The organism is Vibrio sp. 10N.286.49.B3, from assembly GCF_002873395.1.
In the GTDB taxonomy this organism is placed as follows: domain Bacteria; phylum Pseudomonadota; class Gammaproteobacteria; order Enterobacterales; family Vibrionaceae; genus Vibrio.
Window position 1 is genome coordinate 1 of the sequence record NZ_MCUV01000034.1, and the last position, 57,671, is coordinate 57,671.

Below are 57,671 nucleotides of genomic sequence, written 5' to 3' on the forward strand. Positions count from 1 at the left end.
TATATGTATTTATATTAAATTATGAAAGTATATAAAATTAAGTGTGAGCAAGGTTCCATTTATCATAATAAAAAAAGATGGGAAATATACTTGCATTTAGTGTAATCGCATTTAAGTGGATCATTTATGCAGCAAGTTGAGCTAAATATCAACAATAAACCCCTTTAGTACTACCTCTTTAGGGTTGTTTGGTTCTGTAATTGATTTACATCATTAATTCATTTCCTTTCATAAATAACAATTGGCTCAGTAGAAATATAACCGTCAGGAATTCTTATGAGCAAGATGAAATTAGTCATTATTGGTAATGGCATGGTAGGCCATCGCTTTATTGAAGATTTAGTTGAAAAAACTGATACACAAAATTTAGATATTACCGTTTTTTGTGAAGAACCACGTGTTGCTTATGACCGTGTGCATCTTTCTTCTTATTTTTCACACCATACAGCAGACGAACTTTCTCTTGTTAAAGAAGGATTTTATCAAAAGCACGGTATTAATGTTTTAATTGGTGAGCGTGCGATTAATATAAACCGTGACAATAATGTGGTTTATTCAAGCACAGGTCGTGAAATTAAATATGACAAACTTGTATTAGCGACAGGTTCATACCCATTTGTTCCGCCAATCAAAGGTAACGAAAGTAAAGATTGCTTTGTTTACCGTACAATTGAAGATCTAAAATCAATAGAAGCAACAGCAAAGAAAAGTAAATCAGGCGTTGTTGTTGGTGGTGGTTTATTAGGTTTAGAGGCCGCGGGTGCGTTAAAAGCACTTGGTGTTGCTACTCACGTAGTTGAATTTGCACCAGTACTAATGGCTGAACAATTAGACCAACAAGGTGGCTTGCAGTTACGTAATAAAATTGAGCGTATGGGCGTACAAGTTCATACGGGTAAGAATACGTTAGAAATTGCCCCTGAAGGCGAAAATGCACGTAATGTAATGCGATTTGCGGATGGTACTGAACTTGAAACGGACTTTATCGTTTTTTCTGCAGGCATCCGTCCTCAAGACAAACTAGCACGTCACATGGAATTGGAAATTGCTCCACGTGGTGGGATTGCGATTAATAATCATTGCCAAACTTCAGATAAAGATATTTATGCCATTGGTGAATGTGCATCATGGAATGAAACATTCTACGGTTTGGTTGCACCTGGTTATAAAATGGCAACCGTTGCCGTTGATCACTTAGTGGGTAATGAGAGTGAGTTTGAAGGCGCGGATATGAGCGCAAAACTAAAACTACTGGGTGTAAAAGTCGGTTCAATTGGTGATGCCAATGGTCGAACCCCTGGTTGTAAGAGCTACGTTTACCAAAATGAAGAAGATGAAGTGTATAAGCGCATCATTGTCTCTGAAGACGGTAAGCAGTTGCTTGGTGCGGTAATGGTTGGAGATACCTCTGACTATGGCGATTTATTACAGCTAAAGTTGAATAACATTGAACTACCAAAGCACCCAGACACGCTTATTTTACCGGCTCATGCTGGGGCAGAAAAGCCAACATTAGGTGCCGATTCCTTACCTGATAGTGCTGTTATTTGTTCATGTTTTGATGTAACCAAAGCAAAAATTGCTCAGGCTGTCGCAGATGGTCACCATACGCTGGGTGACATTAAATCAGTGACGGGTGCTGGTACTGGCTGTGGTGGTTGTATCCCTCTCGTCACCTCTGTGCTTAATGCAGAATTAGCCAAATCAGGTATTGAAGTCAACAACGATATTTGTGAGCACTTTGCTTATTCTCGTCAAGAAATGTTCCATCTTATCCGAATTGAAGGCATCAAGAGTTTTGATGAGATGCTTGATAAATATGGTAAGGGTTATGGATGTGAGGTCTGCAAGCCAACGGTTGGTTCTATTCTCGCGTCTTGCTGGGGTGAACATGTATTAGCCCCGCAATTAGTGAGCCTACAAGACACAAATGATAACTTCCTTGGCAACATGCAAAAAGATGGTACTTATTCTGTTATTCCTCGCATGCCAGGTGGTGAAGTAACACCACAAGCACTAGGTGCATTAGCAGATGTTGCTGCTGAATATAACCTATACACCAAGATCACGGGTGCTCAACGCGTCGGCTTATTTGGTGCCCAAAAAGACGATTTACCGGCTATCTGGAAAAAATTGGTTGCTGCAGGTTACGAGACAGGTCAAGCCTATGCTAAAGCACTACGTATGGCGAAAACATGTGTTGGTAGTACTTGGTGTCGTTTCGGTGTTCAGGATAGTGTCGGTTTAGGTTCACGACTTGAAAATCGTTATAAAGGTATACGTACACCGCATAAAATGAAATTTGGTGTGTCTGGTTGTACGCGTGAATGTGCCGAAGCTCAAGGTAAAGATTTAGGGATCATAGCAACGGATGCCGGTTGGAATATGTATGTGTGTGGTAACGGTGGTATGAAACCTCGCCATGCGGATTTATTGGCATCTGATCTTGATGAAGCAACATTAATTCAATACATCGATCGCTTTATGATGTTCTACATTCGCACTGCAGATAAGTTACAACGAACTTCTGTATGGATGGAAAACATGGAAGGTGGCGTTGATTATTTACGCGAAGTGATCGTTAACAATAAGCTGGGTATTAATGATCAACTTGAAGCTGATGCCGCAAACTTAGTGGCAGCCTTTAGCTGTGAATGGACAGATACGATTAACGATGAGAGCCAATTAAAACGCTTTTCACATTTTATCAACAGTGATCAGCGTGATGATAATGTGGTATTTGTCTCTGAGCGTGAGCAACACCGTCCTGCTACATATACAGAGAAAAACCCGAACGCGAAAGGCGATATTCTACACGTAGAGTTGGAGAAATAACGATGAGTAAAACAGCATCAAAAGAATGGCAAGTTATTTGCCCAATTACAGATGTTTTCCCAGCAACGGGTGTCTGTGCTTTAGTTAATGGTGAGCAAGTTGCTATTTTTCGTCCACGCAACAATGAGCAAGTATTTGCGATTGCCAACCATGATCCATTTGCTAAATCAAACGTTCTTTCACGTGGTTTAATTTGTGAGCATCAAGGAGAACTTTGGGTAGCAAGTCCATTGAAAAAACAGCACTTCAATTTAGCGACGGGCCTTTGTCTTGAAGATGAACGCTTTAGTGTCAAATCTTACTCAGTGAGAGTGAGTAAAGGTAACGTTGAAATAAAGACAGCAATTTAATATCCATAGAAACTAAAGTATTGATTGCTTTAGTTTCTATCAGTATTCGATTTCTTTTTATACTTTAATTTTTATAGGTAATTTTATGTTTGCAGATGCAATTAAAAAGTGTGGTGATAATGCTGCTCGTATTAAGCGATTAGCAGAAGACAGCCCACTTGGCTTTTGGATAAGTTCAGCTATGGCAGGAGCGTATGTCGGTTTAGGGATTATTTTAATCTTTACTCTAGGAAATATGGTCGATCCATCTATTCGCCCCCTTGTGATGGGAACAACATTTGGCATTGCTTTAACCTTAGTCATTATGGCTGGTTCAGAACTTTTTACTGGTCATACAATGTTTTTAACGTTTGGCATTAAAACAGGTCAAACGAGTGTTGCTGATGCCGCTAAAATTTTGCCTCAGACATGGATGGGTAACTTAATTGGCTCTATTTTTGTTGCTGGCTTATTTATGTATGCTGGTGGTGGTAACTTACTATCTGACTCTGGTAGCTTAGCTCATAATGCTGCACTAGCAAAAACAACAGCACCTGCCATGGTTCTGTTCTTTAAGGGTATTCTATGTAACTGGCTAGTATGTCTAGCGATTTGGATGTGCCAACGCGTTGAAGGGACAGGTCGCTTTATTGCTATCTGGTGGTGTCTGCTTGCGTTCATTGCTTCTGGTTACGAGCACTCGATTGCTAACATGACACTATTTGCAATGTCTTTATTTGGTAATCATACAGAAGCATTTACTATGGGTGGCATTACTCATAACCTAATTTGGGTTTCTTTAGGTAACGCAGTTTCAGGGGTTGTCTTTATGGGTCTTGGTTACTGGTATGCGACACCAAAGTCAGAGCGTCCTATTGTGAACGCACAAGTTAACACAAGCGCAGCAAAAGCATAATAAACCAACGATGATAGAGGGCTTGCTGAGAGGTAAGCTCTTTTTTTATGGTGCTATTTATTTTAAACATACAACGCTTAAAGTTGGATAACGATAATGTCAAACTCAAATTTAACTTCTGCTTCATTGCAAATAACCGCTGAAAATCTGCCATCAAATGGTTTGGTTTCTTTAGTTGGTGCTGGACCAGGTGATCCAGATTTACTGACCATGAAAGGTTATCGTCTTATTCAGCAAGCCGATGTTGTTGTATACGATCGTTTAGTTTCCGATGAAATTATGGCATTAGTTAATCCAACGGCAGAGCGTATTTATGTAGGTAAGCAGTTAGATTATCACTGCGTTCCACAGGATCAAATTAATCAAATTTTATTAAAATACGCGCAAATGGGTAAGCGAGTGGTGCGCTTAAAAGGAGGGGATCCTTTTATTTTTGGGCGAGGTGGGGAAGAACTAGAAACGTTAGCACTGTCTCAGGTACCATTTGAAGTGGTTCCTGGTATTACTGCGGCAGCGGGCTGTACCGCTTATGCTGGTATTCCATTAACCCACCGAGACCATGCGCAAAGTGTTCAGTTCATTACTGGCCATGTACAAAAAGATGGACAAAATATCAATTGGCACTCATTGGTTCAGTCAAATCATACACTGGTTTTTTATATGGGCCTTAAACAGTGCTCCTCGATAACAAAGCATTTAATTGATCATGGTTTAAACACTCAAACACCATGTGCAATTATTGAACGAGGGACAACGCCTCAGCAGCGTGTATTTACAGGTTCGTTAGAGCAATTAAGTGAGCTTGCAAAATGTGCTGAAAGTCCGGCATTAATTGTTATAGGTAGTGTCACAACATTGCATGATAAGTTACATTGGTTTGATAAATCGCAGTAAAACGAAATAAAGATATTTAGCCTTAAAGATTAAGCGTATAATTGCTATTGGCGTTTAATATTCCAATCCATGAGGACCGGAGTATATATTTAAGGAAATGAATTTATGCAAAAAGTAGCTATTTTAGTTGATGTGCAAAACATCTACTATACGACCCGAGATAAATATAAAGCAAACTTTGACTATAACCAGTTTTGGTATGTAGCAACGATGGGACGTGAAGTGATCGCTGCTAATGCTTATGCGATTTCAAGTCAAGATCCTCGCCAGCGTCAATTTCATCATATTTTGCGCGGTGTTGGTTTTAACGTAAAGCTTAAACCTTTTATCCAACGACGTGATGGTAGTGCTAAGGGCGATTGGGATGTAGGTATTGCGCTTGATGCCATTGAACTAGCCGAGCAAGCTGATGTGATTGTATTGCTGTCAGGTGATGGGGATTTTGAGTTGCTGGTGGAGCGTATTAAACAGCGTTTCAATAAATCGGTAGAAGTGTATGGTGTACCTGGACTGACAGCTCAAAACTTGATTGACTCTGCCAGCCAGTTCTTTCCGATCAATAACGATCTTTTACTCTGAATCTGTACTCGCTTCAGATTCAGTTGCAGCGTCTGTCGTCACTTCTACATTTGCTGCTTCTTCCGCTTCCATTTTGGCACGTTCAGCTTTTGAGATGTAACGAGGTTTGTTGCTAGTATGCAATTTGGCAGTTTTTTTCTTCATGCGTTTTTTAAAAATTGCATTGATTTTTTTCTTACGGTTCATTATTAGTACCTTGAATAATGTCGGCTTAGCTTAGTAAGCTTGAATGCGGTGAAGAATAAAGACTTTTGAAGCAAATCACAAGGTGAGCAGTAAAATGGAAGACGAAATAGCAAAAATCAGCCACTTACTCGACGGTGAGTTACTAACGGAGTTTAAAACCGTACAGGCGATGATTAACATTTATTGTCGTTTTCACCATACGGGTTTAAATGCACCTTGTGATGTATGCCAAACCTTGTTGGATTACGCTGAAGTTCGCTTAGATCGTTGTCCCTACGGGCAAAGTAAGCCGACATGTAATCGCTGCCCAATACATTGTTATAAGCCCGAACCTAAAGAGCAAATGCGTTTGGTTATGCGTTATTCAGGACCAAGAATGTTACTAAAGCATCCCATTTTAGCCATTCGCCATCTGGTGCATGAAAGAAAAACAGCCCCTGAAAAGCCAGAGGCAAATGCATCCAATCGACATCAACGGTTACGTCGTCGCTAACGTAAGGTTATTCATCCAGTGGCGCTTCAGGTAACGATGGAAGCAAAGTGAAAACTTGACTATCTCCTCTACCGCAAGTAATAGATAGACCTGATGGAACTCTAAACCAAAGAAAAATGCACCTAAAGCGGTAATCGGGACTCCAACCATCCACATTGAAATAATGTCCATTTTTAAGCAAAACTGGTTATCACCTCCAGCACGTAAAATGCCATTGATAATGATCATATTGAGCATTCTTAGCCAAATGATGCAGCAAAAGACAGCAATTGCAGGTGAGGCAATAGGGTAAAGTTCAGGGCTATCAAGGTTTAGCCAGCTTAAAATATACGCTTTACCTAATAGCATAATCCCACCGACTAGAAGCCCAAAAAAGAGTACGGTTTTGATGAAAAAGGCTGACATACCGATGGCTTGATCAAACTCATCTCGACCTAATGCTTGACCCACTAAAATAGAGCAAGCAACAGAGATACCAAAGAAGATAGCGTAACAAAGCGACTCAAATGGTCCCATCATGCTATATACGGCAAGTTCAGTGGTTCCCATGTGACCAAAAATCATTTGGTAGCTCAGAATGCCTAATGCCCAAATGACAGCACTGCCCGTGGTTGGTAGAGCAATATTGACATAAGAGCGCCACAGCTTACTACTATCGACTAATGTATCTGCGATGAACAACCAGTGCTGGCGATGTTTTAAATAAACGACCATCAAAATAACCTGCAGCAAGCGAGATATTGTTGTGGCAAGCCCAGCACCAGCAACGCCCATGGCAGGGACGCCCCATCCACCTTTAATCAGCCAAAAGTTGAGGGCGATATTAACCATAATAGTAATAGTACCTAGTAACAATGGCGTGACGGTGTCACCTGATGAGCGCAGGGCAGATTCAGTCACTATGACTAAATGCGTTAAAATTAAAACAGGAAAGCTATACCATAAGTAGCTTGATCCTAACGCAATAACCTGTGCGTCACTGGTTTGCAGCATCATGATATAACCGGAAAAAACCGTAATGACAAAAGTAACCGGGATCAATATTTTAGCGCCATAACGCATGGCTAATAATGTAATGCTTTTGGCTGATGTCTTATCTCGTCGACCCCAGTACTGCGCAACTAAAACACCGTTCGCAGATGCCATACCAGCCATAATCATAATAGCAACAAAATGCCATTTAGAGGCAATACCAACAGAGGCAGTGGCTTCTTTACCAAAATCGCTCACCATCAGTACATCGGCTAAAGCCAGTATTGCGACCAAAGCACTTTGAATTGCCACAGGAAAACCTAGCTTCATGACCTTGAAGAGCATACCATCGGGTCTCGCTTTGTTTTGTGTTTTGAGGTAGTTTTTATTAGTCATGATTTCTCCTATATTTATGGGAGAACTATAGAATTGAGTAGGAAAAAAGGACATGTTAGAAAATAGGGAAAAGCTGTGCGAATCCGTCATTGACGTCATGCAGCCTAAAAATACCTGGGTAGATGAAGTGTACCTCGCTGATCGTTGTAAAGAGCGTTTTCTTACTCTATCTGATATCCCTGAACTCAGACAAGAAGCAATATTTATGGCAGGGTTGGCCGAGCTAGTTGACGGCTATTATGTTGAGCGTGAAAGCGTTCAGGTTCAGACGTTACTTTTTACTTTAGAGGGTGGCGGCATCCTGACAACGGCTGATGATGTCATTTTATTAGAGCCATTTTCTTTATTGGTTATTCCTGCTAATACCCCGTTTCGCTTTGAACTAAATCCGATCGATAATCACTGGAAAATGATTTGGTTACTGCTTGAAGCTGATAGTAAGTGGGATCATTTTTCTAAATCGAATCTAACCAAATCCAGCTTCAATAAATCGAGCCTTAATAAACAGGTTTCTAATAAATCCGCTTCTAATAAACCCGTTCCTAGTAAACCTGTCCCTAGTAAACTTAGCATTAAAGTGATCCCTTATCATGATGTTGAACGGCTATGGTCACTGCTTCACCTTATTCATACTGAAATAGGAGCAAGAGCGAGCTTTAGACGATTATTAGTCAGTGAATTTAGTCGTTTACTGATGGGCTTTGAGCAACCTGCAGTCAGTTCTGTCTCTCGGGTTCATGCACTATTTAATGACATTGAAGGGCAGTTGCATCTTAATTGGACGGTTAAGAAAATGGCTAAACTGTGTTTTATTAGTGAAGAGCAGTTGAATCGAATCTCAAAACAGCTTTTTGCTTTATCGCCGCGCAGTAAGCTCATTCAGTTACGTATGGAGAAAGCAGCCGATCTTCTCCAGTATCGTGAATGGAATATAACAATGATTTCCCATCGACTCGGTTATAAAGACCCTTACAACTTCACTCACCGTTTTCGTAAACACTTTGGCTGCTCTCCAAGTCGTTATCGCAAACTTTTGAGTGAGCAAGAAGTTAGAGTAGATATTGAAAGAGAAAGTGTTTAAGGCGTCAACTTGCGAGTGACGTACTTGGCTATTATTATGTATTGATTATAAATAAAGAGAAAAATCATGTCTGCAGCAGAAAAATCATCTAGAAAATTAAGCTTTTATATTATTGGTTTGATTCTAGCGGTTTGGTTATATAGCCTTTGGGCTGATCGTGTCACGCCAATGACGGGTGAAGCACGTGTACATTCTTATTTGGTCAGAGTTGCCTCTGAGGTTTCTGGTAATATTACTGAGGTAGATATTATTAATAATCAAGTGGTTGAAGCCGGTGATGTACTCTTCAGTATTGATCCAAGAAACTACCAGATAAGCTTGCAAACCGCTCAAGCTAATTTAGCGATGGCAGGGCAAAGTATTGGTGCGAATACCGCCGCTGTTGAAGTTGCTCAAGCTAAAGTGGTTGATGCCTTGGCTGCACGTAATAATGCCAAAGAGCAAGCCGCGCGGATTACAGAATTAGCGGGTAAAGGAGTATTAAGTCAATCGGATTTAGATAATGCCATTGAGTCTCGTGATCGTACACAAGCCAGTCTTAAAGTCGCTGAAGCATCGTTAGCGCAAGCCAAACAAAATTTAGGACCTGCGGGTGAAAATAACCCTCAAATTTTAGCGGCGATGGCTAACTTAGAAAAAGCACGCTTGGATTTGCAAAAAACTGCGGTTACAGCTCCTTCAAAGGGGATAGTGACAAATTTACAATTAACGGTTGGGCAGAAAGCAACAGCTGGATCACCGATGCTGACCTTTATCGATCCTCGTGAAGTTTGGATCTCTGCATTGGTACGCGAAAACTCACTAGAACATATTCGAGTTGGGAATACTGTTGAGATTGTTTTAGATGCGCTACCTGGTCGAGTATTAAGAGGAAAGGTAGAGAGTATTGGTTGGGGGACAGGGGGAAGTAATAATATTGATCAATCGACCGGTTTTTTGACAGCAGATACCACTTCGCTTAGCGCCCAGCGTTACCCTGTAAACATTGTCTTTGATGCTGAAGATATTCCACACAATGTTCGTTACGGTTCTCAGGCGACGGTTGCATTTTTTACAGAAGAGAGTCGTTTTGGAGAGTGGCTTGCCAATATTTGGATGCGTATTCTAAGTGTGTGGACTTATGTTTCGTAGCCCTGCTAACTCAGTTATAAGAGTCGTCTTTTTTCCTATATTGTTGTTGTATTACTTACAATATTCAGCGGCTGCGATGCCTATTTTGGCCCCGATGTTTGTCGTGATATTTCTAACGATTATGCCATCTAGACCACCATTAAATATGCTGTTAAAGCTACTATTGATATTAGTTTTTATCAGCTTTGGGGTGGTCTTTTTTGCAGGGTTATTGATTGATTCGCCAACGGGGTTTGGTCTTTTTTGTTGGGCGTTATTGTTTCTGGGCTTTTATCGAAGTCATCATGATCCAAAAGACTTTTTTGCAACGTTGTTATTAATGGTTGTGATCATTATGGTCGTGATGAGCATACAATTCGGAGCTCCGCTAAATGGTCTTCCTTGGTTGATGTTTGAGGGGTTCATTACAGCCCTTGTGGTGACTTATCTTAGCTTTTTAATCTTTCCGGGTGATGAGCAAGATATTTTACCTGAAACACGAGTTAAGGAAGGAGCACAAACCCATATTGGTATTATTGCCTTTAAAGCGACAATGATGGGGGTTGCCTTGATCGCTTTAATGGGTTTTGGAAGCTCTCAAACAATGCTTATAGCTATGACCATTAGTAGTATGATCAAGCTGCCAAGCCCCACCGATTATCGAATATTTAGTCAAAATAAGATTGTAACGACTTCGGTAGGCATTTTATTTACACTTCCTGTCATGATGCTATTTACTGTCGGCGTAGCAACATGGTTTTTGATTGGCGTATCACTATTTTGTGGACTGCAACTAGCATGTTACGCCATTAGGAAGCAATGTCGTTCAACGATTTACCAGTTATTGTTTACAAACTTTGTCGTATTGACGTATCAAATCATTAAGCACCAAGCCGCTGATTCATTATCGGCCGAGTTCTTGCGTCTAATTTCAATTGTTATTGCCATTCTCATTGGTTCGTTGATCTTAAATATCACAAAACACAAATCACTTACCTTGCTCTCTCCTGAGAAGTAAAGATAAGCCCGCTTTTATGATGTTAAGCAAAAGCGGGCTTGTAGACCAAATAACGAACAGTTTTTTAATTCTAATCGATATTATGAATATAATTATCATTACCTAGTTGAATGTATTAACTTTTAATATTCACTAAGTTATAGGATTAGTATTAATTAATTGAGGCGTAGAAAAATTATTTCATAGGCTTACTTTTCATCTATTGGGCGTATAAGTGCATAAAGGAAGGCTTAGATTTGTTACTCGTTAGCGAATGTAAGCGGCTAAGTTGAAAAAATAAGTATGAATATAATTACGATAAGGGTATGAGTATTATCTCTTTGTGATACTCACCATGATTCATAAACTGTAAATACGATCTTACTTTTCTTAACTTGTTGATTTTAAATTATTTTGTTCGGGTTCGGGTTCGGGGCTGGGAATTATTCTGCTAACTAGAAAGGGAATAGAAGGGAGATAATAATGTGTGATGAGTGTATATGTAATCTACGCCTAATATTTATATATCTACTCCTCAGTAATTATTGTTTAATCCCTAAGGTTTATTATATTGGCGTCATTTAATTAAGTTTATTTTAAAGGTTGATGTTTATTATTTCTGAAATAATTGTGACATATTTCAGGGGCATTATTTCCCCACTCGAAATAAATCACCAATAAGGAAAAAACAGTGATAAATAATAACCTAAAATTTGGATTAATCTCTATTGCAATTGCGAGCGCTTTAGTTGGGTGTAATTCAAGTAATGATTCGGACGTTGAGCAAGGTACACAAGTTAAGAACATTATCGTTATGATTAACGATGGTGCTAGTGCATTCACTTGGGATATGGCGACTTATTGGAGTGATGGTAAGAAAACGAATGACACCAATTTGTACTCAGACATGGATGTATTTTTGGGTATGTCAACTTATCCACTGAATACAGCAAGTGATGCCACTTTCGATGATATTTCAACAGTAAATTACGATAAAAATAAAGCTTGGGAGACGATATTGTCTGATGAAGTCCAAGATAAAGATGGATATGAAGCGTATATTAAGGGCTATCAATATCTAAGAGATAATTACACTGATTCAGCCGCCTCTGGAACGGCTATTGCCACCGGAACGAAAACATATAATAACTCTATTGGTTTTGACAACTATGAGAAGCAGTTACCGAATATCACTCAAATAGCGAAGCAAAATGGTTTCGCCACTGGTGTCGTTTCCTCTGTTCAAGTGTCTCATGCGACACCAGCAACATTCTCTGCACATAATCTATCTCGCAGGGATCAAGAAGCTATTTCGATAGATCAATTTACTAATAACTATGTGGATCTGTTAATGGGTGTAGGCCATCCCGACTACGATGATGTTGGTCAAAATATGGCATTTATGGAAGCTAACGACCCTGATGGCTGTAGCGCTTATTGGGCATGTAACACTCGATACAACAACATTGACAAAGAGATATGGATAGCACTGAATAAGGGCGAGCAAACTCGTGAAGGTTACGATAAGCCTAACCGTTTAATCACCGATAAGACTCAGTTTGAACTTCTTGCGGAAAACAACTTGGATTTCGATCCTTCTCAACCTCTCATCGGTATTCCTAAAGTACGTAATACCTTACAGGCATCACGACCAGTTGAAATGGGATTCGATCCAAACATGCCAAGTGGCGTTGCTCAACTGCAAAGCGTTCCTAGCTTAGAAACTATGACCAAAGCAGCCCTAAACTACCTTGGAGCAAAAGATACAGGAATATTCCTCATGGTAGAAGGTGGGGCAACAGACTGGGCAGCTCATGATCATCAGCAAGGTCATCATAAAGTAAACTACCTGATTGAAGAAACGCATGACTTCAATCAATCAGTGGCTGCGGTAAAAGAGTGGGTTGAGGAAAACAGCTCTTGGGAAGAGACATTACTTATCGTTACGACAGACCACGGTAATGCGATGCCGCTAAGTATGCTTTCAGATCTACCTGAATATGCTTATGATACGGTCGAAAACTTTGGTTTGGGTAATCCAGCTCTTGATGGTGTTAATGTGAAATTTTGGTCAACTCAACACACTAATGAACTGGTTCGCCTTTGGGCAAAGGGTTCACCTTCAAAAGAGCTTAATAACCACATCGTAGACAAAGATGAGAACTTTGCTAAATTCATTGGTCATAATAGCGATGGTGCGTACATTGATAACACTCATATTTTTGATGCTATCAAAGCCATCATTGAGTAATTGCTAAATTTGATAGGAAAGGGGAGACTCTTTCCTATTTATTATGGAATAAGCTATGAAATTAAAATACCTAAGCTCTATTATCATCTTTTTAATTCCTTTTGCAGCTCAGGCTCAAATGTGTAAATCTGAAGACACCAAAGCAGACACGCATTTTTTAGAAATAGAGCCTGGTATTATTTTGGATCAAAGAACCAATCTGGAATGGCAGAAGTGCACTGTGGGTTTTACTGGACCTGATTGTAAAGGCGGCAATATCCAAACGTTTTCTCAAGAAACAGCCTTTAATAAAATTGTACAAATTAATAATCAATCACAGCATAAATGGAGATTACCAACGATTGAAGAGTTAGCTACTTTAGTTAAAAATGACTGTGTCGCACCAGCCATTGATATTAAGGCGTTTCCCAACACGCTAAGTTCATGGTATTGGAGTAGCACTGCCGATTATTCTTACTATGGTTATGTTGATTTTTCAGTCGGCTACATCGGAGAAGAAGATATGTACTTGTCTAATCCTATTCGACTTGTTAAAGAATCCGAAAAAAAGTAACTCGAGTCTAGAGCCCTTTTAAGCTGAACATTTTTAAAACGACTATCCCCTTCACCAGCTAGCTTCAATATGATGGGTTATTTTTAACCAGATTAACCCTCAACCGTAATGGCTGAGGGTTAATATTAATTTCGTAAACTTTTACTTATACTTTAAGCCTTGGCAAACTGATAAGTACGATAGCCACCAATTAGGTTGCGGGCTTTAAAGCCATTGTTGACTAATTGACGGTAAGCTACGTTACCACGTAACCCAACTTGGCAATAAATAACGATTTCCTTGTCTTTTGGCAGTTCATCCATTCTATGACGCAACTCATCCACAGGGATATTGATTGCACCTTCTATGAAACCAACGTTTTCTAATTCACCTGGATTACGAACATCCAGTAACAGTTGGTCTTCATTCAAATCATCCACTTCATCAAAGTGGATAGGGGTCGCATCGCCTTTGATTATATTGTTAGCAACGAAAGCAGCTTGGTTAATGACATCTTTTGCACTGCCATACGGTGGCGCATAAGTAAGCTCTAAGTGTTGAAGCTGTTCAACCGTCATGCCAGCACGTTGAGCGACAGCCATAATATCAATTCGCTTATCAACGCCATCTTTACCAGCAGCCTGCGCGCCAAATATCTTGCCAGTTTGCGGATCAAATAGCATTTTGAATGAAACGATTTCCGCACCAGGGTAATAACTCGCATGACTGGCGGTATGGACGTACACTTTTTCAAAAGTCACCCCATCACGGATCAATTGTTTCTCATTTTTACCCGTTGAGGCGACCGCTAAATCGAAAATCTTACAAATAGCCGTACCTTGTGTTCCTTGGTAGCTTTCGTTGCGACCAAACATGTTATCAGCTGCCATGCGACCTTGACGGTTTGCAGGGCCTGCAAGCGGGACTAAGGTTTGATTGCCAGTAACAAAATCGGCTTCTTCAATGGCATCGCCCACAGCGTAAATAGCAGGATCGCTGGTTTGCATGGTTGGTGTTGTCCAGATACCACCTAGCTCACCAATTTTTAGATCGGCATTAACGGCTAATGATGTTTCAGGGCGCACACCAATCGCCATAATAAGCAGATCGGTTTTTAATGTTTCACCTGTGCTTAATGCAAGATTTAGATGACCATTGATGTGTTGATGTTCAGCTTGCTCACCAGAGTCGGCATGGGCAATGTGTGCTTCTGAAACATATTCAACACCAGAGAGCGCTGTGCCCAATCTTAAATCAATACCATGATTGCGAATTTCAGCATGGGCAAAGCCAGCCATCTCTTTATCAACCGGGGTCATGACTTGATCGGCAAGCTCAAGAAGGGTGGTTTTAATACCTCGCTGGTGGAAAGCTTCCATCATTTCAAGGCCAATAAAACCTCCACCGACTACGGTTGCATGCTCAACATTGTTGGTGGCGATGGTATTTAGAATTCGATCCATATCCGGAATGTTACGCAACGAATGGGTTAGTGGATTTTGAATGCCTGGAATAGGTGGAACAATAGGACCAGCACCAGGACTTAATAGCAGGAAGTCATAAGTTTCAACATAAGAGCTTCCATCAAGCAGATTCTTAACACTGACCGTTTTAGCTTGTCGATCAATACTGATCACTTCGTTCATGACACGGACATCAACATTAAAACGTGCAAGAAAGCTTTCCGGGGTTTGGAGCAAGAGTTTACTACGATCAGTGATATCTCCACCGATGTGGTAGGGTAAACCACAGTTAGCAAACGAAACGAAGCTACCACGCTCAAACATAATAATTTCAGCATCTTCGCTTAACCGACGAGCTCGGGCTGCTGCTGATGCACCACCTGCAACGCCACCAACTATTAAGATTTTTGTCATTCTTTACTCCAAAAGCTTATCATTTACGAATGAATTTTTAGGTCTGTTTAATAACATAATACTTTAAATTAGCTTTGTCTAATGTTAATCTAATTAATATTAGCATTTTCTAATGAAAAGAACGTTGGAGATTAAAATGGCAATACCATGGGATTCATTATTTGGTGGTGTATTACTCGGAATTTCAGCAACAATTCTCTTGCTATTTAATGGCAAAATAGCAGGAATTAGTGGGATTTTATCCGGTTTATTAACCCCTAAAAGCCAAAACTTCTCTTGGCAACTGATTTTTATATTAGGTCTGGTTGCTGGTGGTACGACTGGCGTCTATCTATTCGGTCTTGATGTACCGACAAGTTATGCCACTAGCCCTATTGGTTTAGTTATCGCGGGTTTGCTCGTTGGTTTAGGCACTCGCATCGGTAATGGTTGTACGAGTGGGCATGGTATTTGTGGTATAGGTAGAGGCTCTAAGCGTTCTATTGTCGCCACGATGACCTTTATGCTGACAGCCGCAATCGTTGTTTTTCTTCGTTTACACATTTTGTAGGGTAGGAGGGTTTTATGAATTCTTTGTTGTTTAAATTAGTCGCTTTACTCTCTGGTGTATTGTTTGGTCTGGGTATGGTGATATCTGGTATGGCTGACCCAAGTAAAGTCGTGGGCTTTTTAGATGTTGCTGGCAATTGGGATCCAAGCTTGGCGTTTGTTATGGGTGGTGCATTAGCCGTGTTTGCTCCCGCTTACTTTTTTATCATCAAGCCAAGAAAGCAGCCTGTCAACAATGAGACTTTTAATATCTCAAGCAAAGTGACACTGGATAAGCCGCTATTAATAGGTAGTGCGATGTTTGGTTTAGGCTGGGGGATAGCTGGTCTTTGTCCTGGACCCGTTGTTGCTTCACTTGGTTTAGCGAATGGCGACGCTTGGCTATTTATGCTGGCGATGTTTGTGGGCTTTAAGCTTGCTGCTGGGATCTCCTCTCGCTTGAACTAATCAATCTTTCATTTAGTCGTAAGCGAGAGGCTTCTTGTTTACTTCACTGTGCTACTGACAGGGCAATGGTCACTGAGTTGGTAGCGCAGCATGTCATCTCCTTCATAGACGTTCTGTGTCGTTGCTGTCGCGGTGAGATCAGGGCTTACGATAATATGATCAATCAAGCTACGAAACTTATGGGTCTTATTCGGGTCACGATTAGAGCGAACCTTACAATTTGCTTGAGTCTTCTGTGTTACCAGTTCTGGCATTTTATTTACTTTATCGGTCATATCTTGCCATAACCAATCTCTTGAGCGTTGATTCTTACTTGAGAAGGCTAGGTTATGATTAAAGTCGCCTAATAGGATGTAGCTCTCTTGAGCTTGTTCTTTATCGCGTAGCCAATTTCCAATCACCTGTCCTTGTTGCTTAAGGGTCTTACACGACGCATGGCTACTATTATATCGACCACTACAGCCAGCTTTTAAATGGACAGAGAGTAGCTGAATACGTTGCTGATTATCACGATGTAGTTGGATTTGAGTTGCAAAACGTAATTTACTTCTGCTATTGGCTAATAAAGGCAGGTCACTTAAGTTAGAGACTTGCCAGCTTTTATGTACAGCAAAGCCGGTATATTGATTTATGCCATTAAACTGTTGGTTGCGGTGGCTAGGTTGGGAACGCGTTGACATAAAGATTTGATAGTCATTGCCGATCACTTTTTGAATCGCTGTAATACTATCGACTTCTTGAAAGGCTAATACATCTGGATTTATTTTTTGAAAATAGCGCGCTAACTTTTCAAAGTCTTTTTCTGTACGTGCACTCGCTGGAAAACGCGGATCGGGTGTCGTAGTTAGCCATTCAATGTTCCAACTCGTCACTTTTATCTCTTTTGCGACAGCTGAATTAAAAAGACTAAAAAAGATTGACACAGAGAGTAAGAACGGGATACCAAAAGTAATTTTCACATTCATTTCCTTAACGATGTAGGCTGAAGCTGTATCCTAACAGGCTTGCGAAAAGATCAACTAAAAACATCACATTTTTTTGATTTTTTTTCTTTCTTTTCTAACTTCATGATAGTGCACTCAGATCGAACTCTTCTTACTCACTACATGCACTTTATTGATCTAGATCAATGCTCTTGTGGTGTGGTTTTCGTTTAATACGCCACAAGATGTAGTGTCAGTAAATAATTAAGTCACCCTATATGGTGTATTTGTGGATTAATCTGTGGATATGTCAAGGGTAAGGAGAGCAGGTGAAAGCAAATTACAATTCAATACAGATAGCTGAATTACGCATTTTTTGCGTGACAAATCCTACCCAAAACTCAACCTGCAGAGCATGAAAAACTAACCTTTCAGCTATCTATTAAAAACCAAAATTAAAACTAAAATTAAAGCTATTGAATTATGATTATGAAGCAAGTAACCGAATCTGTTGTTGTTAAACGCGACGGAGCTAAAGCCGTCTTTAATCCAAAACTTATCAAAGCCGCGGTACAAGCTGCTGCCGTTGATATTAAGTCTAGCCGAGAAGATCTAGGCGATATCATTGCTGCTAATGTGCGTGAAAAGCTTATTGGCCGTCGTGAAATTAACATTGGTGAAATTCAAAACCTAGTTGAATCTGAACTAATGCATAATGATGACAATGTCGCACGTGCATACATCGAATATCGCCATGACCGTGATGTTGAACGTGAAAAAGCCAGTGCACTAAGTGCTGAAATCACCGGTCTTGTTGAGCAAAGCAATGCATCACTACTTAATGAGAACGCGAATAAAGACAGCAAGGTTATTCCTACTCAGCGTGATTTACTTGCGGGTATCGTGAGTAAGCACTATGCAAAAAATCATATGTTACCGCGTGAAATTGTTCATGCTCATGAAAGTGGTCAAATTCACTACCATGATTTAGATTACTCGCCATTTTTCCCTATGTTCAACTGTATGATTGTTGATTTAGAGAACATGCTGACCAACGGTTTTCGCATGGGTAATGCAGAAATTGACACTCCAAAATCAATTCAAACAGCGACAGCCGTTACTGCTCAAATCGTCGCGCAAGTAGCAAGCCATACGTATGGTGGTACAACACTAAACCGTTTAGATGAAGTATTGGCACCATATGTAACAGCAAGTCATAACAAGCACTTAGCTACAGCTGAAGAGTGGGATATCCCAAATCCAGAAGCTTACGCTAAAAAATTAACAGAAAAAGAAGTGTATGATGCATTTCAATCTCTTGAGTACGAGATCAATACACTTTTCAGCTCTAATGGTCAGACACCGTTCTTATCTATTGGTATCGGTTTAGGTACTTCTTGGGAATCTAAACTGATCCAGAAATCTATTTTTCAAAATAGAATCAAAGGTTTAGGTAAGAATAAGAAAACAGCAGTATTCCCTAAACTCCTGTTTGCTATTAAAGATGGTCTGAACCACAAGCCATCCGATCCTAACTACGATCTTAAGCAATTAGCTTTAGAGTGTGCGACTAAGCGTATGTACCCAGATATTCTTAACTACGATAAAGTGGTTGAAGTGACGGGTTCATTTAAAGCGCCAATGGGTTGCCGTAGCTTCCTAGGTAAGTGGACAGATGAAAGTGGTAAAGAAGTACATGAAGGTCGTAATAACCTTGGTGTTGTAAGCTTAAACTTACCTCGTATCGCCATTGAAGCGGATGGTGATGAAGCAAAATTCTTCGAAATCCTAGATGAACGTACTAAGTTAGTTAAGCAAGCGCTTGATACTCGTATTGATCGTCTACGCGGTGTGAAAGCACGAGTTGCACCAATTCTGTATACAGAAGGTGCACTTGGTGTACGTTTAAACCCAGATGATGAAGTATTAGACATCTTCAAAAATGGTCGTGCATCGATTTCAATGGGCTACATCGGTATCCATGAGACAATTAACGCGCTGTACGCTAATGATGGCGAGCATATCTATGATAGTGAAGTGCTGCGTCAGAAAGGCATCGACATCGTTAAGTTCTTAAAAGATCGTGTCGATGATTGGAAAAAAGAGTCTGGTTGGGGCTATAGCTTATACAGCACACCATCAGAAAACCTTTGTACTCGTTTTTGTTCACTAGATACCAAAGAGTTTGGTGTTATTGAGCATGTAACGGAAAAAGGTTACTACACTAACAGTTTCCACCTAGATGTTGAGAAATCAGTAAATCCATACGATAAAATTGATTTTGAAATGCCTTACCCAGAATTAGCAAGTGGTGGCTTTATCTGTTACGGTGAATACCCGAATATGCAGCGTAATATTGAAGCACTGGAAAACGTATGGGATTACTCATACTCACGTGTTCCTTACTACGGCACGAACACGCCAATTGATGAATGTTACGAGTGTGGCTTCACGGGTGAGTTTGACTGTACAAGTAAAGGCTTTACTTGTCCTAAATGTGGTAACCACGATCCTAAGAAGGTGTCGGTTACTCGTCGTGTATGTGGTTACTTAGGCTCTCCAGATGCTCGTCCATTTAACAGTGGTAAGCAAGAAGAAGTTATTCGCCGCGTTAAGCACATGTAATAAAAACAATTAGTTTAGTAGCGGCATTAGCTTGGTTAACAGCCTGAGCTAATGCCGCTTTTTTGTTGATACCTGTCCAACCTTTTCTTATTGAGCTATAACTTAATCATGAACTATCATACTTATCACTCCATTGATGTTGTTAATGGGGAAGGCACACGATGCACTTTGTTTGTATCGGGTTGTATTCACCAATGTAAAGGTTGCTATAACCAAAGTACTTGGCGACCAGATGCTGGACACTTATTTACTCAAGAGCTTGAAGATAAGATCATCGCTGATCTGCAAGATCAACGAATTAAACGCCGAGGTCTATCCTTGTCTGGTGGTGATCCTTTGCATCCACTAAACTGTTCAGCAATTTTAAAGTTAGTGCAGCGAGTTAAAACAGAATGCCCAGGTAAAGATATCTGGCTGTGGACGGGATACTTACTGGCTGAATTAAATCAAGAGCAACGTGAAATTATTGAACATGTTGATGTTCTGATTGATGGTAAGTTTGAACAAGATCTCTATGATCCAGAATTATTTTGGCGTGGTTCGAGCAATCAGGTTATTCATCGATTTAAATTATAGAAACGGCTTAGCTTAAGAAGCCGTGCACTCTTCTTTCATAGCATTAAGACCGATACTAAATACTTTGATCCAAGCTTCTTTTATTTCATCATTATAGTGAGGATCATGCTGTTCAACAGTATGCAGTAAAGCATCAAACCAAATATCAAGCTCTTCAGCTTGAATATGAATACCCATATCTCGATGGCGCTGAACAAGACGTTTAACGAGCATGCGAATACCATCAACTCCAGAGGCATTGAATAGTAGAATTAATGCCGCTTTGATCATTCTTTCCTGTCTTTCAAGATCGACATTTTCAAACATCATCGAAAATTTAGGGTTACAACCGGAAAAAATCTCGAGAAATTGCTTTAAGAATAATGGTTTCTCGATACACCTCTGATAGCTTTCATACAATACTTCGTTATAGTCCATGCTTTAATCCTTTAATGAGCTCAGTGCAAAACTCTTACAATAGCTTAGTTGAGTCAGAGAGATAGCACAATTTTGTTTTAATAGAGTAGAAACAGTCCTTGGTAGCCACCGATCTGAATCTCATCGACATAATCTCCGATTTCTCCCTTTGCATTTACTGGTTTCATCGGAGGATCGAGTGGAATCGTTAGTTTATCCGCATGATAAAATTTGCGATTCTTACCATGAAAATCGGTTCGATATAACACACGACCTTGACTGAAATCTCTTGCTAGTACCATATCGTCTGGTCCATTTTTGACGATGCTATGCTCGGAGCGATAGAGAAAATAGGTATAGGTCGGGAATAGGCGTACTTTTCCATTGGGGAGGTCATTGTGAAGAAGTGTATGCATTGATGCATCACCAATAACAGTGTAGTCAGCAGGCTCTGGTGTCGTGGTGGATAACATTAAAGGAATAGGCTTGGCATGGCTAGGTGTACGGGTGGGAGGTGTGCCTAGGTCAATTGCAAGCAAGTGGCTAGGTTGATAAGCAAGGTTTTTGGCTATACCACTTTTCCAAAAGTTATCATTGGTTGTGTTATTACTGCCATAGAGATAACTGCTATTCCATTGGTTAAAAAAGCTCATACTGGGGTGATTGTTAAGATAGTAAATTGCGAGAGTAGAGTATTGATCTTGTAGCCAGTTTTCCTGAGTATTTCCAAAGTATTCAACCCTGCCATAACGGGTTGTTGCTTGATAAATAACGCTTTTTTCTGCATGTGCTAGAGCAGAGTTATCCCAAAATTTCGCAATGCCAGCATAACCACTAAAACCTGTGGATGGGAATAGATAGTGTTCACGTAAATAGAGTGTACCAGCTTCAATCAAATGTGACTGACCATTGCGACCATAGAGATTTGCTGTGCTGATGTTAAGTCCGATAGTAGAATTTTCATCTAAGCGGGTTAAATTTGTTAGAAAGTCAGAAAATAGCTCATTATAGCGTTGATTTGCTCCTACGCTACCGACCACTAAACCGAGTTCATCGATCATGCCACCGGAATACACTGTGAATTGATTTGCTCCGATGAGTTTATTGGTATCATCGTTATAGGCACCATTTAACCCTTGTTGTTGCCACTGTTTTTGATAATAAGCCTGCAAAGTTAGCAGTAGTGTTGGGTTAGCTAGATTGGTCAAAGCCCATGATGAATTTTTGCTCCACATAGCACCAAAAGGAATAACACGTGACTGCCAACGAAACCTAGCCGTTGCTTTTTTATTCGTTCTATTTTTAAACTCACTCTCTGATAAGTAGTTATCGTGGTTACGATCGGCTGAGCGATCGAAACCGCGTATTTTGCGCCACTGCTGAATCTCTTTTCCATCAGCGGTATCTGCTTTACTCGTCACTAGGTTAGGTAAATCACTGTCTTTAATGACGGGGAAATTATGGTGAAGCAGGATATTATTGAGTTGTGGGCGATGGGTTGTATTGGCGTTATTCCAATGTATTTTGATGACATATAAGCGAGCGCCATCACGTAAAAATGTTGATCCAAAATATTGCCCACCTCCATAACTTCTTCCGCTACCATCGTGCGTCGATGCTCTTTTCCAATCTGAGGGGAGTTGCCATGTCAGCGAGTGTCTTTTCGTTATGCCTGTGGTTTGATCTTGAATATTGAAGCGACGCCATTGTGAGACTCTACCTTTTGAATCGATAGCAGCAGGGTACTCAATGGATAACGTCCCATTTGGGCTAGCGTGTGAAAATTGCAGCTCTACCTGATCAAACATTTCTGAGTGGTAGATATAAAGTGCGCCACCTTGTTTTGAGTGAGCAAAAACATCCGCTTTCCACGGCGTGGGTTTGTAAAGTCGAAAGCCAGCATGATTTATATCTGTGGTATAACCTGCAATCATAGGCTTACGATTTAATAATGTGTTTTCACCATGTGCCTTATTGACTTCTGCCAGTATCGTATCTTCTGAAAAGTGTAGGAAAAAGTCTTCAAAATCAACCTCGTTTAATTGTGCAAAATTTCTAATATCATTCTCTAGTTCGCCATTATTGACGTCTAATTTTTGGTTATACATGTAACCAGTAGTGTTTGTCTGCTGGTTAGTTTTTCTATTGGTATAGGCACCAAAAATGATATCACTATGCTTAACTTCCCAGTCAATAACTTGCTTTGCCGTCATTTGGTTTCCTTGCATATCCTGACTCAGTTCGTGTTGACTCGGCAGAATGATGGCAGTACCAGTGTTAGCAAATAAAGAGTTGCTGATTAGGAGGGGTAGAATGAGTAGAACCGATGAATATGAGGGAAGATTTAAAGTCATTAAATACCTCAAAAGGAAGTGTTATATTAGGTGAAAGAGAACCTAAGTATTGTTTATAGTTAGTTATTATTCAAGGTGTTAACTGAAGTGAAAAGAAAGATGATAATAAGGCTATATATGCTAATCTGCTTCATTAATACATAACGAATGGAAAAGCCAAAAATGAAACTATCAAACAATGAAAGCTACTACGATCAAGTATTTGATAAACAAATTTTGTCGAATACAAGGCTGTTGAGTGCTGATTTTGAAGAGTGTGAATTCAATGATTGTGACTTTTCTCAATTGGAGCTATCTGATTGTAAATTTCTCAATTGTCAGTTTAATCGTTGTAATTTTAGCTTAGCCACGTTCCCAAATAGCCGTTTATTTGAGTTGGTTTTTATTGAATGTAAGCTCGTTGGGATTGATTGGACTCGTGCCTATTGGGCAAACTTTCATAATGATTTTGAGTTGACTTTCAAGCGTTGTATTTTGACTGATGCTTCATTTTTTGGGCTTACACTTAACCATTTGACCTTAATTGAATGTAAGTTACACGACGTTGATTTTAGAGAGGGCGACTTTTCACACTCAACGTTAACTTTTAATGATTTTACTAATAGTGTCTTTATGCGCACCAATTTACACGCTGCTGATTTAAGTGAATCTCACCACTTCAGTTTAAATGTACTCGATAACAATGTGACCAAGGCTAAGATTAATCGCTTTGAAGCTTTGCATTTGCTTGAAAGCTTAGGGGTAGAACTTGTTGATTAAAAAGTAGAGATTATTGTTAATTCTAACAAAATTCTTTCGTTTTTATCCTATCTAATGATAAGTTGAAGCATCATTTAAACTTCAAAGGATTGTGCTTTATATGTTTGCACATTTATCAACACCAACATTAGACCCGATTTTGTCGCTTTCAGTGGCATATCGTAATGATAAGCGTCCAAATAAAGTGGATCTAGGCATCGGCGTCTACCGCAACAGCCAAGGTGAAACACCGATTATGCAAGCGGTGCAGATGGCCCAAGACATTGTTGTGGAATCGCAAAAATCAAAAGCTTACGTAGGGCTGGCTGGTTGTGAAGAGTTTAACCAAAGCATGGTTGACTTACTTTTATCTGACACATCTGCTATCGGTCGTGTTGCTGCGATTCAGACGCCTGGTGCTAGTGGTGCGCTACGTATGCTTGGTGATCTGATGCATGTTGCCCAACCGGGAACCACTGTTTGGATTTCTAATCCAAGTTATATTAACCACCAACCAGTGATGGAAGCGGCGGGATTGAAAGTCAAGCAGTACCATTACTTCTGTCCAGTAACCAAACAAGTTGATACAGCTCGTATGCTTGAAGAGTTAGCTCAAGCAGGCCCTAAAGATGTGGTTTTACTTCATGGTTGCTGCCATAACCCAACGGGTGCTGATATTGATTTCTCGACATGGCAAGTGATCACTGAACTGGCGCAAAAAAATGGTTTCACGCCATTTGTTGATATTGCTTACCAAGGTTTTGGTGATGGACTTGAGCAAGATGCACAAGGTTTGCGTTTTATGGCCGATAATGTTGAAGAGATGCTGATCGCGACTTCTTGCTCCAAAAATTTTGGTCTATATCGTGAACGTACAGGCGCAGCTATTGTCATTGGTAAAAATGCTCACCATGTAAGTAACGCAAAAGGCAAATTGTTACAACTTGCCCGTGCCACTTACACTATGCCGCCAGATCACGGTGCAGCGCTAGTAAAAACAATTTTGCAAAGCGATAACCTGACTTCTGTATGGAAACAAGAACTTGATCAAATGCAGCAGCGTTTAATTGGCTTGCGACATAAGTTGTGTGAGGAATTGAGGCATGAGCATCAAACAGACGCATTTGACTTTATTGAGCAGCACAAAGGTATGTTTACTGTGCTAGGCTTTAATCAAACACAAATGGCTCAACTAAGAGAAGATTTTGGTATTTATGCTGTTGGTGATGGCCGTATTAACATTGCCGGTCTATCAGAATCTGATATTAGTTATGTTGCCAGTGCGATAATGAAAGTAGCGAAATAGAATCGTTGCTTACTGTTAGGTGATGAAATGAAAGCATTGAAACACATTACACCTCTTTTATTTTGTGGCATGTTAGCTGCTTGTTCCTCAACACCGCCTCAAGCACCCATTGAAGAGGTGGTGGAACCTGAAGTAGCAGAGCCTATACCAGAGGTGACTCCCGAAATTAAGCCAGAGCCTACACCAGAGGTTCCTGTCGAAGTTGAACCGAAGCCGGAAATCAAACCTGAGCCTGAAATTAAACCAGACAAGCCACCAGTAGCAAAGCCACAACCAACGAAAACGGATGATGGTCTTTTATTGTTAGGTGAGCAAGAGTGGCTTTATATTCCTAGTTTGAAAAAGTCGTTTAAGGCACGGGTTGATACTGGTGCCACGACGTCTTCAATCAGTGCTTCGGAGATACAAGAGTTTGAACGAGATAGTAAGACATGGATTACTTTTCGAATTCAGCATTCAGGGGTAAAAAGTGATGAATTTAGCTTGCCTGTGGAGCGTTGGGTGAAAATTAGTCAGGCTAATAGTGATGAGTCAGTAAAAAGACCCGTCATTGTGATCCCCGTCCAACTTGGCGATCTTAAAGAGAAGGTAGAGTTTACTTTAACGGATAGAAGTCATTTAACCTATCCGGTGCTACTCGGGCGAAGCTTTTTCAGAGATATCGCTATTGTTGATGTGAGTAAAACATTTATTCAGCCTAAGGTTAATACCACGAACAGTCAATAACAGATCATTGACTTCCTTTGATTGGTATAAGTAGCAGCTACACTGTGTTTTTTGATGCAGTAAAAAGGGGATTGATTCAATCCCCTTTTTGGTATGTATTGTGTTCGTAAAATGGTTAGTAATGAAAGCGGGCAGACATTAACAATTGTGTGCCATAGGTGCCGTTGTTAATAAATTCGCTTCCGACAGAAAGTTGTTCTGTAGAGTGGAAGCGAAGTCCGATACCATAGGTACTATTTGTTTTATCGTCATAGATTAATTGACCGAGTCGAGCATGAAATTCAATACCTTGCATTAACCAAAAGCGAGAGCCAATATTAATTTCAGTTTTGAATTTATTTTTATCGTTATCAGAATTAATGTTGTGAATCAGCATTTGACCAAAAATATCACCAAATTGGTTAATTGGACCATTAAATCCAATACCGACTGCAGCATCCCAGTCTCCACTTAAGCCTGAATCAATTCGACCAACTAAATGTGAGTTTTCTGTCATGTATGTCGTGACTTCACCACCAAATGTTCCAGGACTTGTCCCCATGCGTACTTCAACTTTATTGTAGTTAAAGTTGTTAGCAAAAGAGGTAAGAGGCAAGCAAGCAAGGATACCTAATAACGCACCATAACAGTGAGATCGTGACATGAAAACTCCAAAAAGAATAATTTCCCTTATTGTATCGAAAAATAAGAAAATTTACAGGTATAGCGTTATTAATAAAGACATATTCTATAGCATATTCATATGCTTCAAGGTTGTGATGAACAATTGATAGGTGTTTATTCTAGGATGATTTATTATAAGGGATTGCTCTTAAAGGTGTTAAGTTTACTATGTTGGATAAAATGAGTTTAATGGTCCAAGGGACAACGTCAGATGCTGGTAAAACAGTATTAGTGGCAGGTTTATGCCGTGTACTTGCTCGTAAAGGCGTCAAAGTCTCTCCCTTTAAATCTCAAAATATGGCATTAAATAGCATTGTCACTCCTGATGGTGGTGAGATTGGTCGAGCACAAGCCGTGCAAGCTTTTGCGGCCAATGTTGAGCCGAGTGTGCACATGAACCCGATTTTATTAAAGCCAAATTCAGATACGGGGGCGCAAGTTATTGTTCAGGGTCAGGCGTTCATGAATTTAGAGGCTCAGGGTTTTAATGACTATAAGAAAGTCGCTATGCCTTATGTTATGGAGTCATTTGAGCGTCTGCAGTCAGAATATGAAAGTATTATAATTGAAGGTGCTGGCAGTCCGGCAGAAATTAATTTAAGAGAAAATGACATCGCGAATATGGGGTTTGCTGAAGAAGCGGATGTTCCGGTCATTATTGTGGCAGATATTGATCGTGGTGGCGTTTTTGCACATCTAGTGGGCACGTTAGCTTTGTTATCACCGTCTGAGCAAAATCGCGTCGTTGGTTTTGTGATTAACCGCTTTCGTGGTGATATTTCATTATTACAATCAGGTCTTGATTGGTTAGAAGAAAGAACACAAAAACCCGTTATTGGCGTTTTACCTTTTATTCATGGTTTAAATCTAGAAGCTGAAGATGCCATTCATTCATCTCAAGATTCACAAGGTGAGGCTAAGTTAAAAGTTGTAGTTCCTGTGTTAACTCGCACCAGTAATCACACCGACTTTGATGCATTACGCTTAAACCCTGATATTGATTTACGCTATGTAGGAAAAGGTGAAAAGCTAGATAAGGCCGATCTGATTATTATCCCAGGTACGAAATCGGTTCGTGCAGATTTGCAATACTTATACTCTCAAGGTTGGGATAATGATATCAAACGCCATTTACGTCTTGGCGGTAAAGTAATGGGAATTTGTGGCGGTTACCAAATGCTCGGTCACTTTGTTTCTGATCCACATGGTGTTGAAGGTGTGTCTGGAACATCTCAAGGCTTAGGGCTACTGGATATCACCACTGAGCTAACAAAGACTAAGCAGCTTACCAATATTTGTGGTCATTTGACATTGAATAATCAAACCGTCCCAATTTCGGGCTATGAAATTCATGTTGGTGAAAGTCAGAGCGTTGATTCTGTTGATGGTTCGAATGTGGCATTCAATCAGCCTATTCTTTGCTCGTCTAATCAACATGATGGTGCACTGAGTAAATGTGATCAGGTGTTTGGTACTTATTTACACGGCTTATTTGAATCTGATGAAGTTGTACAACTCGTAAGTCAATGGGTTAATGGCTCAGAGGTTGTTGCATTGGATTATCAGCAAGTAAAAGAAACAGCGATCAATACGATTGCCGATGCAATAGAAGAGCATTTAGCTTTAGACAAACTATGGCCTGCACTCTACTAAATAGTATGTATATAAAACCTTCAGTGAATTAAAAAGGGATAATAATGGCGACTTTATCGCATAAAATAACGATAAGCTTGTTGCTTATTCTCACGCTAACCTTTTCAGTGTTTAGCGAAGCGAAAGTGACGGTTTATGCGGCGTCTTCGATGACAAATGTAATGGATGCTTTAATAGACGATTTTACTCAACAACACAGTATAAAAGTGATCCCCGTTTATGCAGGATCTTCGTCATTAGCACGGCAGATTGAGCGTGGCGCTCCAGCAGATCTGTTTATTTCAGCAAATCAACTCTGGATGCAACATTTAGTTAAGGTTGGCAAAGTAGACCAGAGCAAGGTGAGCCTACTGGCAGCAAATCAACTGGTGGTTATTGCTCCTGAGTCATCATCAATTAATACATTTGATTTAGGTGACAAAACGCAATGGCAATCGAACTTGGCGGGCGGGCGCTTAGCTATTGGTAACCCAACCAGTGTTCCTGTGGGTATTTATAGTAAGCAAGCACTAGAGTCATTAGGGGTATGGAAGAGCATCAACCGTTTGTTAGCACCAACCAATAATGTGCGCGTAGCATTGACCCTAGTTGAAAGAGCAGAAGCACCACTTGGAATGGTATATCGCACCGATGCTATACTTTCATCGAAAGTGAAGGTCGTCTCTGTATTGAACGAAAATATGCACACACCAATAGTGTATCCTGTTGCGATGCTCAGTACGTCGGCTGAGGCTATGTTGTTTGCAGAGTATTTAGCATCAGTCAAAGCCGCTGAGATTTTAGCTTCATTTGGTTTTATTGAGCCGACACTTAAATCAGATGAATAAAGTGATATTAGAAGTTATGGATATAAAGCATGATGGTTGAACTTACTCCTTTCGAGCAGCAAGCTATCTATTTAAGTTTGAAAATTGCAGCAGTGTCTATTTTATGGCTGATCCCATTGGGTATTATCATTGCTTGGTTATTAGCTCGCAAAACATTTATAGGTAAAACATTAGTCGACAGCATTATTCACCTTCCCTTAGTGTTACCTCCGGTCGTTGTCGGCTACCTATTGCTGGTGGTTATGGGGCAGCAAGGCGTTGTTGGCAGTTGGTTAGCAAAGCACTTTGGCATTGTCTTTAGTTTCAGTTGGCGAGGGGCTGTTTTAGCTTGTATTGTTGTCGCCTTACCTTTGATGGTGCGATCTATTCGTCTTAGCCTAGAGAGTATCGATGTAAAATTAGAGCAAGCAGCTCGAACGTTAGGGGCGTCACCAGTTAAAGTCTTTTTCACTATTACCCTGCCAATGATGTTACCAGGTATCATTACTGGAACCATGCTTTCTTTTGCTCGCAGTTTAGGTGAGTTTGGCGCAACCATCAGTTTTGTATCGAATATTCCAGGTGAAACTCAGACTATTCCATTAGCCATGTTTAATTTTATAGAAACACCGGGCGCTGAAATGCAAGCTGCTCGTTTGTGTATTGTGTCCATTATAATTGCTTTGCTTTCTTTATTGCTCTCTGAGTGGTTATCGAAAAAAGCAAACCAGCGACTTGGTGAGCAGAAATGATGTCATGCGATCCGAAACATATTCATATCGAGTTTAAAAAACAGCTTCCAGATATCCTTTTTGACATTAATTTAGCGATACCGAGTAAAGGCATCACGGCTATTTTTGGTCGTTCAGGGGCAGGGAAAACTACCGTGATCAATGCAATCAGTGGTTTGATCACCCCTGATTGTGGTTTGATTACGCTTGGTGATAAGGTTCTTTTTCAAAAATCCGATAAAGATGCAACTCCAACCACTAATTTAGCCATTGAAAAGCGCAATGTAGGCTATGTTTTTCAAGATGCACGCCTGTTTCCACACTACAAAGTGCGCAGTAATTTACTCTATGGAGTTAAACAGCAAGATAATGATTACTTTGATCGAATTATTAATCTTCTATCGTTAGGGGACTTACTTGAACGTTATCCGAGTGCGTTATCTGGAGGCGAAAAACAACGTGTTGCGATTGGTCGAGCGTTATTAAGTAAACCCGATATATTATTGATGGATGAACCACTCGCCTCATTGGATTTACCTCGTAAAAGGGAGGTCATGCCATTTTTAGAAAAGTTAGCTTTAGAAGTCAATACTCCCATTATTTATGTCACACATAGCCTGAATGAGATCTTACGGCTTGCTAATCATCTCGTCATTATCAATCAAGGTAAAATAGAATTATCTGGTTCTATTGAAGCGGTGTGGGGATCAAAAGCCATGCGACCTTGGCAATCTTTTTCAGAGCAAAGCAGTTTGTTTGCCGGCGTTATTGCAGAACATCACCCTAGATACGCTTTAACTAGGGTTCAGTTAGCGAAAGACTGTGATTTATGGGTGCAGGGTGTCAATGGTGCTACAGGCTCTCTAGTGCGCTTACAGGTGCGTGCAAATGATGTATCTATAACATTGGATAAGCCAGTTAACACTTCTATTCGTAATATACTGCCAGCGGTGATTCAGCAGATTAAACAGCAAAAAGCTTCAGATGATAAACAAAGTGTTGGCATTCGGGTTTGTTTGCAAGCAACGCCTAGTAAGGAAGCAGAAGCCAATGTTTTACCAAGTTTATGGGTAACCGTTACTCAATGGGCATGTGATGAACTGGATTTAGCCGTGGGGCAAGCGGTTTATGTGCAGATAAAAGGGGTGAGTGTGACTCAAAAAGATATCACTCTATTGGTGGACTAAGCCGATACAAAAGCCCTAAAACTTGCGCTATTAGGGCTTCTACATTTTACTAAAGCAAAGTGGTATATCGTTTAAAAGATAATTACTTTGTAAAAACTTCAGTAAAATCACGCTTTAAAATAGCATCGCGACGTGCTTTTTTAATCTGTTTAACCATATCTTTTACACAGTTGTGTAGAACTTGGTCAAGCAGTTGAGCTTGATATTCTGACTTCTCTTCATCCGTCATGCCTTCTGGCAGTTTAAGAGTCGGGAATTCTTCCATCACACTGATGCCTGCAAAACCTTGGCTTACTGAAATTAAAGCGTGAAATTGCTCAAAGTTATCGAGTACATTTTGCGCGCTAGCTGGTAGTGTTTCCCAAGCTTCACGTACAGTCTCTTCAGATACTTCATGGATAGAAACAATCATAAATTGCATTGCTTCTGGCACTTCATCAAATTCAATAACTTGGCGTAGTTCTTGTGAAATGGTAGTAAGGTCTACCTTTTCTACTTCTGTATTTGTAGCATCTGACATGACATTTTCTCGCGTATCAAAAAAGCTCATGCTAAAAAGATCTGAGAGAAAGTCAATGAATTAAAGTAAAAATTTGGTGTAACGCAAGAATGTGCATGATATATCTACTATTATGTAAAGGAATATAGGTTGGAGTATGATATGAGTGTTATAGAGGCGCCAATGCGGATTCTATTAGTGGATGATGTAAAACTAGATCGAATGCAATTAGAGATACGTCTCAAGCAGTTAGGGCATATTGTTACCTCTGCTGCAAGTGGTGCTGAGGCGCTTGATGTGTATCCAACCTTTGATCCTGAGTTAGTGCTGCTCGATATTTCAATGCCAGATATGGATGGTTTTGAAGTGTCGAGAAAGGTACGTGAATATTTTCCTGATTGGATACCGATTATCTTCTTAAGTGGTCATGACGAACCAGAAATGATCGCGAAGGCGATTCAAGCGGGTGGTGATGATTATCTTATTAAGCCTGTCGATAAATTAGTTTTAAGCTCAAAACTCACTGCAATGCAGAGAATTGCCAATATGAGACGTGAGCTCAAGCAAACCACCGCTAAGCTTGAAGAACTCAATATGCTTTTACATCACCAAGCAAACGAAGATGGTTTAACAAAACTCTTTAATCGCCGTTATATTGATACCCAACTTGAAGAAATGATCACAGGGCATGGTCGACACCAACAAACGTTGAGTTTGATTTTATTGGATGTAGATTTCTTTAAACCATTCAATGATAACTATGGTCATATTGAAGGCGATCATTGTTTACAGCAAATAGCAACGACACTCCAAAGCTGTTTTACTCGGTCAAGTGAGTATGTTGGTCGTTATGGCGGTGAAGAGTTCGTTATCTTAATGGCTAATGCTGGTACTGATGTGGCAAAGCTGCAAGCCGAACGAATTAAACAGTCATTAGATAAGCTTGCTTACCCACATCTATTTTCTAAAGTCGCCCCTCAGGTCACCGTTTCACAGGGTATCGTGTCAATAATACCGACAGGAACAGAAACCCCAAATGATATTTATAAAATGGCAGATAGTGCACTTTATGATGCTAAATCATCGGGTCGTAATACTTATGTTGTTTTTGAGAGCAATGGATAGATTTGTGACAAAGCTTTAATTATGGTGGATATGTGGTGGCAGTATTGTTCTGTTCTTTAATCAAAGCTAGTGGTTAACATAGGGTAGGAAATTAAAGCATAAAAGTGAATGTATTTTTTGATATCGACTTGATCGGATATTCGCTTTAATGGGTGTCCCAATTGCATAAAGCTTGGCTGACGATTAAAGTGATGTTGTAAATCATCGATCAATAATGAAGCACTTTTACAGAGTTTCACACCTTGTTGAGTATACTGTTCAATAGACTCCGGAATCGCTCCCATCCACCAATATAAAAGTTCCTGGCTACTCTTATGTCGACTTATCCAGTGATCACTAATAATGAAGAGTAAATCATCAGCCTCAATAGCAGTCTGATAATCTAATTGCCACGCCTTTATTTTGTTTATTAGCTGGCTTCGACAAGATGTTCCAGCATGTGCGAAGTGATGACTGATCACCCAAACATTCCCCATACAACAACTAATTTTTAATAGATAGTCAGGCTCATTTCCAGACGCCCCCTGTAAAGGATAATTAATCACACTAGGCTCTAGTTCTAACTGTAACTCTAGCAATGCACGCTGTAATCGACGAGCAAAAGTAACAGAAAGGTGATACTCCTTCATACCTTGGTTATGAATTGTCGGGTAGTGGCGTTGGGAAAGCATTGAGCAGTCGTTTTGAAACTCTATAATACTTTGCGTAATAATTTGCTGTAACAATGCCATACCTTGTTATTAACTGATTGATTTATAAGTTTTTAGTATAGCGTATATTACTTTTGTTTCTGAAACTAATTCATCATTTTTATAGATAGAGATCAAAAGCATTAAATTTTATCGATAAAGAAACATTGATGGCTCTATTTCAAAGCATAAAAAAATGCCTTAACGAGCACGCTAAGGCATTTTTTATAGAGCAGGATAAGACCTAATAAGGATTGGAATTAAGCTTTATTTGCTGCTTTTAGTTGTTGAGTTGCCGCTTTTTGCTTTGGGCGGCTAAAGATCCACCAGTTAGATAGACCGATAAAGCCTGCGCCACCAACAATATTACCTAAAGTCACTGGAATTAGGTTTGCAGTGATGAATTGGTATACGTTTAGGTCAGCAAACTGGCTAGCATCAACTCCGATTTGTACCCAGAAAGCATCTGAAGCAAAAGTCTGAATAGCAATACCCATTGGAACCATGAACATATTTGCCACACAGTGCTCAAACCCGCTGCTAACAAACATAGCAACTGGCAAAATAGTCATTGCCGCTTTTGTCATTGCACTTGCCGAGCTAAAAGAGAGCCAAACCGCTAAACAAACCATCATATTACATAGGATGCCTAGTACGAATGCTTGCATTGGATCATGATGCAGTTTGTGTTGAGCAATTTTCATTGCATTCAAACCCCATTGACCCGCATCTAACTGGTGCATGCCTGCGATAAAAATCAGCATGACTAAAAATAGTGAGCCAACCAAGTTACCAAGATATACTTTACCCCAAAGGCTAAACATTTTTGATGCTGAAACCTGCTTATTCGCCCAAGCGATAGCGGTTAATACTGTACTTGTGAACAGTTCACCACCACAAATAACGGTAAGAATTAAACCCATGCTAAAGACAACGCCACCAACCAGTTTTGTCATTCCCCAGCCAGCGGTACTACCCGTTGTCACTGTTACGTAGAATACAAAAGCAAGACCAATGAAAATACCAGCCATGATAGCCAAGCCAATAACAGTACTGGTATCTTTTTTGGTTTTCGCTAAAGCAAATTTTTCTGCTTCAACCATCATTTCCGCTGGTGAAAAAAATTGAGGGTTTGCTGGAGTTGCACCCGACATAAGGATTCCTCGTAAAACTGGTTAGTGGATCAAAAAATTATATAGCGCGTAGAGTAAGCCACAATAGAGAGTAGGTAAAATTGATTATTCTTAATCACAGTATCAATAAAACTGATACTGATGAGGTATAATTAAAAAATATAACTAGATTACTGTGACTTGCAGCACGAGTTAACGTTAATTTTTTGTGACTAACCAATCAAAGTAAGGGATGAGTGATGCGCTATTCATTAAAACAGTTAATGGTGTTTGATGCGATTGCAATGACAGGAAGTGTTAGTGTTGCTGCAGAAAAGCTATCACTTAGCCAGTCAGCAACGAGTATGTCACTTGCTCAGCTAGAAAAAGTGCTCGGCAGACCATTATTTGAGCGTCAGGGCAAACAAATGGCACTAACACATTGGGGATACTGGCTACAGCCTCGCGTCAAACGCTTAATACAAGATGCAGAGCAGATCGAGTTAGGGTTTTATGAACAAGATAGCTTAAGTGGCGAAGTACGCTTAGGAGCAAGTCAAACTCCTGCTGAACACTTAATTCCTGATCTCATTAGCCGAATTGACCAAGCATACCCTGAAGTTAGAGTGTCTTTAGGCGTGCAGAGTACGCAAGCCTTAATCGATGGAGTAGTCAATTATCGCTATGATATTGGCATAATAGAAGGGCGCTGTGATGATAGTCGTATTCAACAAGAGATGTGGTGTCATGACCACCTAATGATTGTCGCTTCACCGAATCACCCATTGACGCAACCAGAGTCCGTAACAATAGCACAATTAGCTGAAGCGAAATGGGTACTACGCGAGCAAGGTTCAGGCACAAGAACAACCTTTGATAGTGCGGTGCATCATTTTATACGCGACTTAGAGGTTTACAGAGAGTACGAGCAAGTCCCTGTGCTTCGTCATTTAGTGATTAAAAATGAGTACTTAAGTTGTTTACCCTATTTAGACGTTGAGCAATATATCAAGCAAGGACAACTTGTTGCTTTGAATGTGCCACAACTAGAGATGAACCGAACCATCTCTTTTATATGGCGTGCTGATATGGCTGATAACCCCTTAGTTGAGTGTATTAAGCAGCAGGGCTTACATATGATGCAATCGATATCTTCAGCTAATGATTAAGTATTTCCGTTTGCCATAGTAATAACACGCTTAAGAGTCCATCTAAGGAGTAAAGGGATGGACTCATTTCCCTCTTGTTGGCAATGATTCATAATCGCTAGCGCCAGATCTGGTTTTGCATATTTCTTAAGTACCCGAATAATAACCTTTTTAGCTGGAATAGGTTGGTCGTAAGGAATACTCACTAAGTCACGAAAGAAGCGCTCAAAACCATGGGTGTATAAGTAGAGTTCGACATCTTTGCTCGGAAGCTCTGTTAAACGATGTTTTTCTTGATCGCCATATAATTGATTTTTTGCTGTCTGTGCATACTTTTTTCCTGCCATGTCGCCATCTGTGACCACATGCCAGTCAATTCCAAATGCCTTGGCTGCTTTGATCAACCCTTTTAAGCCAGATTGGGCAAACTCTATAATCTGTACTCCTTCGGCAGCAAGGTTATATCCACATTGATTAGCCAGTTCATTGAAGAGCCATACTTCGGTCTCGCCCTCGACCAGTAACCAACAGCGAGCAAATAGAGCATCGGAGCGATGGAAACGGATATGAAAGCCAATACGTCTTAATTCATCGCTAGTGAACGCATCACTGTTTAACTGAGTGGCTATGGTTTTATCCGATTGTCGGACTAAGCGGCGAATGGAAGGCAAAGGCACGCTACCTAGCATCGCACCACTGTTGGTTGTTAATATTTTTTGCATTGGCAGTAGTTGTAACAGGCTCCATGCTCGGGCTAAGTGCGTAGGGTGTAAGCGTCCTTCTGGATCTTCAATAATGAGGATAGGTCTTGCATAGCGGCACAGATCCGTCGGTCCTTTTGCTTGTAGGTAAGCATTCAATAGCCCCATGAGCAATAGCCGAGTTTGTTTGTTGTTGGTTTCTTTAATTAGTTGGCTTAGCGTCGGGTCATTGGCAGAGTGTGAATAAAAGAGCCCATCATGTGGCTCACGAGGGTTCTTGCGCGTGTGGTCTTTAAAAGAAAAGTAGTGATCAACTAAATCTTGCATCGCATTTAAGCTACTGCGCATTTCCCCTTTATTAACGTGCCCCGGCGTGGCTAATAAACGTCGGCAAGTATTATCAATTCTTTTCTCTATACGCTTTTGCTGATTATCTTTTGCCGTTGTACTTGCTGTTGGCACTGAAAGAGCGTGGTGAGCTTGACTCTCCTTATGTGCCGTTGAGGGTTGAATAGAACGTTGAAAGCGTCTTGAATCTTTTAACCTCAACACTGGGTTTAGTGTCATTAATTCCTGAGCCAGTTTTTCAGGGTGGTGAATTTGCAACGGCTCTCCATCCATCGCTAAGAAAGAGTAGCGAGTGGTGACATGGGTATCAGTACGTGAAGCACTAATACGATAATAGATATAAGGACAGCGATCTTCATCATAGACCCATACTGGCTTTAACTTGCGGTAGCGACCAGAGCGAACTTCACTTCTATCATTGGCTTTAAAACGCAGCACGATTTGCAAATGCTGCGTTTGTGGGTGTGACACTGAGTAATCGACATGAAAATCTTGCACCTCAAACAGATAAAGAATCCCGTCAGCAGGCAAGACAACCGATAGGGCATCCAGCAGTGACGACTTGCCCCAGGTATTCTCTCCAATTAAGCTTGTGAGCTGATCAAAAGAGAGGGATAAGCGTTTAATGCCACGAAATCCTGCAATATCAATACGATCGAGTAACATTGGCATCTTCCTCTCTAGCATGATTGGGCGTAAAAATGTATTCGTTTCCTTTCTTTTACTATAGCTTATTTAGACAGAATCTATTTTTTCGGCTATCACACTTATGACCATGTGTAATCGTAACGGTACACAATGATCTAAACCAGTTTCACAATATTCATGAATCTGTCATTATTCCCTGCTTAGTATGGCTAGGAATTAGAAGAGAATATAAATGATGAATAAATACAATAAAGCCGTGACGATAACGCTGGCACACATCAACGACACTCATTCCTACTTTGAACCAACCTCTTTACAACTCTCTCTTGAGGTGGCAGGTTCAACGATAAATCCTTATGTGAGTGCTGGTGGATTTGCTCGTATTGCAACAAGAGCTAAGCAATTAAAACAAATCGCTCAAGAGAAAGGGCAAGACTTTTTATTTCTACATGCTGGGGACTGCTTTCAAGGCACGCTCTATTTTTCCCTGTTTAAAGGTCAAGCAAATGTCGACATGCTCAATGGGTTAGATCTCGATGCTATGGTGTTGGGAAACCATGAATTGGATATGGGCAATGAACCGGTCGCGCAATTTACACAACATATTAATTTTCCTTTGCTTGCTGGTAACTGGGATTTAAGCCAAGAAAATCAAGATAAAGCATACACATTAGATGGGCAGCCACAGGTTAAATCCTATCAGCCAGACACTCAATCGGCTGCGTATATCATTAAAAACATCCAAGATGAACAGGTCGCTATATTTGGTCTATCCATCGATAAAATGAGTGATATTGCCAATCCCGATCCTGATACGCCATTTATTGATTCCATCGCAACGGCAAAAGCGACGATCAAGCAAATCAATCAACAGGGTGTGAATAAGATAATCTTATTAAGTCACTTAGGCTATGAAGCGGATTTAGCGCTTGCTGAGCAAGTTGAGGGTATTGGTTTAATTGTGGGTGGACATAGCCATCGTTTACAGGGCGATTTCTCAGCATTAGGGCTAACTAAAGATGATCCGTACGGGGTCAAGGTCAATCAAACGTATATTGTTCAGGCTGGGTTACACGCTTTAACTCTTGGTCACTGTGAGATCACTTTTTCAGCGCAAGGTGAGGTGACACATTTTACTGGTCGTAATGAACTGCTACTAGGGCGACGGTTATTTATCGATTCCATGTTAAGCCGTAGCCGTGAAGAAAATGAAGATCATCGTTTAGCCTGTGAGTTCTTAGCACAACACCCTCATGTGGTTGTATGTAAAAAAGATCCCGCTTTACAAAGTATTCTTACTGATACCTATATGCCAAAAGTGAGAGAGTTACAGCAACATATTATTGCCTATGCAGATAGCCCATTACGACATGTGCGTATTCCTGATGCGGGTGGTGAGAGCCAGTTAGCCCCGATAGTGGCAGAATCGTTTTATTTTCAAATGAATCAGTTGGGTTACGATGTCGAATTTGCTATCCACAATGCTGGTGGTGTACGTAACTCTTTGAATGAAGGTGCAGTGTCTGTGGCTGATATTGCAGGGAAACTGCTTCCGTTTGCCGTGCCTATTGGTATTTATGATATTGATGGTCAAGCCATTGCAGACGCATTGGAAGGGGCGATTAATAATGCCACGAATAATGGTATCAAAGGTACGGGCTCTGGCAGTTACCCTTATACGCATAATTTACAGTTTGAGTATCATGCCGATCGTCCACAGGGTGAGCGCATTACAGATTTAAAGATCAATCACCCCACTTTAGGTTGGTGTCCGGTTGACCCTGCTGCTATTTATCGAGGTACCTCATCGGCTTATACCATGAAGGGCAAAGAAGGCTATGATGCTTTACTCAATATGCAAGGTGAGGGGGTTGTGACAACAAGTTCTATGTCTGAATGTATGGTGGCTTTATTAACGCAAAATCCACAGCGCTTAAACCAACAAAACCGTCATGCACTACAAAAATATGCATGCGTAAAATAAGTGCTTAATTAAAAATGTATAGCTATCAATGCCGAGATCTTAACATCTAAGATCTCGGCATTATTTTTATGCTTGTTTATTTACTTATCTGGCTCTTTAGTGAGTATTTATGAAGGATGTTTGAATATTTCATACTCAGTGCTTGTTGCCTCGTGTTAATGGTTTGTTTGATTAGAAAAACTAATCCGAATGAAGAGTATTTGTCATTTTTTAACCACCTTTAAATGGCTTATTATTCAACCAACAAAACCTATTTTGACTTTTTGCTACAAAGGATAATTTTGAGCATTGAGTAACAACACATTCTAGAGAGGCAATCATGGACCAAGCAGTGAATATTAATACTATTGCATCACCAATCTCTATGGATAAGAAGACCTATTCGGTTAATTTCAAAGGACTGATTGCACACTTATTTGACATTCTTTTTGTTAGAAGCAACACAGAAAAAACCTATTATGCCAGTGACTTATCAAGTCATATGCAAAAAGATATTGGTTTACACCGCTAACATTATTTGAAAAAACAATAGTTTATATAGCACTGAGCCTGAAAATGACTCAGTGCTTTTTTATTTCTAAGCTAAATTCTAAGAAATCATCAGTAAAGTGGCTATACTTTATAGCATATTGTTGCATATCTGTTCACGGTCGAATAGGTATAATATGCGCTAAAGGATTGATATGCCAGATAGTACTCAGCAGTTTGAATTGATATTTTTTGAAGAGATGACAGAGCATCTTCAAGAAATGGAGTCACTGTTGCTCGATATTAATGAAAGTCAGGATAACTCAGAAGCTCTCGATGCCATTTTTAGAGCCGCACACTCTATCAAAGGTGGAGCAGGGATTTTCGACTTTGATGATATTTCTTCCGTTACTCATATTTTAGAAAACCTCCTCGATAAGCTTAGAAATAATGACATTGCATTAACCAAGCAGATGGTCAGTGTTTTCCTCCAAGCGAGAGATTTGCTTGAGTCACTTCAAAATGCACACCAGTTCGATGATCATGCCCCTGTCGATCCCGCTCGCGTTAAGGAGATTTGTCGTCAGTTAGATAGCCTATGTAAACAGCACCTCATTGATATTGAACCTTCGCCTTCAATGGTTAAGAGCGCTCCGCAGCAAGACGCAATGAGTGAACTATCCATCGATGAAAAATCGATAGTTAAAATCTTATTAGTCGAAGACAGTAAAGTTAACCAAAAAATGGCAGCCCATAATTTAAAAAAAATAGGCTTTACCTGGTTAGATATTGCCGAAGATGGACAGCAAGCGATTGATAAATTAAATAGTTCTATTGAAGAGCCATTTAATTTAGTGCTGTTAGATTGCCAAATGCCAGTGATGGATGGTTATCTCGCGACCCAAGCGATAAGAAATGGTGATGCTGGCAAGGTACATCAAGATATTATTATTATTGCGATGACCGCAATGACTGGAGATAAAGAAAAAGACAGATGCTTACAAGTCGGGATGGATGACTATTTAGTTAAGCCTATCAAAGCGGTGCTGGTGGATGAAAAAATTAAGCTGTGGTTTCGAAAAAAAATCGATCGCGCACAGAGCCAGGTTGAAGTCGTTGCCAATAAAGTTGTAGAAAGTAAGCCCTTAGTGAAGAAGGTTGCCAAGCTTGCGGTGACCAAGCCTAAAGAAGCCTCATCTATACGCGTCAGTACAGCCAAAGTTGATCAATTAATAAACCAAGTGGGCGAGTTAATTATTACTCAGTCGATGTTGCAAAAGTTGACCGCTGATCTAGGGCTAAGTAGCAACGAACTATTGGCGACACGGCTCAATCAACTTGAGAGTAATACACGTGACTTACAAGCATCTGCCATGTCGGTGAGAATGATGCCCATTGGCACAGTCTTTGGTCGATTTCCTCGTATCATTCGTGACTTATCGGCGGTATTAAATAAAAAAATAAAACTAGTGATAGAAGGAGAGCAAACAGAGCTCGATAAAGGTTTGCTTGAGATGTTAGTCGATCCCCTTACTCATTTGATCCGGAATAGCATGGATCATGGCATTGAATTGCCGGAAATTAGAAAAATAAACAATAAAAGTGAAGAAGGGACAATTAGATTATCAGCGGTGTATCGAGGAGGAGATGTCATTGTTCATGTTGATGATGATGGCGCGGGGATTGATCCTGAAAAAATACTGGCAAAGGCGCGAGCAAAAGGAATGAAACTGCCCGCAAAAATGGCAGAAAGCGAGATATTTCAATTACTCTTTTCGGCAGGGTTTTCTACAGCAGAAGTGGTTACCGATGTGTCAGGTCGTGGGGTTGGCTTAGATGTCGTGAAAAGAAATATTGCCAGTATGGGGGGCAAAGTTGCCATTAGTTCTCAGCTTGGCTTGGGCTCAAGAATGTCAATTCAATTACCTTTGACGTTAGCGATTGTAGAAGGTATGTCTATTTCTGTTGGCGAGCATGTTTATATTATTCCACTTACTTATATTGTTGAGTCACTACAGCCAAAACGAGAACACTTAAAAATTCTGAATAGTGGTGAAATGATGATTAAAGTTCATGGCGAATATATTACGGTTATTTGCTTGTATAAGTTTTTTAATATAGAAACCGAACTAAAACACCCAAGTGAAGGCATTGTGGTTATTTTAGAGCATGATAATAAAGTGATCGCTTTATTTGTGGATAGTCTTATTGGTCAGCAGCAAGTGGTATTGAAAAAAATAGAAAATAACTTTCGTAAAGTTCCCTGCATATCGGGTGCGACGATTATGGGTGATGGTCGAGTCTCTTTAATTCTTGATGTGGCTGATTTGGTTAGGCAGTGTTAAGTCAAATGGAAGGTGATGTTTTGGATAATGAAACAAAAAGCGCAACAAATGAATACTTAACATTTTGGCTAGGTAAGGAATATTATGGTATCGATATATTAACAGTTCAAGAGATTAGAACGTACGATCAAGTGACATCAATACCGAATATGCCAGCCTATATAAAAGGTGTGATGAATTTACGTGGAGTTGTGATCCCTATTGTTGATATGAGAGTGAAATTTAGCTTAACCGATATTACCTATCATGAAATGACAGTGGTTATTATCTTGAATATTGGGCATAGAATTGTTGGCATTGTTGTTGATAGCGTTGCTGATGTTGTTTTACTAGAGCAAACCGATGTTCAGCCACCGCCTAATTTTGCAAGTGCATTAGATACAAAATATATTAAGGGTTTAGCATCTCAGAATGAATTAATGCTGGTGTTGATGAATATTCAAAAACTGATGAATAGTGATGATATGGCATTGTTTGAACAGTTAAGCAGCAACTCAGAACAACGGATTGATGAATAAAAGGCATTTAAAATGAGCAATGAAAATAAAGAGTATTTTGTATCTGAAAATGAACTTCTTGTATCGACGACGGATTTAGTAGGAAATATTACCTTTGCTGATAAAAATTTCATTCGTGTCAGTGGCTTTTCAAATGAAGAACTGATGGGGCAACCGCACAGCATAATACGCCATCCGGATATGCCAAAAGAAGCATTCGAAGATTTTTGGAATGAAATATCAGCAGGGCATTGTTGGTCAGGAATTATCAAGAACAGACAAAAAGACGGTGGCTTTTATTGGGTTAAATCGGATGTCACACCACTTTATGAAGATGGCACTCAGATTGGCTTTATGTCAGTTCGCTCAATGCCCAATAAAACGGAATTAGAAAAAGCCAAGATCCTTTACGCTCAATTTAAAGAAGGCGAACAAGGTAATCGAATTTTTATGCGTGGCAAGATAGTAAAAAAACAGAAAAGAACGCGCTTCTCCCACCTATCGATAAAACAGCGCTTATTTGGTCAAGTACTCGTGGCTACTGTCTCATTGCTTATTGTATTGTGCTTAGGAATTTATAGTTCTTATCAAGAAAAAGAGTCGGTTTCTCATTTATATAATACCCATATAGAGTCTTATGGACGCCTATTAGAAATAGATAAAGCCTGGGGGGAGAATAAGCATCTATTAGAGTTGTTATTATTGACAGAACAATATGATAAACATCTGGAAATAGCAAGTAAGCTAAAGAAAAATTCATCTGATATAAAAGAGATAACAACTGATTTAGTTGAGGAGTTTGACTTAGAACTCAAGAGTAACGTTAATGTTGAGTATTATAGAGAGATAGCTAAACAAAGTGATCTCATGTCAGATACATTCTTGTCAGATACTTACAATACGATCTTATTGGGTAAGCAAGATGAGAGAAGTGATACTAAATTTGACTCTATGATCGTTATGATTATCTCTGAAATTAGTGACTATCAAGTGAAAATGGAAGAATTAGCCACAATAAATAGACAGCAATCGCTCGATATTTATAAAAATAGCCAAAGGGTTTTTTGGCTTGAGGCTACTTTCGCCACGGGCGTAACGGCTTTTTTTATAGCTGTATATTTAAGTTTTGCTTATTTCTTTAATCGCGATATAGCGTATAGATTAAAAAACATGCGACGTTGTTTCATGAGGTTAGTGAAACAAGATTACTTATTTGATATCGATATCGAGAATAATGATGAAATAGGTAAAGTATTTAATGCCCTTAAAGTCATGAAAGTACAATTAGCTTTTAACATGGAAAATATGAAGCAAAAAGCAATTGAAACGACGCGCATTAAAATCGCTTTAGACAGTGTCAGTACCAATGTGATGATTGAAGATAATACGAGAGAAATTATCTATGCAAACCCTGCGATCATGGCAATGTTTAAACATTCAGAGCAAGAGTTTCAGGTGCTTTCTGATACTTTTGATGCCGATAAACTTATAGGTCAGAATACCCAAGATTTGCAACTGAGTTCACTGAGTAATCTTGATTTAACGGCTGATAATGCAGGAAGAAACATTCAAGAAGTTGAAGTTAATGGGCGAATTTTTAATATTGTTGCTAACCCAGTTATTGATGAGAATCACCAACAGATAGGCTATGTAACGGAGTGGTCTGATCGTACATCAGAAATTGCGGTGGAGAAAGAGATTGAAAATGTCATTCATGCTGCAGTGAGTGGCGACTTTACTCAACGTATGGGCTTAGATGGTAAGAATGCGTTCTTCACTATGCTTTGTGAAAACATGAATCGTCTACTCGAAATCAATGAAGTGAGCTTAGCCGAAATTGTTAAAGTCCTCTCTTCTCTGGCTGAAGGCGATCTTACCTCGCAAATTACAGCCGATTACACAGGTGCGTTTGGTGAGTTAAAAGATAGCTCTAATATGACGGTGGAAAAACTCAAAGAGATGATTCTGCATATTAAAATTTCTGCCGACACGATAAATACCGCAGCGAAAGAGATTGCCATTGGGAATGTAGACTTAGCACAGCGAACGGAAAAGCAGGCACGGAGTTTAGAAGTCACATCTTCAAGTATGGAAGAGCTAACCATTACGGTTAAACAGAATTCCGAGCACTCTAAACAAGCCAACAGTTTAGCCAAAGATACGTCAAAAAATGCTCTTAAAGGTGGGGAGATAGTGAAGCAAGTTGTTGATAATATGAATGAGATCAATACCAGTTCGCAAGAAGTGATGAGTATTATTTCCGTTATTGATAGTATTGCATTCCAAACGAATATTCTTGCACTCAATGCGGCAGTAGAAGCGGCAAGAGCCGGGGAGCAAGGGCGTGGGTTTGCTGTCGTGGCTACGGAGGTGAGAAACTTAGCACAACGCTCTGCTGCTGCGGCAAAAGAAGTTAAAACGTTAATTAATTCCTCTGTACATAAAATTGAATTGGGATCTAAGCTTGCAGATCAAGCTGGCGAGTCCATTGATGGTGTGGTGGACTCCATCCAAGAGGTTGCGCAGTTAATTGAAGAGATAACATTAGCTTCAGTAGAACAAAGTGTTGGCCTTGATCAAGTCAGTCGTGCGGTTTTAGAGGTCGATGATGTCACTCAACAAAATTCAGCCTTAGTTGAAGAAAGCTCTGCTGCGGCAAGTTCTCTCGAAGAGCAAGTGGCGAATCTAGCCATTTATGTTGCAGCGTTTGATACTGGTGAAGAGGACTTTAATACTGCTGAGAAGCGTGTTAATGAGAGTAAAGTAACCACGACATCGACCAAGCCAGCGAGTCATTCTGCTGATGATCATGATTGGTCTGAGTTCTAATGGAGCTAAATACACCTTTTCTGTTTACAGAGCAAGACTTCAAAATGATTGCTAATTTAATCTATAGCGAAATAGGGGTGTCATTGCATGAGAATAAGAAAAATCTTGTTTATAATAGATTAATTGGTCGTTTGAGGGCAAAAAAACTCGATAGCTTTGAGGCGTATTTAGAGCAATTACAAGATCGAGATTCACCAGAGTGGGCTTGTTTTATTAATGCCTTAACGACTAATTTGACCTATTTTTTTCGTGAATCTTATCATTTTGATTTACTGGCTGATCACATGAAAACGAATTTTTTAACGCGCAGCCGATCAAAACCGTTAAAAATTTGGTGTTCAGCTTGCTCAACAGGAGAAGAAGCCTACAGTATAGCGATGACAATGATAGAGGCATTTGGCACGATGAGCCCCCCAGTTAAAATATTGGCGACCGATATCAATAGCGATGTGTTAAGGACTGCAAAAGAGGGCTGTTATAGCACTGGGCAATTAGGAAGTGTCAGTAATGAACAACTTCATAGGTTCTTCTTAAAAAAAACGAACAATGGTACTTTTGAAGTAAAACCAGAAGTTAAAGCGTTAATTAGTTTTAAACCATTGAACCTCATTGATCAAAAATGGCCAATGAAAAAGAAGTTTGATGTTATATTTTGCCGTAATGTTTTGATCTATTTTGATAAAATCACACAAGAAAAACTTCTTAGTAAATTTGCTAGGTATGAAGACAAAGGATCGCTACTCTTTCTTGGTCATTCAGAAACATTTTCTCATCAACAAACTGACTTCAAATTGCTCTGTAAAACTATGTATAAAAGGATTTAGTTATGCAGCTTAAAGTATTAGTCACTGATTCATCTCTAACTGTCTGTGAATCGATAGAAAAGGTGATTAGTAGCCAAAGTAATATGTCTGTTGTCGGTATTGCGCATAGTCCTTTTCAAGCAAGGCAAATGATTAAAGATTTAAATCCGGATGTATTAACTCTATCTATTGAGTTTTCACACATGAACGGTTTAGATTTCTTAGATAAAATCATGAGTTTACGTCCTATGCCTGTGGTCATTATCTCTAAATTAGCGCAAAGGGGTTCGTTAATTTCCCAGCAGGCACTAAAAATAGGTGCAACGGCTTGTGTGACTAAACCTAAAAATATGAATATTGAGTTGATCGCGCGCGATATAATTAAGTCTATTCGGGATGCAAGTTATGTATTTGAGCGAAATATCACCGTTGCTAAACAATTATCACAAGTCAAAAAGGTAGATCTTTCTCATTACCTTATAGCCATCGGTGCATCAACCGGTGGAACTGAAGCCATTACCCACTTATTAACGCAGATGCCAGTAAATTGCCCAGGAATTGTTATTGCTCAGCATATGCCTAAAGGTTTTACCGCTTCTTTTGCAGAACGTCTACAAAGTTTATGTGCAATCAATGTGAGTGAAGCAAAACATGATACTCCTATCCAATCTGGACATGCTTATATCGCACCTGGAGGACTGCATCTTCAAGTCCAAAAACGTTCGGGGGCTTATTACACCATGTTGAGTGATAGTGATCCTGTGAACTTACATAAACCTTCTATTGATATTTTGTTTGAATCTGTCGCCGATAATATTAAAAAACTCAGTATTGGTATTATTTTAACTGGTATGGGTAAAGATGGAGCGCTTGGTTTACTGAAAATGAAACAAGCCGGTGCTAAAACGTTGTCACAAAATGAAGCAACTAGCCTAGTTTATGGTATGCCAAGAGAGGCAGTAAAAGTAGGAGCCGTTACTCATGAGTTGGCTCTGGATGATATTGTTGCTTCTGCACTTAGTGGTATAAAAACCAAATAGAAAGATAATGTCTAGTGGTAAGCTCAAAAAACAGACAAAATAAAAAACCAAATATTTGTTACTTTGTAGTTATAAGTAATGTTAACAGTTTTGTTTTTAGTTTATTTTTAGTGATCTGTGTCACATTTATTCACCAATAATATTTATGCGATGAAATTGTATGTTTTATTCATGTCCAAGCGTAAACGATAACGTTTGCGCTAATAAAATAAGTAGAGGCGCTCTGCCTATGAGTATCTTAGTTGAGATGGACAATCTTTGACGCTAAGGGAAAGGAGTTAGGGCCGAAGTAGTAATAGTTGTCCGCTTTACTACTGGGGTTGTTCTTAATAGGAGCAGCACTGTCATTCTGATCTTGTCGGAATGGGGAGCTACAACAATTTTGCTATGAACAGGTAAGTTCGCATTTCCCTTTTTATACTTCTTTTTGTCTGCTTTCTTTACAGAATACCTCCCTCTAAATTGATTTCGTATTATTTTACAGGAGATGTAGATTGATGGCTGATTATGGACTGTTATCCATTATTCCCGCAGTATTAGCCCTAATACTCGCTTTTACCACCCGACACGTTGTTTTAGCATTAGGCGTTGCTGTTTTAAGTGGCATGTTGATATTAACGCAGGGAAACCCAGTCGATACTGCTTTGATGTTTTTAACGGATGGTCCGTTTGCTCAATTAGCACAAACGAGTAATGCACAAATTATTATTGTTATTACGATAATATCGGGCTTTATTTATCTTGTTGAGCAAAGTGGTGGTATGGCTGCTTTCTCATCAATGGCGACTCGTTATGTCTCATCACCACTTAAAGCGCAACTAGCAACATGGGCGACAGGTGTTGGTATCTTCTTTACTGATTCTGGTAACTCATTAATCTTAGGACCAATGTTTGCTCCAATTTACCGTAAGCTTAAATTGAGTAAAGAGAAACTTGCTTTTATCATCGACTCTACATCATCACCAATTTGTGTATTAATCCCAATTATTAGCTGGGGAGTCTATTCACAAGGTCTTATTGAAAATGCATTCGCTAATATGGGGCAACCTGTAGATGGCTTTACCACCTTTTTACAAGTCATTCCTTATCAGTTATATGCGCTACTTGCTTTATTTAGTGTGCCAGTATACGCCGCATTGAATAAAGATTGGGGACCGATGGCTCAAGCCGAAGCAAAAGCTCGTCAACAGGTTGATCTAACCACTGAAATTAATGATGGTACTGAAAGTAAATCATCGGCATCGATCTCACTTATCTTACTTCCTCTCGGTGTCCTTTTTGCTTCATTGATCGTTTTATTTACTTATAACTACCAACTGCATGGGCAAATTAATGGACCTGTGATCCGTGCGACGTTAGGAACGAGTTACTTAATTGCTTCGATTACAGCCATTTTATATTATACCTACACAAAAACGATGACCGCTTCGGCAGGCTTCAATACGTTTGTCGCAGGTATGCAGCGTATCATGTTAATTTTAGTTATTTTATTACTGGCATGGACCTTAGGTGATATTTGTAAATCGTTAGGAACTGGCACCTATATTAGTCAGGTAATGAATGATCGTTTGCCAATCTTTTTACTACCAGCATTAATTTTTATCATTGGTAGCTTTATCTCAGTGGCAACAGGTTCATCTTGGGGAACATTCGCTATTCTTATCCCTATTGCTGTCCCAGTAGCCAGTGCACTAGGCGCCGATCCTTTAATTTGTATTGGTGCGGCATTAAGTGGTGGCATGCTAGGAGATCACACTTCTCCTATCTCTGATACAACAATTTTAAGTTCAATGTCGACAGGCTGTGATCATGTATCACATGTTCGAACGCAATTTCCTTATGCCATCTTGACAGGTATAACGGCAAGTGTTGGTTTCATGGTTGCGGAGATCACTCGCAGTCCATACACGATTTTATTTGCAGGCTTATTACAAGTTGCTCTTATTGTATTCATGGTACGTCGTCAGGCTGCAATTCGTTCAGCAGTAACGGCTTAATAGATAAAAGGATGAAATGATGAAAACATTATTTTGGCTGCGTGATGAAGTAAAAGTAGGTGAGCACCGTACAGCACTAACACCTGCTGGCGCGAAAGCATTAATTGATGCAGGGGCAAGCTTGGTTGTTGAACGCAGTACGACGCGTATATTCGCTGATAGTGCTTATCAAGACGTTGGTTGTAAACTGGTTGATGCTCATAGTTGGGTTGAAGCTCCAGCGCATGCCTATGTTCTTGGGCTAAAAGAGCTAGCTGAAGAGAGTTTTGCCTTAAAACATCAACATATTTATTTTGCTCATGCCTTTAAAGGACAAGACGAAGCACCGCAAATTCTCTCTCGCTTTCAGCAAGGTGGCGGTAATGTACTTGATCTTGAGTTCTTGCGAGACGAGCAAGGTAAACGAGTTTGTGCATTTGGTTACTGGGCGGGTTATGTTGGCGCTGCCATTGGTTTTTCCGGGTTTGTTCACCATAGTCGCAGCAACGAAACTTACCCAGCAGTAAGTAGTTATCCAGATCGCTCTGAATATTTGCAGGTTTTACGCGCTGAAATGGCAGGCTTATCTGAATTACCTCGTGTGTTAGTGATTGGTCAATATGGACGTTGTGGTCAAGGTGCAATGGATCTATTTACTGAACTTGGTATTCAGGCTGACGGTTGGGATATCGCTGAAACGAAAGGTGGTGGACCATTCAAAGCCATCAATGATTACGATATTGTGGTAAATTGCGCTTACCTTGCAGAAGGCACCCCACCATTTATCACCAAAGAGAGCTTAGGTACGTCACCTCGATTGAGTATTGTGAGTGATGTAAGCTGTGATCCAAATAATCCTGATAATCCAATCCGAATTTATAATCAATCGACAAAGCTTGTGAAGCCGATTATTGAATCTGATGTTAAAGGGTTATATGTTCAAGCTGTTGATCATCTGCCAACGGTTCTACCGAAAGAGAGTAGTGAAGATTTTGCAGGGCAACTGTTGCCACACTTATTAACGCTGTGCCAAGAGATCGATCCTCAAGGTGTTTGGTCACGAGCGGAAGATTACTATCGTGAAGCAGAAGGTATGCTTTAGTTGATAGGAAGTATTAGAATGCAAAAAAGCCCCGAAAGGGGCTTTTTTATTAAAGAGAGTGACCTATTGGTCTTACTTCTTACGGCAGAACTCAGCAATCACGTACATAGATTGACCGCCGTTTGTTTTACCAGAGACAAGTTTAGGGTCATCACCTAGGCTAATACCACGGATCACAGTACCTTGCTTGATTACTTGGTTTGTACCTTTCACTGGCAAATCTTTAATGACAGTTACGTCGTCACCTTTTTTCAGTTCAACGCCGTTCACATCGAAAGGTTTGTCATCTGCAGACATCCCGATTTGTGCCCAAACTGATGTTTCTTCTTCAAGGTACATCATGTCTAGTAAATCTTGAGCCCAGCTTTCAGCAGATAGGCGAGTCAGTTGACGCCAAGCCATGACTTGTACTGGTGCTTCTTGGCTCCACATGCTGTCGTTTAGGCAACGCCAGTGGTTGATATCTTGTGGATCGTCAATTTCGCTTAGACATTTTTCACAAACCATAATGCCGTGATCAACCGTAACATGGCTATGAGGCGGTACAGCAAAAGCAGTAAGAGGAGTATCAGCAGAACATAATTCACATTTTGAACCGCAGCGTGCAAGCATAGTAGCTTCAATAGACATAGTTGATCTCACATATATTATAAATAGTTATTACCGGGCTATTATCCACTTTATCCCTAAGAAGGAAAGCTAATCAGGAAATTATAGACCGAAAAATGCCAGCACAAGGCTGGCATCGTTAATATATCGAGCAGTTAACGTATATATTGAGCTAAGGTGTTGTCGTTGGAGCAATAAATTGAGTTTGTTGACTTTGCATTGTTGCGTGAGTCACGATATCACTCAAATCTGATTTTGGTGCAACAAAAGTACTGTGCCCTGCAGCACTATCGGTAAACTTAACAAAGCCCCCCGTTGTTCCTGGTGTAGAAGTCTCATCTAAAGAGAGTTGAGCTGCAAGTGGTTCTGTACCAGCAAAGGGTGCAAAATCGACACTATTTGGAACCGTATCGTCATCGGCAACTTGCGACATTAACACTGGTATTAAAGTTGCGTTATCGACTAGATGGCTTGCATTAGTGAAAGGGTCAATCGTATCTAGCACTGTTTGTGCAGCGTAAGAGAACTGTTGAAAGCCAGCGCTCATCACAGCTTGCTGCTCTTCTGTTGCTTGTGCTGAGAACTGAGCAAAACAGATTTGTTCAATGACATCAGTACAATTTTCTGCAACGTAACTATCGTAGCCAATAGATAAGCTTAACGCGATGTTATGCATGATAAGCGGTCCAAAGTTGGTTGAACCTAATAGTAGGTTCGCTATTTGTCCGCCAGAGTTTTGGATTGACATCGATGAGAAGTTATACAACGCATCGGCTGTGTCAGAGCCCAAACTTTCATTGGCTGCAGCAACAGCACTAACACCAACAATTCCCCCTAATGAGTGACCGATGAAGTGGCTACTGGTGACAGGGTTAATTGCTGATAAAGGTGTCGTTGTTAGCAATCCAGCTTGAGATGAAACTGCCAGTGCTGCTCTTAACCCCATGACATCTAAGGCACTTTGACGCAAGTTATCACGTGCAACCGGCAAATAGGTCAGATTTAAGTAGGCTAGGGTATCAACATTGGCAGAGCGATCTTCATCTAAGCTACGTGTACCGTGGAGAGGTAAATCAATCGCTAATACTGCAATACCTTGTTGCGCTTGATTAAAAGCAAAGGCATAAGCATTTTCTTTAGCAGAGGTGATACCGTGCTGATAGATAGCGATTTCTGTTGCCGTCGAGTTGGTTGGGGTAAAGAGAATAAATTCTACCGCTTCTAGAGATTTTACTTGAGGCACAGGTGAGTATTGTGTGATGACTCGTTCGCTATCAAGTGCTGAACCATCACTGAGTGTTAACGACTGCCCAACGAGCTTTAGTTGCTCTTCTGGTGACGTGGCAAGTAAACTCGGGGTGATACCTGCCGCCATAAGTTGACCTGCCACATGCGCTTGCTCGTTTTCATCAGATAACGCTGCGGATATTTTAGCAAGACTTGGCATTGCTGATTGGAAAGGTTGCGAGTTCCAGGTCGCAAGATCTTGTTCTAAGTAGTGTGGTAGGTTTACTGTGCCTTGTGTGACATTAACTTCAGCGTCTGAAGCTTCATACAGTGCCTTTATCCCTGCTTTAGCATCGCTACCAATATAGTCGTCAAAATCACTATCATTATCTAAGGCATCGTTAAAGGTCGCAGTTTCCTCAAACGACATTATATATGCATAAGTTAAATCGACATTATTTGGGTTAGCTTGGCTATCAAGTGCCCATACGTTATTTAAGCCACCAGAAGCTAATCCTGTTGCCGTTGCCCCTTTAGTCGCATACAAGCTATCACCTACGGACTGAGTGATAAACCAACTTGAATAAATAATCGTTTCTTTATCAACGCCAGTTGCGGCAAAAAGAGCTTCAACGCCTTGTGTGACCTGCTGAACTTGCGCTAACGACCCTTCAGTGTAGATCTTTTCTTCTGATTTCGCAGCAGCGTAGCTCGATGACATACCAACAGCTTCACCATCACTGTCGAGTACTTCATTGGTGACAGCAAAAATATAATTACTTTTCGGGTTTAAAGGTTCATTAAAGATAATGGTCAGGTTACTACCTTGAGCAAGAGTCACAAAATCGGTGGGAGCGCTCAGTATAGCTTGTGGCGTTGGCGATCCAGTTAGTCCATCACTAAGCTCAACCACGTAGATGCCACTGGTGAGGATATTTTGTGTTTCACCAAAATCACCACCTTCAAAAGTGAGAGAAATAGGCATTGTGGTAGAAAACCCATCAGCAGTATTCATCGCAGCGATTGGGTTACTTAGCGCATCATCACCACCCGTTGGAAGTCCTAATGTGCCATCTGAGGTATCAAGCAAGGCAAAACTTGGTAATGGTACCGCAGCATTTTGACCACTTAAAGTAAATTGGATCGTTGTCGGTTGCTCTAAAGACTCCTGAATAAAATCTTCATAAACAGGCGTGGTTGGTGCCCCTGAACTTTCAGTATCATCGCCACAACCTGCTAGTAGAATAGCGCTAAAAACTAACGACAGTTTAAATGTTTTTTCCATGGTAAATCGCTCCTATTATTTAAAGCTGTAGTTAATTTGAATAGCAGAAAGGTAGGCAACGGCTTCAGATTTAAACTCTAAAGTTTCATCAAGGGCATTCCCTTCGGTAAATGAACCATCTTTACTTTGCACAAGTGAGAAACCTGCGTCTAAGGAGAGTTGCGGGTTAATTAGGTAAGTAAAGCCAGCGCTGTACCAGTAACGGTCACTGTCAGGAATACTTAATGTCGCTTCACCGGCTTGTTCATCGTAAGCAATACCGGCTCGAATAATCCATGAACTGTTGATTTGATAGGTTGCCCCAAATGAGTAACGATTATTATCTTCATAGTGCTCAGGCTTGTATAAACATTGACCCGCGACACCATTATCATTACATTGATCGCTGGTGGATTTTAGTTCAGTAAAGGTACTCCAATCAGTACGTTGCCAGCCGTAGTGAATCGCCCATTTGTCCGTTAGTTGATGAAAAGCGGAGAGCTCAAGAATAGAAGGTAGGGTGACTTTCAAGCGACCATCTACGGTAGGTTCACTGGCTTTACCTGAGTTATAGCTCGTAAATTCACCCTCATCAAAATCTAAATCGATCGCAGAGCGGTAGCCGATGGAAAAGCGATTATTTTGGTTATATTCATATAAGGCGCCGACATTCCAACCAAATGCAAAAGTATCACCGGTTAATTTGATTAAGTCATCAGAAGGCGATCCCCCTAATACAACAGCTAACCCCCCTTGATGGCGAGTTAATTCAGCTTTTGCATAAACAAGGTTCAGCCCTGCACCCACACTCCATTGGTTATTGATTTTATAGGCGATATTTGGGTTTAGATTGACAGAGACAAGGGCAGTATCACCAGCAAGATCACCAGCGTAGATATCATCAGGGTAATCCGTTGCAACTCCGTAGTTGGTAAACATTCCTATCCCCCACGACCACTGGTCATTAATAGGGCTGATGTAATAGGCAGCAGGGACAAACTGCATAGGGGCAACGTCACTAGAGTGCTGGTCATTGCTAACATCATAAATATCGACTTCGGGATCAACAATAGAAAGTGCACCTGAAAACTCTGCCTGTTTAAATCGTGTCATGGCTGCAGGGTTACGAGAAAGCACGCTAGCATTATCAGCAACAGCACCTTCACCAGAAAAAGCGCGACCTAATCCAGATGCAGAGTGTTCAGCAACCTGAAAGCCAGCAGCATTAACATTACACGCAAACAATATAGACATTGTAAGCAGAGAGCGGTGTTTAACATTCATCCTTGACCCTCCTAGGGCATGATTTTAATTATTCTAGTATCACGGAGTAGTGACCTTATTATGTGTAAATAGAATGTTAATAGTCTGTGTGTGGTTTTGTCAAAGTTTGACATTAAAATAATCTAACTATTTTTTCTGCCATTTATTATTAATGACAGCAAATATCAAAATATCAATGTCTTATGATTTTATTGAGGTTAGACCAGACTTGTAGTGATAACTTGAGTTTGATATCAAAGTGAAAGTGTTATTTTTTTTAACAAATACAGCTATTCTTTACCTTATAAAGAGGAGTGGGCATAATTAAGCTACTTTTTAGGATAAAAAATAATTTGGAACGATCTTGGAACTACTTTTAATCGACTTTCTGGGTAAACCACTACGCTTAGAAGGCTCTATGGCAGGTTGGCAGCAACTTTTTTGGAATAATACGTTAGTTTCACAACTGAATGCTGAAGTGGAAAGCGATGGTACTAGAGTGCATCATTTTTCACTGTCTCGCGGAGAAGAAACGTTACACTGTAAGATAGAGGTGAACCTAGTATGGCAACCTTTTTCTATTGAATATCAAACCACTGTCAATGACGAGGTCATATCAAAGGGACAGCGTAACGCGAAGGATATAGAACAACAAACGCCTCAGGTTGCCCCTAAAGTAGAGCGTCGTTTTAGCTTGATAGGTTTACTGTCTTTAGCAATGAAAGGGCTAAAAAGTGCCAAGTTGATTAAAGTGGTATTAGCGTCGGCAAGTCTTGCTGCTTATTCTTGGCTTTTTTCGATTGAGTTCGCGCTTGCCTTAATTGCTTGCTTAGTTTTTCATGAGTATGGTCATATTCGTGCGATGAAGTACTTTAATATGCAAACGAAAGGTATCTATTTAATTCCCTTTTTAGGAGGGTTAGCACTCAGCGATGAAAAAATAAATACTCGCTGGCAAGATGTGGTGATTTCGATAATGGGACCTTTTTTTGGTTTGATCCTATCGCTAATTTTTACCCTTGCTTATTGGGTCACTGGGGAAATGTTCTTCGCTGGGCTCGCGGTATTTAATGCATTACTCAACTTATTTAACTTATTACCCATTTTACCACTTGATGGTGGTCACGTTCTAAAAAGCATTAGTTTTTCAATGAATAGTAAGTTGGGAATCGCCTTATGTGCGGCAGCGGCAATCGGTGGTGTCGTGCTAAGTTATCAATTAAACCTTACTCTGTTTGGTTTTTTATTGATTATGGGAAGCGTTGAGATATTTTTTGAATGGAAGCAGCGTCACCATAGCCACTTGTTACCGCTTGACCGATATGGACAAATTTTTTCTTTTGCTTGGTATATCGGTCTTGTAAGCAGCTTAATTGGAATCATTTGGTATTTTGCATCGACAGGTGATGAGTTACTGAGTCTGCCGCTGTTGATTTTGGGTACATAAACGGTTACCAGGTCAATTTATCCACGCTATGCGATGAGCGACCAGAAAAGCAGCTAGCCACAGTTTGGACGTTTAACATTGTAGCTTGGTAGTGCCTTGATCGCGTCAGTTAAGTCACCAATTCTAGTATCGTGTGATGGGTGGGTTGATAATAGTTCAGGTGGTTGGCTTCCACCTGATGCCTTCGCCATATTTTTCCATAATTCAACCGATTGATAGGGGTCAAAACCTGCTTGTGCCATATAAGCAAGCCCAACGATATCAGCTTCAGATTCTTGAGTGCGTCCATAGGGTAAAATGAGACCATATTGAACGCCAACCCCTAATGCTGCCATGGTCATTTGCTGATAGTCACTTCCTCCAAGGGCAATACTGGTGATTTGTAAGCCGGTATTTGCCAATTGGGACTGAGATAAGCGTTCATTACTGTGTTCTGCAAGTACGTGTGCAATTTCATGACCAATAACACTGGCGAGTTGGTCTTGATTGACGGCAACATCTAACAGCCCCGTATACACGCCAATTTTCCCGCCTGGCAGAGCAAAAGCATTCACTTGTTCACTATCAAAAACCACCACTTCCCATTGTGAAAAGTCATCTTGCTTAGGAATGGTATTTGTTATAGCAGTCGAGACGCACTGTACGTAGGCATTGATTTTAGTATTTTTACTGATCGGTATCTCTTGCTTCATTTGATCAAAAGAATTAGCACCAAGTTGAGACATATCTTGATCGGAAAAAAGTAAAAGTTGGCTACGTCCTGTTGGCGATGAACTGCAACTAGCAATACCAATAGTCATAAGTAGTAAGGTTATTTGATTCCAACTCATGCAACATATCCTCATTTGAACCGTGTTGTGGATTTATAATGAAAGCCTATTAATTGACATAGGGAAAGAGTATTTGCTAAACCCAACATCTCAATACATTATAGTAAGTGATTTACGACTTAGGACTTTTCAATGAGTATTTGGAAAAAAAACATAGAGTTAAGTATTTTAAATGCCACATCTAAAAATACATTGATTGAACACCTTGGTATTGTTTATAGCGAGGTAACAGAGAACAGTTTAAGTGGCACGATGCCCGTGTGTTCTTTTACTCACCAGCCATTAGGTATGCTGCATGGCGGGGCTTCAGTTGTACTGGCTGAAACACTCGGTTCACTCGCCGCTAACTTTTGTGTCGATGATGATTATTACTGTGTAGGGTTAGATATCAATGCCAATCATATTCGTGCCATGCGTGAAGGAACGGTGACCGGTACTGCGACTGCTCTTCATTTAGGGGCGACAACGCAGGTGTGGCAGATTACTATTAGCGATGAGCGCCAACGCTTAGTATGTATGAGCCGTTTAACCATGGCAGTCAAAAGAAAAAAATCATAGGGTCTTCATGGTCATTAATTTTACAAGTGGA

50 protein-coding genes, 1 pseudogene and 1 riboswitch (1 of these 52 running past the window's edge) are annotated in these 57,671 nt (G+C 40.2%); of the genes and pseudogenes, 36 read left to right on the plus strand and 15 right to left on the minus strand.

Annotation, left to right across the window (positions count from 1 at the left end):
* The first annotated feature begins 276 nt into the window (after positions 1–276).
* The 5 genes from nirB to BCU68_RS11795 all read left to right on the plus strand — a co-directional run bounded on the left by nirB (position 277) and on the right by BCU68_RS11795 (position 5,553).
* Positions 277–2,835 carry a nitrite reductase large subunit NirB gene (nirB, locus tag BCU68_RS11775; protein WP_102564938.1) on the plus strand — a complete coding sequence of 853 codons (2,559 nt, stop codon included), beginning with the start codon at positions 277–279 and terminating at the stop codon, positions 2,833–2,835.
* 2 nt (positions 2,836–2,837) lie between these two features.
* Complete coding sequence (gene nirD, locus BCU68_RS11780) at positions 2,838–3,185, plus strand: nitrite reductase small subunit NirD (protein ID WP_102564939.1); 348 nt, start codon at positions 2,838–2,840, stop codon at positions 3,183–3,185.
* A gap of 85 nt (positions 3,186–3,270) precedes the next feature.
* Entirely contained in the window at positions 3,271–4,080 is an 810-nt protein-coding gene (nirC, locus tag BCU68_RS11785; RefSeq protein ID WP_102564940.1) for a nitrite transporter NirC, read from the plus strand.
* A gap of 96 nt (positions 4,081–4,176) precedes the next feature.
* Positions 4,177–4,974, plus strand: a complete 798-nt coding sequence (cobA, locus tag BCU68_RS11790; RefSeq protein WP_102564941.1) for a uroporphyrinogen-III C-methyltransferase — start codon at positions 4,177–4,179, stop codon at positions 4,972–4,974.
* A gap of 105 nt (positions 4,975–5,079) precedes the next feature.
* Positions 5,080–5,553 (plus strand): NYN domain-containing protein, encoded by a 474-nt coding sequence (locus BCU68_RS11795; RefSeq protein ID WP_102564942.1) that lies wholly within the window; start codon positions 5,080–5,082, stop codon positions 5,551–5,553.
* On the opposite strand, the gene BCU68_RS11800 is transcribed toward BCU68_RS11795, so the two are convergent.
* Positions 5,545–5,739, minus strand: coding sequence for a DUF2986 domain-containing protein (locus BCU68_RS11800; RefSeq protein WP_102564943.1), 195 nt, complete (start codon positions 5,737–5,739; stop codon positions 5,545–5,547). The genes BCU68_RS11795 and BCU68_RS11800 overlap by 9 nt on opposite strands.
* Positions 5,740–5,833: 94 nt before the next feature.
* On the opposite strand from BCU68_RS11800, the gene BCU68_RS11805 reads away from it, so the two are divergent.
* Positions 5,834–6,232, plus strand: coding sequence for a nitrous oxide-stimulated promoter family protein (locus BCU68_RS11805; RefSeq protein WP_102564944.1), 399 nt, complete (start codon positions 5,834–5,836; stop codon positions 6,230–6,232).
* Here BCU68_RS11805 and BCU68_RS11810 read toward each other — a convergent pair.
* Positions 6,218–7,600, minus strand: a complete 1,383-nt coding sequence (locus tag BCU68_RS11810; RefSeq protein WP_102564945.1) for an MATE family efflux transporter — start codon at positions 7,598–7,600, stop codon at positions 6,218–6,220. The genes BCU68_RS11805 and BCU68_RS11810 overlap by 15 nt on opposite strands.
* Before the next feature lie 52 nt (positions 7,601–7,652).
* On the opposite strand from BCU68_RS11810, the gene BCU68_RS11815 reads away from it, so the two are divergent.
* From BCU68_RS11815 to BCU68_RS11835, 5 genes are all read left to right on the plus strand, one after another.
* Positions 7,653–8,681 (plus strand): AraC family transcriptional regulator, encoded by a 1,029-nt coding sequence (locus tag BCU68_RS11815; protein ID WP_198591730.1) that lies wholly within the window; start codon positions 7,653–7,655, stop codon positions 8,679–8,681.
* A gap of 66 nt (positions 8,682–8,747) precedes the next feature.
* A complete protein-coding gene (locus tag BCU68_RS11820) occupies positions 8,748–9,812 on the plus strand; it encodes an HlyD family secretion protein (protein WP_102564946.1) in 1,065 nt (354 codons plus the stop codon).
* Positions 9,802–10,809: a DUF2955 domain-containing protein gene (locus BCU68_RS11825; RefSeq protein ID WP_102564947.1), complete on the plus strand. Its 1,008-nt coding sequence runs from the start codon at positions 9,802–9,804 to the stop codon at positions 10,807–10,809. The genes BCU68_RS11820 and BCU68_RS11825 overlap by 11 nt, the downstream gene beginning before the upstream one ends.
* A 670-nt stretch (positions 10,810–11,479) precedes the next feature.
* A complete protein-coding gene (locus BCU68_RS11830; RefSeq protein ID WP_102564948.1) occupies positions 11,480–13,039 on the plus strand; it encodes an alkaline phosphatase in 1,560 nt (519 codons plus the stop codon).
* 55 nt (positions 13,040–13,094) lie between these two features.
* Positions 13,095–13,592, plus strand: a complete 498-nt coding sequence (locus BCU68_RS11835) for a DUF1566 domain-containing protein (protein ID WP_102564949.1) — start codon at positions 13,095–13,097, stop codon at positions 13,590–13,592.
* A gap of 152 nt (positions 13,593–13,744) precedes the next feature.
* On the opposite strand, the gene BCU68_RS11840 is transcribed toward BCU68_RS11835, so the two are convergent.
* Positions 13,745–15,448, minus strand: a complete 1,704-nt coding sequence (locus BCU68_RS11840; protein WP_102564950.1) for an FAD-dependent oxidoreductase — start codon at positions 15,446–15,448, stop codon at positions 13,745–13,747.
* 130 nt (positions 15,449–15,578) lie between these two features.
* Between BCU68_RS11840 and BCU68_RS11845 the strand changes: the two genes are divergently transcribed.
* Together BCU68_RS11845 and BCU68_RS11850 are read left to right on the plus strand one after the other, a co-directional pair.
* On the plus strand, positions 15,579–15,998 hold the full coding sequence (locus BCU68_RS11845) for a YeeE/YedE family protein (RefSeq protein WP_198591732.1): 420 nt from the start codon (positions 15,579–15,581) through the stop codon (positions 15,996–15,998).
* Between the two features lie 14 nt (positions 15,999–16,012).
* Entirely contained in the window at positions 16,013–16,444 is a 432-nt protein-coding gene (locus tag BCU68_RS11850) for a YeeE/YedE family protein (protein ID WP_241901366.1), read from the plus strand.
* Positions 16,445–16,482: 38 nt separating this feature from the next.
* Here BCU68_RS11850 and BCU68_RS11855 read toward each other — a convergent pair whose 3' ends face one another.
* Complete coding sequence (locus tag BCU68_RS11855; protein WP_241901367.1) at positions 16,483–17,403, minus strand: endonuclease/exonuclease/phosphatase family protein; 921 nt, start codon at positions 17,401–17,403, stop codon at positions 16,483–16,485.
* Between the two features lie 453 nt (positions 17,404–17,856).
* On the opposite strand from BCU68_RS11855, the gene nrdD reads away from it, so the two are divergent.
* Positions 17,857–19,992 (plus strand): anaerobic ribonucleoside-triphosphate reductase, encoded by a 2,136-nt coding sequence (gene nrdD, locus BCU68_RS11860; RefSeq protein ID WP_241901368.1) that lies wholly within the window; start codon positions 17,857–17,859, stop codon positions 19,990–19,992.
* 108 nt (positions 19,993–20,100) lie between these two features.
* Positions 20,101–20,568 (plus strand): anaerobic ribonucleoside-triphosphate reductase-activating protein, encoded by a 468-nt coding sequence (gene nrdG / locus BCU68_RS11865; protein WP_102564954.1) that lies wholly within the window; start codon positions 20,101–20,103, stop codon positions 20,566–20,568.
* A 12-nt stretch (positions 20,569–20,580) separates the two neighbouring features.
* Here nrdG and BCU68_RS11870 read toward each other — a convergent pair whose 3' ends face one another.
* Together BCU68_RS11870 and BCU68_RS11875 are read right to left on the minus strand one after the other, a co-directional pair.
* The gene (locus BCU68_RS11870; RefSeq protein ID WP_102564955.1) at positions 20,581–20,985 is read right to left on the minus strand and encodes a globin domain-containing protein; all 405 of its coding nucleotides are present in this window, start codon (positions 20,983–20,985) and stop codon (positions 20,581–20,583) included.
* A gap of 77 nt (positions 20,986–21,062) precedes the next feature.
* On the minus strand, positions 21,063–23,318 hold the full coding sequence (locus BCU68_RS11875) for a hypothetical protein (protein ID WP_102564956.1): 2,256 nt from the start codon (positions 23,316–23,318) through the stop codon (positions 21,063–21,065).
* 162 nt (positions 23,319–23,480) lie between these two features.
* Between BCU68_RS11875 and BCU68_RS11880 the strand changes: the two genes are divergently transcribed.
* The 3 genes from BCU68_RS11880 to BCU68_RS11890 all read left to right on the plus strand — a co-directional run bounded on the left by BCU68_RS11880 (position 23,481) and on the right by BCU68_RS11890 (position 26,088).
* On the plus strand, positions 23,481–24,077 hold the full coding sequence (locus BCU68_RS11880; protein WP_102564957.1) for a pentapeptide repeat-containing protein: 597 nt from the start codon (positions 23,481–23,483) through the stop codon (positions 24,075–24,077).
* A gap of 100 nt (positions 24,078–24,177) precedes the next feature.
* Complete coding sequence (locus BCU68_RS11885) at positions 24,178–25,362, plus strand: amino acid aminotransferase (RefSeq protein WP_198591731.1); 1,185 nt, start codon at positions 24,178–24,180, stop codon at positions 25,360–25,362.
* 27 nt (positions 25,363–25,389) lie between these two features.
* Positions 25,390–26,088 (plus strand): RimK/LysX family protein, encoded by a 699-nt coding sequence (locus BCU68_RS11890; protein WP_102564959.1) that lies wholly within the window; start codon positions 25,390–25,392, stop codon positions 26,086–26,088.
* A gap of 115 nt (positions 26,089–26,203) precedes the next feature.
* On the opposite strand, the gene BCU68_RS11895 is transcribed toward BCU68_RS11890, so the two are convergent.
* A complete protein-coding gene (locus tag BCU68_RS11895; RefSeq protein ID WP_102564960.1) occupies positions 26,204–26,731 on the minus strand; it encodes a hypothetical protein in 528 nt (175 codons plus the stop codon).
* Positions 26,732–26,919: 188 nt separating this feature from the next.
* On the opposite strand from BCU68_RS11895, the gene BCU68_RS11900 reads away from it, so the two are divergent.
* The 4 genes from BCU68_RS11900 to modC are packed head-to-tail and all read left to right on the plus strand — an operon-like array spanning position 26,920 to position 31,128.
* Positions 26,920–28,404 carry a cobyric acid synthase gene (locus BCU68_RS11900; protein WP_102564961.1) on the plus strand — a complete coding sequence of 495 codons (1,485 nt, stop codon included), beginning with the start codon at positions 26,920–26,922 and terminating at the stop codon, positions 28,402–28,404.
* 44 nt (positions 28,405–28,448) lie between these two features.
* Positions 28,449–29,231 carry a molybdate ABC transporter substrate-binding protein gene (modA, locus tag BCU68_RS11905; RefSeq protein WP_102564962.1) on the plus strand — a complete coding sequence of 261 codons (783 nt, stop codon included), beginning with the start codon at positions 28,449–28,451 and terminating at the stop codon, positions 29,229–29,231.
* 32 nt (positions 29,232–29,263) lie between these two features.
* Positions 29,264–29,962: a molybdate ABC transporter permease subunit gene (gene modB / locus BCU68_RS11910; RefSeq protein WP_102565010.1), complete on the plus strand. Its 699-nt coding sequence runs from the start codon at positions 29,264–29,266 to the stop codon at positions 29,960–29,962.
* Positions 29,959–31,128, plus strand: coding sequence for a molybdenum ABC transporter ATP-binding protein ModC (modC, locus tag BCU68_RS11915; RefSeq protein WP_102564963.1), 1,170 nt, complete (start codon positions 29,959–29,961; stop codon positions 31,126–31,128). The genes modB and modC overlap by 4 nt, the downstream gene beginning before the upstream one ends.
* Before the next feature lie 82 nt (positions 31,129–31,210).
* Here the strand turns inward: modC and BCU68_RS11920 are convergent, their stop codons facing one another.
* Positions 31,211–31,648, minus strand: coding sequence for a DUF3069 domain-containing protein (locus tag BCU68_RS11920; protein ID WP_102565011.1), 438 nt, complete (start codon positions 31,646–31,648; stop codon positions 31,211–31,213).
* Between the two features lie 141 nt (positions 31,649–31,789).
* Between BCU68_RS11920 and BCU68_RS11925 the strand changes: the two genes are divergently transcribed.
* Entirely contained in the window at positions 31,790–32,752 is a 963-nt protein-coding gene (locus BCU68_RS11925; protein ID WP_241901369.1) for a diguanylate cyclase, read from the plus strand.
* Positions 32,753–32,808: 56 nt separating this feature from the next.
* Here the strand turns inward: BCU68_RS11925 and BCU68_RS11930 are convergent, their stop codons facing one another.
* Together BCU68_RS11930 and focA are read right to left on the minus strand one after the other, a co-directional pair.
* Positions 32,809–33,477 (minus strand): hypothetical protein, encoded by a 669-nt coding sequence (locus BCU68_RS11930; protein ID WP_102564964.1) that lies wholly within the window; start codon positions 33,475–33,477, stop codon positions 32,809–32,811.
* 272 nt (positions 33,478–33,749) lie between these two features.
* Positions 33,750–34,595 (minus strand): annotated as a pseudogene (gene focA / locus BCU68_RS11935) (formate transporter FocA); the annotation flags it as partial.
* A 218-nt stretch (positions 34,596–34,813) separates the two neighbouring features.
* Here focA and BCU68_RS11940 point away from each other — a divergent pair.
* Complete coding sequence (locus tag BCU68_RS11940; protein WP_102564966.1) at positions 34,814–35,722, plus strand: LysR substrate-binding domain-containing protein; 909 nt, start codon at positions 34,814–34,816, stop codon at positions 35,720–35,722.
* On the opposite strand, the gene BCU68_RS11945 is transcribed toward BCU68_RS11940, so the two are convergent.
* Positions 35,719–37,416 carry an ATP-dependent endonuclease gene (locus BCU68_RS11945; protein ID WP_102564967.1) on the minus strand — a complete coding sequence of 566 codons (1,698 nt, stop codon included), beginning with the start codon at positions 37,414–37,416 and terminating at the stop codon, positions 35,719–35,721. The genes BCU68_RS11940 and BCU68_RS11945 overlap by 4 nt on opposite strands.
* Positions 37,417–37,630: 214 nt before the next feature.
* Here BCU68_RS11945 and BCU68_RS11950 point away from each other — a divergent pair, with 214 nt between their 5' ends.
* The 9 genes from BCU68_RS11950 to BCU68_RS11990 all read left to right on the plus strand — a co-directional run bounded on the left by BCU68_RS11950 (position 37,631) and on the right by BCU68_RS11990 (position 50,442).
* Complete coding sequence (locus tag BCU68_RS11950; protein WP_102564968.1) at positions 37,631–39,382, plus strand: bifunctional UDP-sugar hydrolase/5'-nucleotidase; 1,752 nt, start codon at positions 37,631–37,633, stop codon at positions 39,380–39,382.
* 319 nt (positions 39,383–39,701) lie between these two features.
* Positions 39,702–39,893, plus strand: a complete 192-nt coding sequence (locus tag BCU68_RS11955) for a hypothetical protein (protein ID WP_102564969.1) — start codon at positions 39,702–39,704, stop codon at positions 39,891–39,893.
* 172 nt (positions 39,894–40,065) lie between these two features.
* Complete coding sequence (locus BCU68_RS11960) at positions 40,066–42,195, plus strand: chemotaxis protein CheA (protein ID WP_102564970.1); 2,130 nt, start codon at positions 40,066–40,068, stop codon at positions 42,193–42,195.
* Between the two features lie 20 nt (positions 42,196–42,215).
* A complete protein-coding gene (locus BCU68_RS11965; protein WP_241901370.1) occupies positions 42,216–42,713 on the plus strand; it encodes a chemotaxis protein CheW in 498 nt (165 codons plus the stop codon).
* 12 nt (positions 42,714–42,725) lie between these two features.
* Positions 42,726–45,521, plus strand: a complete 2,796-nt coding sequence (locus tag BCU68_RS11970) for a methyl-accepting chemotaxis protein (protein WP_102564971.1) — start codon at positions 42,726–42,728, stop codon at positions 45,519–45,521.
* Complete coding sequence (locus BCU68_RS11975) at positions 45,521–46,345, plus strand: CheR family methyltransferase (protein ID WP_102564972.1); 825 nt, start codon at positions 45,521–45,523, stop codon at positions 46,343–46,345. Before BCU68_RS11970 ends, BCU68_RS11975 begins: the two co-directional genes overlap by 1 nt.
* Before the next feature lie 2 nt (positions 46,346–46,347).
* The gene (locus BCU68_RS11980; RefSeq protein WP_102564973.1) at positions 46,348–47,364 is read left to right on the plus strand and encodes a chemotaxis response regulator protein-glutamate methylesterase; all 1,017 of its coding nucleotides are present in this window, start codon (positions 46,348–46,350) and stop codon (positions 47,362–47,364) included.
* Between the two features lie 205 nt (positions 47,365–47,569).
* Positions 47,570–47,746: riboswitch (Lysine riboswitch) on the plus strand.
* A 115-nt stretch (positions 47,747–47,861) separates the two neighbouring features.
* A complete protein-coding gene (locus BCU68_RS11985) occupies positions 47,862–49,361 on the plus strand; it encodes a Na+/H+ antiporter NhaC family protein (RefSeq protein ID WP_102564974.1) in 1,500 nt (499 codons plus the stop codon).
* A gap of 16 nt (positions 49,362–49,377) precedes the next feature.
* The gene (locus BCU68_RS11990) at positions 49,378–50,442 is read left to right on the plus strand and encodes a saccharopine dehydrogenase (protein ID WP_241901371.1); all 1,065 of its coding nucleotides are present in this window, start codon (positions 49,378–49,380) and stop codon (positions 50,440–50,442) included.
* 72 nt (positions 50,443–50,514) lie between these two features.
* Here the strand turns inward: BCU68_RS11990 and BCU68_RS11995 are convergent, their stop codons facing one another.
* The 3 genes from BCU68_RS11995 to BCU68_RS12005 form a co-directional block, all read right to left on the minus strand.
* Entirely contained in the window at positions 50,515–51,072 is a 558-nt protein-coding gene (locus tag BCU68_RS11995; RefSeq protein ID WP_102564976.1) for a PhnA domain-containing protein, read from the minus strand.
* 151 nt (positions 51,073–51,223) lie between these two features.
* Positions 51,224–53,563, minus strand: a complete 2,340-nt coding sequence (locus BCU68_RS12000; RefSeq protein ID WP_102564977.1) for a VolA/Pla-1 family phospholipase — start codon at positions 53,561–53,563, stop codon at positions 51,224–51,226.
* 15 nt (positions 53,564–53,578) lie between these two features.
* On the minus strand, positions 53,579–54,826 hold the full coding sequence (locus tag BCU68_RS12005) for an outer membrane protein transport protein (RefSeq protein ID WP_102564978.1): 1,248 nt from the start codon (positions 54,824–54,826) through the stop codon (positions 53,579–53,581).
* Positions 54,827–55,169: 343 nt separating this feature from the next.
* Here BCU68_RS12005 and BCU68_RS12010 point away from each other — a divergent pair, with 343 nt between their 5' ends.
* Positions 55,170–56,252 (plus strand): site-2 protease family protein, encoded by a 1,083-nt coding sequence (locus tag BCU68_RS12010; RefSeq protein ID WP_102564979.1) that lies wholly within the window; start codon positions 55,170–55,172, stop codon positions 56,250–56,252.
* 53 nt (positions 56,253–56,305) lie between these two features.
* Here the strand turns inward: BCU68_RS12010 and BCU68_RS12015 are convergent, their stop codons facing one another.
* On the minus strand, positions 56,306–57,082 hold the full coding sequence (locus tag BCU68_RS12015; protein ID WP_102564980.1) for a M48 family metallopeptidase: 777 nt from the start codon (positions 57,080–57,082) through the stop codon (positions 56,306–56,308).
* A 132-nt stretch (positions 57,083–57,214) separates the two neighbouring features.
* On the opposite strand from BCU68_RS12015, the gene BCU68_RS12020 reads away from it, so the two are divergent.
* Positions 57,215–57,640, plus strand: coding sequence for a hotdog fold thioesterase (locus BCU68_RS12020; protein ID WP_102564981.1), 426 nt, complete (start codon positions 57,215–57,217; stop codon positions 57,638–57,640).
* 7 nt (positions 57,641–57,647) lie between these two features.
* On the plus strand, positions 57,648–57,671 hold the 5' end (the start) of the coding sequence (locus BCU68_RS12025) for a DUF3389 domain-containing protein (protein ID WP_102564982.1). It continues 213 nt past the right edge of the window; 24 of the gene's 237 nt are visible here — the first part of the coding sequence; it begins with the start codon at positions 57,648–57,650; the stop codon falls past the right edge of the window.

What these genes read in the sequence shown, in the direction of transcription:
- nirB (WP_102564938.1), top strand. Translation starts at nt 277, where the DNA reads ATGAGCAAGATGAAATTAGTCATTATTGGTAATGGCATGGTAGGCCAT.
- nirD (WP_102564939.1), top strand. Translation starts at nt 2,838, where the DNA reads ATGAGTAAAACAGCATCAAAAGAATGGCAAGTTATTTGCCCAATTACA.
- nirC (WP_102564940.1), top strand. Translation starts at nt 3,271, where the DNA reads ATGTTTGCAGATGCAATTAAAAAGTGTGGTGATAATGCTGCTCGTATT.
- cobA (WP_102564941.1), top strand. Translation starts at nt 4,177, where the DNA reads ATGTCAAACTCAAATTTAACTTCTGCTTCATTGCAAATAACCGCTGAA.
- BCU68_RS11795 (WP_102564942.1), top strand. Translation starts at nt 5,080, where the DNA reads ATGCAAAAAGTAGCTATTTTAGTTGATGTGCAAAACATCTACTATACG.
- BCU68_RS11800 (WP_102564943.1), bottom strand. Translation starts at nt 5,739, where the DNA reads ATGAACCGTAAGAAAAAAATCAATGCAATTTTTAAAAAACGCATGAAG.
- BCU68_RS11805 (WP_102564944.1), top strand. Translation starts at nt 5,834, where the DNA reads ATGGAAGACGAAATAGCAAAAATCAGCCACTTACTCGACGGTGAGTTA.
- BCU68_RS11810 (WP_102564945.1), bottom strand. Translation starts at nt 7,600, where the DNA reads ATGACTAATAAAAACTACCTCAAAACACAAAACAAAGCGAGACCCGAT.
- BCU68_RS11815 (WP_198591730.1), top strand. Translation starts at nt 7,653, where the DNA reads ATGTTAGAAAATAGGGAAAAGCTGTGCGAATCCGTCATTGACGTCATG.
- BCU68_RS11820 (WP_102564946.1), top strand. Translation starts at nt 8,748, where the DNA reads ATGTCTGCAGCAGAAAAATCATCTAGAAAATTAAGCTTTTATATTATT.
- BCU68_RS11825 (WP_102564947.1), top strand. Translation starts at nt 9,802, where the DNA reads ATGTTTCGTAGCCCTGCTAACTCAGTTATAAGAGTCGTCTTTTTTCCT.
- BCU68_RS11835 (WP_102564949.1), top strand. Translation starts at nt 13,095, where the DNA reads ATGAAATTAAAATACCTAAGCTCTATTATCATCTTTTTAATTCCTTTT.
- BCU68_RS11840 (WP_102564950.1), bottom strand. Translation starts at nt 15,448, where the DNA reads ATGACAAAAATCTTAATAGTTGGTGGCGTTGCAGGTGGTGCATCAGCA.
- BCU68_RS11850 (WP_241901366.1), top strand. Translation starts at nt 16,013, where the DNA reads ATGAATTCTTTGTTGTTTAAATTAGTCGCTTTACTCTCTGGTGTATTG.
- nrdD (WP_241901368.1), top strand. Translation starts at nt 17,857, where the DNA reads ATGAAGCAAGTAACCGAATCTGTTGTTGTTAAACGCGACGGAGCTAAA.
- nrdG (WP_102564954.1), top strand. Translation starts at nt 20,101, where the DNA reads ATGAACTATCATACTTATCACTCCATTGATGTTGTTAATGGGGAAGGC.
- BCU68_RS11870 (WP_102564955.1), bottom strand. Translation starts at nt 20,985, where the DNA reads ATGGACTATAACGAAGTATTGTATGAAAGCTATCAGAGGTGTATCGAG.
- BCU68_RS11875 (WP_102564956.1), bottom strand. Translation starts at nt 23,318, where the DNA reads ATGACTTTAAATCTTCCCTCATATTCATCGGTTCTACTCATTCTACCC.
- BCU68_RS11880 (WP_102564957.1), top strand. Translation starts at nt 23,481, where the DNA reads ATGAAACTATCAAACAATGAAAGCTACTACGATCAAGTATTTGATAAA.
- BCU68_RS11885 (WP_198591731.1), top strand. Translation starts at nt 24,178, where the DNA reads ATGTTTGCACATTTATCAACACCAACATTAGACCCGATTTTGTCGCTT.
- BCU68_RS11890 (WP_102564959.1), top strand. Translation starts at nt 25,390, where the DNA reads ATGAAAGCATTGAAACACATTACACCTCTTTTATTTTGTGGCATGTTA.
- BCU68_RS11895 (WP_102564960.1), bottom strand. Translation starts at nt 26,731, where the DNA reads ATGTCACGATCTCACTGTTATGGTGCGTTATTAGGTATCCTTGCTTGC.
- BCU68_RS11900 (WP_102564961.1), top strand. Translation starts at nt 26,920, where the DNA reads ATGTTGGATAAAATGAGTTTAATGGTCCAAGGGACAACGTCAGATGCT.
- modA (WP_102564962.1), top strand. Translation starts at nt 28,449, where the DNA reads ATGGCGACTTTATCGCATAAAATAACGATAAGCTTGTTGCTTATTCTC.
- modB (WP_102565010.1), top strand. Translation starts at nt 29,264, where the DNA reads ATGGTTGAACTTACTCCTTTCGAGCAGCAAGCTATCTATTTAAGTTTG.
- modC (WP_102564963.1), top strand. Translation starts at nt 29,959, where the DNA reads ATGATGTCATGCGATCCGAAACATATTCATATCGAGTTTAAAAAACAG.
- BCU68_RS11920 (WP_102565011.1), bottom strand. Translation starts at nt 31,648, where the DNA reads ATGTCAGATGCTACAAATACAGAAGTAGAAAAGGTAGACCTTACTACC.
- BCU68_RS11925 (WP_241901369.1), top strand. Translation starts at nt 31,790, where the DNA reads ATGAGTGTTATAGAGGCGCCAATGCGGATTCTATTAGTGGATGATGTA.
- BCU68_RS11940 (WP_102564966.1), top strand. Translation starts at nt 34,814, where the DNA reads ATGCGCTATTCATTAAAACAGTTAATGGTGTTTGATGCGATTGCAATG.
- BCU68_RS11945 (WP_102564967.1), bottom strand. Translation starts at nt 37,416, where the DNA reads ATGTTACTCGATCGTATTGATATTGCAGGATTTCGTGGCATTAAACGC.
- BCU68_RS11950 (WP_102564968.1), top strand. Translation starts at nt 37,631, where the DNA reads ATGATGAATAAATACAATAAAGCCGTGACGATAACGCTGGCACACATC.
- BCU68_RS11955 (WP_102564969.1), top strand. Translation starts at nt 39,702, where the DNA reads ATGGACCAAGCAGTGAATATTAATACTATTGCATCACCAATCTCTATG.
- BCU68_RS11960 (WP_102564970.1), top strand. Translation starts at nt 40,066, where the DNA reads ATGCCAGATAGTACTCAGCAGTTTGAATTGATATTTTTTGAAGAGATG.
- BCU68_RS11970 (WP_102564971.1), top strand. Translation starts at nt 42,726, where the DNA reads ATGAGCAATGAAAATAAAGAGTATTTTGTATCTGAAAATGAACTTCTT.
- BCU68_RS11975 (WP_102564972.1), top strand. Translation starts at nt 45,521, where the DNA reads ATGGAGCTAAATACACCTTTTCTGTTTACAGAGCAAGACTTCAAAATG.
- BCU68_RS11980 (WP_102564973.1), top strand. Translation starts at nt 46,348, where the DNA reads ATGCAGCTTAAAGTATTAGTCACTGATTCATCTCTAACTGTCTGTGAA.
- BCU68_RS11985 (WP_102564974.1), top strand. Translation starts at nt 47,862, where the DNA reads ATGGCTGATTATGGACTGTTATCCATTATTCCCGCAGTATTAGCCCTA.
- BCU68_RS11990 (WP_241901371.1), top strand. Translation starts at nt 49,378, where the DNA reads ATGATGAAAACATTATTTTGGCTGCGTGATGAAGTAAAAGTAGGTGAG.
- BCU68_RS11995 (WP_102564976.1), bottom strand. Translation starts at nt 51,072, where the DNA reads ATGTCTATTGAAGCTACTATGCTTGCACGCTGCGGTTCAAAATGTGAA.
- BCU68_RS12000 (WP_102564977.1), bottom strand. Translation starts at nt 53,563, where the DNA reads ATGGAAAAAACATTTAAACTGTCGTTAGTTTTTAGCGCTATTCTACTA.
- BCU68_RS12005 (WP_102564978.1), bottom strand. Translation starts at nt 54,826, where the DNA reads ATGAATGTTAAACACCGCTCTCTGCTTACAATGTCTATATTGTTTGCG.
- BCU68_RS12015 (WP_102564980.1), bottom strand. Translation starts at nt 57,082, where the DNA reads ATGAGTTGGAATCAAATAACCTTACTACTTATGACTATTGGTATTGCT.
- BCU68_RS12020 (WP_102564981.1), top strand. Translation starts at nt 57,215, where the DNA reads ATGAGTATTTGGAAAAAAAACATAGAGTTAAGTATTTTAAATGCCACA.